This is a genomic window from Candidatus Hinthialibacter antarcticus (assembly GCA_030765645.1).
Taxonomy (GTDB): domain Bacteria; phylum Hinthialibacterota; class Hinthialibacteria; order Hinthialibacterales; family Hinthialibacteraceae; genus Hinthialibacter; species Hinthialibacter antarcticus.
The window spans coordinates 1-46,605 of record JAVCCE010000005.1 but is presented as its reverse complement, the minus strand read 5'-3'; the positions used below and the strand labels follow the sequence as shown (position 1 = coordinate 46,605).

General features: G+C 49.9%; 30 protein-coding genes, 3 tRNA genes and 1 CRISPR repeat array. Of the genes, 14 read left to right on the top strand and 19 right to left on the bottom strand.

The features are described from left to right. Nucleotides 1-176 precede the first annotated feature (176 nt). The 5 genes from P9L94_01455 to P9L94_01435 all read right to left on the bottom strand — a co-directional run bounded on the left by P9L94_01455 (nucleotide 177) and on the right by P9L94_01435 (nucleotide 8,554). A tRNA-Asn gene (locus tag P9L94_01455) sits at nucleotides 177-249 on the bottom strand. Nucleotides 250-553: 304 nt separating this feature from the next. Continuing rightward, nucleotides 554-2,137, bottom strand: a complete 1,584-nt coding sequence (locus P9L94_01450; GenBank protein MDP8242717.1) for a response regulator — start codon at nucleotides 2,135-2,137, stop codon at nucleotides 554-556. Between the two features lie 264 nt (nucleotides 2,138-2,401). Beyond that, a complete protein-coding gene (locus P9L94_01445) occupies nucleotides 2,402-5,092 on the bottom strand; it encodes a CotH kinase family protein (GenBank protein ID MDP8242716.1) in 2,691 nt (896 codons plus the stop codon). Nucleotides 5,093-5,178: 86 nt separating this feature from the next. After that, entirely contained in the window at nucleotides 5,179-6,612 is a 1,434-nt protein-coding gene (locus P9L94_01440) for a sigma-54 dependent transcriptional regulator (GenBank protein MDP8242715.1), read from the bottom strand. A gap of 10 nt (nucleotides 6,613-6,622) precedes the next feature. Continuing rightward, nucleotides 6,623-8,554 (bottom strand): cache domain-containing protein, encoded by a 1,932-nt coding sequence (locus P9L94_01435; protein MDP8242714.1) that lies wholly within the window; start codon nucleotides 8,552-8,554, stop codon nucleotides 6,623-6,625. Nucleotides 8,555-8,828: 274 nt separating this feature from the next. Here P9L94_01435 and P9L94_01430 point away from each other — a divergent pair, with 274 nt between their 5' ends. The 5 genes from P9L94_01430 to P9L94_01410 all read left to right on the top strand — a co-directional run bounded on the left by P9L94_01430 (nucleotide 8,829) and on the right by P9L94_01410 (nucleotide 14,575). Continuing rightward, nucleotides 8,829-10,364 (top strand): response regulator, encoded by a 1,536-nt coding sequence (locus tag P9L94_01430; GenBank protein MDP8242713.1) that lies wholly within the window; start codon nucleotides 8,829-8,831, stop codon nucleotides 10,362-10,364. Next, entirely contained in the window at nucleotides 10,364-10,729 is a 366-nt protein-coding gene (locus P9L94_01425) for a response regulator (GenBank protein ID MDP8242712.1), read from the top strand. The genes P9L94_01430 and P9L94_01425 overlap by 1 nt, the downstream gene beginning before the upstream one ends. After that, nucleotides 10,726-11,652, top strand: a complete 927-nt coding sequence (locus tag P9L94_01420) for a HEAT repeat domain-containing protein (GenBank protein ID MDP8242711.1) — start codon at nucleotides 10,726-10,728, stop codon at nucleotides 11,650-11,652. Before P9L94_01425 ends, P9L94_01420 begins: the two co-directional genes overlap by 4 nt. Before the next feature lie 171 nt (nucleotides 11,653-11,823). Further along, nucleotides 11,824-13,254, top strand: a complete 1,431-nt coding sequence (locus P9L94_01415) for a glycosyltransferase (protein ID MDP8242710.1) — start codon at nucleotides 11,824-11,826, stop codon at nucleotides 13,252-13,254. Nucleotides 13,255-13,435: 181 nt separating this feature from the next. Then, nucleotides 13,436-14,575 (top strand): CHRD domain-containing protein, encoded by a 1,140-nt coding sequence (locus P9L94_01410; protein ID MDP8242709.1) that lies wholly within the window; start codon nucleotides 13,436-13,438, stop codon nucleotides 14,573-14,575. 416 nt (nucleotides 14,576-14,991) lie between these two features. On the opposite strand, the gene P9L94_01405 is transcribed toward P9L94_01410, so the two are convergent. Beyond that, nucleotides 14,992-16,683 (bottom strand): FAD-dependent oxidoreductase, encoded by a 1,692-nt coding sequence (locus tag P9L94_01405; GenBank protein MDP8242708.1) that lies wholly within the window; start codon nucleotides 16,681-16,683, stop codon nucleotides 14,992-14,994. A gap of 362 nt (nucleotides 16,684-17,045) precedes the next feature. On the opposite strand from P9L94_01405, the gene P9L94_01400 reads away from it, so the two are divergent. From P9L94_01400 to P9L94_01385, 4 genes are all read left to right on the top strand, one after another. Beyond that, entirely contained in the window at nucleotides 17,046-18,371 is a 1,326-nt protein-coding gene (locus P9L94_01400; GenBank protein MDP8242707.1) for a GntP family permease, read from the top strand. Between the two features lie 42 nt (nucleotides 18,372-18,413). Further along, nucleotides 18,414-19,688 (top strand): YaiO family outer membrane beta-barrel protein, encoded by a 1,275-nt coding sequence (locus P9L94_01395; protein MDP8242706.1) that lies wholly within the window; start codon nucleotides 18,414-18,416, stop codon nucleotides 19,686-19,688. Between the two features lie 200 nt (nucleotides 19,689-19,888). Further along, nucleotides 19,889-21,412 carry a sulfatase gene (locus P9L94_01390; GenBank protein MDP8242705.1) on the top strand — a complete coding sequence of 508 codons (1,524 nt, stop codon included), beginning with the start codon at nucleotides 19,889-19,891 and terminating at the stop codon, nucleotides 21,410-21,412. A gap of 26 nt (nucleotides 21,413-21,438) precedes the next feature. After that, a complete protein-coding gene (locus P9L94_01385) occupies nucleotides 21,439-22,800 on the top strand; it encodes an alpha-L-fucosidase (GenBank protein MDP8242704.1) in 1,362 nt (453 codons plus the stop codon). A gap of 43 nt (nucleotides 22,801-22,843) precedes the next feature. On the opposite strand, the gene P9L94_01380 is transcribed toward P9L94_01385, so the two are convergent. The 12 genes from P9L94_01380 to nadC form a co-directional block, all read right to left on the bottom strand. Beyond that, complete coding sequence (locus P9L94_01380; GenBank protein ID MDP8242703.1) at nucleotides 22,844-23,941, bottom strand: Gfo/Idh/MocA family oxidoreductase; 1,098 nt, start codon at nucleotides 23,939-23,941, stop codon at nucleotides 22,844-22,846. A 14-nt stretch (nucleotides 23,942-23,955) separates the two neighbouring features. Further along, the gene (locus tag P9L94_01375) at nucleotides 23,956-24,696 is read right to left on the bottom strand and encodes an RraA family protein (GenBank protein MDP8242702.1); all 741 of its coding nucleotides are present in this window, start codon (nucleotides 24,694-24,696) and stop codon (nucleotides 23,956-23,958) included. 434 nt (nucleotides 24,697-25,130) lie between these two features. Next, the gene (locus P9L94_01370) at nucleotides 25,131-25,994 is read right to left on the bottom strand and encodes an HDOD domain-containing protein (GenBank protein MDP8242701.1); all 864 of its coding nucleotides are present in this window, start codon (nucleotides 25,992-25,994) and stop codon (nucleotides 25,131-25,133) included. 76 nt (nucleotides 25,995-26,070) lie between these two features. After that, nucleotides 26,071-26,376, bottom strand: coding sequence for an HU family DNA-binding protein (locus P9L94_01365; GenBank protein MDP8242700.1), 306 nt, complete (start codon nucleotides 26,374-26,376; stop codon nucleotides 26,071-26,073). 202 nt (nucleotides 26,377-26,578) lie between these two features. Then, the gene (locus tag P9L94_01360) at nucleotides 26,579-28,519 is read right to left on the bottom strand and encodes a hypothetical protein (GenBank protein MDP8242699.1); all 1,941 of its coding nucleotides are present in this window, start codon (nucleotides 28,517-28,519) and stop codon (nucleotides 26,579-26,581) included. A 266-nt stretch (nucleotides 28,520-28,785) separates the two neighbouring features. Then, entirely contained in the window at nucleotides 28,786-32,517 is a 3,732-nt protein-coding gene (locus tag P9L94_01355; protein MDP8242698.1) for a hypothetical protein, read from the bottom strand. A gap of 132 nt (nucleotides 32,518-32,649) precedes the next feature. Next, nucleotides 32,650-33,042 carry an Asp23/Gls24 family envelope stress response protein gene (locus P9L94_01350; GenBank protein ID MDP8242697.1) on the bottom strand — a complete coding sequence of 131 codons (393 nt, stop codon included), beginning with the start codon at nucleotides 33,040-33,042 and terminating at the stop codon, nucleotides 32,650-32,652. Beyond that, nucleotides 33,039-33,374 carry an HU family DNA-binding protein gene (locus tag P9L94_01345; protein ID MDP8242696.1) on the bottom strand — a complete coding sequence of 112 codons (336 nt, stop codon included), beginning with the start codon at nucleotides 33,372-33,374 and terminating at the stop codon, nucleotides 33,039-33,041. The genes P9L94_01350 and P9L94_01345 overlap by 4 nt, the downstream gene beginning before the upstream one ends. Nucleotides 33,375-33,485: 111 nt before the next feature. After that, a tRNA-Met gene (locus P9L94_01340) sits at nucleotides 33,486-33,557 on the bottom strand. Nucleotides 33,558-33,737: 180 nt separating this feature from the next. After that, the gene (locus tag P9L94_01335; GenBank protein MDP8242695.1) at nucleotides 33,738-34,052 is read right to left on the bottom strand and encodes a hypothetical protein; all 315 of its coding nucleotides are present in this window, start codon (nucleotides 34,050-34,052) and stop codon (nucleotides 33,738-33,740) included. A 7-nt stretch (nucleotides 34,053-34,059) separates the two neighbouring features. After that, nucleotides 34,060-35,355, bottom strand: a complete 1,296-nt coding sequence (gene eno, locus P9L94_01330) for a phosphopyruvate hydratase (GenBank protein ID MDP8242694.1) — start codon at nucleotides 35,353-35,355, stop codon at nucleotides 34,060-34,062. Nucleotides 35,356-35,725: 370 nt separating this feature from the next. Beyond that, the gene (gene nadC / locus P9L94_01325; GenBank protein MDP8242693.1) at nucleotides 35,726-36,667 is read right to left on the bottom strand and encodes a carboxylating nicotinate-nucleotide diphosphorylase; all 942 of its coding nucleotides are present in this window, start codon (nucleotides 36,665-36,667) and stop codon (nucleotides 35,726-35,728) included. A gap of 139 nt (nucleotides 36,668-36,806) precedes the next feature. Here nadC and P9L94_01320 point away from each other — a divergent pair, with 139 nt between their 5' ends. Further along, complete coding sequence (locus P9L94_01320; GenBank protein MDP8242692.1) at nucleotides 36,807-40,136, top strand: tetratricopeptide repeat protein; 3,330 nt, start codon at nucleotides 36,807-36,809, stop codon at nucleotides 40,134-40,136. On the opposite strand, the gene add is transcribed toward P9L94_01320, so the two are convergent. Next, nucleotides 40,048-41,184 carry an adenosine deaminase gene (gene add / locus P9L94_01315; GenBank protein MDP8242691.1) on the bottom strand — a complete coding sequence of 379 codons (1,137 nt, stop codon included), beginning with the start codon at nucleotides 41,182-41,184 and terminating at the stop codon, nucleotides 40,048-40,050. The two genes, P9L94_01320 and add, sit on opposite strands and share 89 nt — an antisense overlap. A 171-nt stretch (nucleotides 41,185-41,355) precedes the next feature. On the opposite strand from add, the gene P9L94_01310 reads away from it, so the two are divergent. The 4 genes from P9L94_01310 to P9L94_01295 all read left to right on the top strand — a co-directional run bounded on the left by P9L94_01310 (nucleotide 41,356) and on the right by P9L94_01295 (nucleotide 44,517). Next, nucleotides 41,356-42,345 (top strand): GNAT family N-acetyltransferase, encoded by a 990-nt coding sequence (locus tag P9L94_01310; protein MDP8242690.1) that lies wholly within the window; start codon nucleotides 41,356-41,358, stop codon nucleotides 42,343-42,345. 32 nt (nucleotides 42,346-42,377) lie between these two features. Beyond that, complete coding sequence (locus P9L94_01305; protein ID MDP8242689.1) at nucleotides 42,378-42,923, top strand: HNH endonuclease; 546 nt, start codon at nucleotides 42,378-42,380, stop codon at nucleotides 42,921-42,923. Nucleotides 42,924-43,083: 160 nt separating this feature from the next. Further along, nucleotides 43,084-43,156, top strand: a tRNA-Arg gene (locus P9L94_01300). 143 nt (nucleotides 43,157-43,299) lie between these two features. Then, nucleotides 43,300-44,517: a cellulase family glycosylhydrolase gene (locus P9L94_01295; GenBank protein MDP8242688.1), complete on the top strand. Its 1,218-nt coding sequence runs from the start codon at nucleotides 43,300-43,302 to the stop codon at nucleotides 44,515-44,517. A gap of 25 nt (nucleotides 44,518-44,542) precedes the next feature. Further along, nucleotides 44,543-46,567: a CRISPR direct-repeat array (repeat unit 36 nt; unit sequence GCTTCAATGGGGCCACCGAAATTCATCGGTGGAAAT). Between the last annotated feature and the right edge of the window lie 38 nt (nucleotides 46,568-46,605).

Here is a 46,605-nt window from a genome sequence, read left to right as displayed (position 1 = left end):
TTGATTTGAAATTAAGAAGTATTATTTCGGGTTGATATCCAATTCAATATTTGAAGAGATTTGATTCTAGTAATTGCTATTCAGATAACTCGCCAACGTGTTTGAAGATACGAAAAGTATGAAAAAGCTGAATGTGTTAACGGCGTCTTAGGTAGGTTCGATAGAGGGATTAAAAGCTCCCCCGGTTGGACTCGAACCAACAACACTGCGGTTAACAGCCGCATGCTCTACCAATTGAGCTACAGGGGAACATTCGTCTTTTATCTAACATGGCTATCGCAGCCAAGTCAAAAGATTATCCCCCTAAACGCAATAGTCAAGCCTCCAAGACAAAATCTTTTAACTATTTGATCGCTATTGGTTTAAGCAGTCGTTTTCTTGGCCGTTTGAGTAATGGCTTCGTATTTAATTTCCATTAAGCCAATGCAACTTCATGTGACATTATCAGCCTAAAAAAAGAGGGCGGCTGGGGAGCCGCCCCGGATAGTGGGGAGTGGATGGACGGAGAAAAAGGCAAGACCTTCTTTCCGTTATCGCTTTGTTAAAGGTACTGTTAGTTTGATGCTGCGCTCTTTTGACTGGCTGTCAGCCGTTGATAGAGATATTCGGCCAACGCCTGGCTTGCCTCGCCAAAATTGAATGCGCTACTGAGACCCGTGTTGGCGTGAATTGTGATCTCTTCTGCCAGGCTATTCTTATCGCCGTTTTCAAACCGGTTATTTCGGATTGATCCATGGATGCCGGACCCAAACTCTACATTCAGGTGGATCAGGCGGGCGCATTGTTTTTCCTCGTTGGTTAATGTACTGGCGCTGTGATATTTTTCGCCGTATTCAACCAGGATGGGGAACCCTTCGCGCAAAAGCTGGTCGATGAGAATTGCGCCGAAGCCTGTGTTGCGGTCAAGTAAAATGCCTGACGATAGCAACGTATTGGTTTCGTTGCTGCGGTTCGTAATCTGTATTTTGCTAACCGTTGAAGGCAGAGGCGTCGATGAGCGCACTACTCGTGTTACGGGCTTCGCAACAAAGGCTGAATTCAGCGCTTCAATTAATTCGCTATCTTCCATCGGTTCGATGCCGTAATAAAAAATTGGATAATGGCGGTAGTCAAACTCAAGGGTTTGTTCATCCCGGTTGTAGACGATTGCTTTGAGACCCGGATTTTGCTCGAGCATTTCACCGAGTTTGGATGGGCCGTCTTCTCCAAAGGAAGAATCATCCCAGATGACGAGCGGCAATGGTTGATGGTTGAAGAGCGTTTTGGCTGCTTCGGTTGAATTGACCGCTTTTACGCTAGAGCCGTAATCCTGCAGGCGCTTGCCGATTTCTGAAATCATACCGCCGTTTGAAGAAACAATGACGACGTTTCGTTGGGTTGAATTCTTTGAGTCTTCTTCAATTTGCGTTGGTCGAACTTGCGCGAGCCAACCTTCATGGATTGGGCGCTCAAATAACGTTTCAGGATTTGAAATATACGCTGGATTGACGGCGACGACGGCGCCTGTGAGCGAAGAAGCAATCAGGCTTTGCTTGCCGTCGCTCCAATGGACTGACGCGTAAGGAAGCCCCCGGTAGACCATTTGCCCGACTTGAGGCAGTTGGATGTCTTGAATTTCAGCGCCAATGCGTGAGGCGACAAGTGCGCCGGTTGAAACGTATGCTGTGTTATCTACGGTGTACCAGGAGTTCTGTACAAAGCGATATTCGTTTACGGGCGGATGAGACGCTTGTGTGTTTGGGGATTGGTCAGGGAAATTTTCAACAGGTTCTTCTTCAAACAAGCGGTTGACTGCGCTGAGTATTTCATCCGGCGAAAAGGGTTTTGCAATATAATCCGCCGCGCCAAGGCGCATACTCTGCGCTGCGGTCGGGACGCTTGGGTAGCCGGTAATCAGCATCACGGGAGAATCAATGCTGCGGTCGCGCAGCTGATGTAAAAACTCGAGTCCTGTGATCCCCGGCATGTGGAGATCAAGCAAGATGGCGCTGTAGTGGTTATCGGCGGCGAGTTGTAAGCCTTGGCTTGAATCGGTGCTTGAATCAACTTGAAAACCTCTGCCTGCGAAGATTCGCTGGCAACTTTCACAAACAATAGGTTCGTCATCAACGACAAGTAGGCGGCGTTCGGCGATCATGATGTATGTCTCCCTGGGCGATTGGCCCTTTTGTTTTCATCCGTGATCTCATTCGTGAATGTATAAATGCACGAATGGCGCCAAGTTCGTTTAAGAATGAATAAAAAAACGAAGCGCAGCGTAACTTGTTTTATTTAATGAGGATATGAAGCGTATAGTTTTTTGAGGCCATCGAGCCAAATATATAAAAAGCAGGAAGTGAATGTATGAAGAAATTATACAGTGTATGAAGCGAGAGAAAAAATGAAGCCCTGAGCGCTCTGTTTAATTATGGTACATCCAGTCTTGAATTTTCGTTGGAGGCGTTTGGAAATTCTGTTGCCCTGGAGTTCCACCAGGAGATGGGCTGGCAAACCAATTGTCTGGATCATCGTGATCGGAATTGGGATCCACCAGCGATAGCGAAAACCCCGCGCCGTCTGCGTTATGCGACCAGATCGACGACGAATTATAGTGCACCGAGTCGATTGTCTCGCCCATGGGGCCTTGCAGATGAATTCTTTCACCTTCGTTCGCTAGTTTGCTGTCTCCCCATGATAGAACCTGGCACTCAAGATGCGGATAGAGCGAAGCGTCTTTCGCCAGAATGAGATAGTCGCCGGGCGAGATCGACATCTCTTCTGGGAAGATAAAATTCACGCCGCCGGATAGTTTGTATCCCTCTAAGTCCATGTGCGTTTTGCCCGCATTCAATAGTTCGATATATTCATAGTCTTGGTTGCCGCTTCCAATGAACGGGTGATAGTGAATTTCGTTGATAACAAGAGAAGGGCCAGGTTCAAATACGGCTGAAATGGTTTGCGCAGATTGCGGCGTTAGTGAAATTTTATCTGCGTGGGTTTCGTCAAAGGGTTCCCAATTGACGAAACGGCTGCCGGCGAGCGGGACCGCGCGTAACGTAACCGGGATGTCGGCGTAAAGTTCAATCTGGTTTTCTCCGTCGAATAGCGGCGCCCCAGCGACGTATACACGCCCATCGCCGATTGTTTTTATTTCGATAGCGATACGTTCGTTCAGATCAAATTCGCGTTCAAGGTTGCGATAGATTACTCGAGGCCGGACTCGCGCGAACGTATTCATTCCAGAAATTTTATTTTGCCAAGCCTGTAATGAATCGGGAGCGTCCCAACGTGAAATATGTCTTGGGATTTCGGCGGCGATTTGTGCGCTGAATGATTCGACCAAGTCCATCACGCGGGCGGGTTCAAATGCTGCTTGTAAACAAACAGTGAATCGTTGAATAAAGGTCTGCTTAAACTCGTCGTTCCTGATGAGTTTTCTAAACAGCAGCGTTGACCAGGCCGGGTTGGGCCATCCGGTTTCATTGGGGTCAAGCGCAAATGCCAGTGTGTTGTGCGATAGTCCGTTGTCTTTGAGGCCGAACCCGAAATCGGTGTCAAATAAAATCCAACGCCAGCGGCCGGATGGCGTATGTGGTCTCCAATATTTTAGATTATTGCTGGGCCAGTCGGTGTTAGAAAAATAGATTTGCGCGATTTGATAATTGATATATTCATTGATATCCATTTGAGTTTTGACCCAACGGTATGTGTCAGCATCAGCCAAGTCATTTCGCAGCAAGAACAATCGCAAGGCTTCGTAGTGGTCTTTTTCGCCAGAGAAGATTTTGCGGTCGTTGTAGAGCAGGTCAACTTGATCGGGCGCAACGCCGTGGTTGGAGGCCGCATAATGCTCGTTGATTTTTTCCCGAATGTTATACAGCCCCCAGTATTCACCGTTTAGGAACACAACCGCGGGCCTGAAACTTTGGTAATCAATATCCAATTGGCCTTTGACGGTCGCTTGCATCAAGCCGTCGCGGATGAGAGTGTGTTCTGCGTCGTTGCCGGAATTTCGTAGAACAAACGATTGAAAGGATTGGATGGGCTTGTCGGGAAACAGTGGATAGGCGAGTTCTGCGGCGCCATATTTTTCACGGGCGAAAATGGCGAGCGAGCGCCGGTCGCGTTGACGGCTGCATCCACCGTAAATTTTAACGCCTGCATCCAGCGTAAAGCCAGGGGCTCCGTCCGTCTCAAAAAATTCAACGCTAACGGGGCGTTCCCAATCCTGGTTCCAATTGCGCGGATCATCAGAGCAATTGCCGGTGGTTCCATTGGAGCCATCGACGTAAATGCCAATTTCGTCATCAAAGAAATGGTCGGGTTCCGCCGCTAGCGATACAACTGGCAGGGCCACTTGTTCGCCAATCAAATACGTATGCGTTACGACGCGGCTCGGGATTCGACCGACAGAAAACGCCCGGGCGCGCAGGACGCTGGTTTGCGAAAAAACCAAACGGCGTTGATAGAGCGGCGAGTCAAGCGTGGGGAGGCTGCCGTCAAGCGTATAGTGAATTTGCGCGTCTGCATCTGCGTCAAGCGTAACGCGGACGCGCTGGTCGTAAAAACCCGCCGGGAGCGACGCGACAGGCGCGGCAATGCGATTGAGAGAAATCTCTCCGGTCTTTAAATTGGGTGCGTTGGGTGTCGGCTCCATAAAATAACGCCAGATAGACGAGGCGTCTGGGCTGCGGCCGTAGGAGACGTCCGCCATTTGCGCCGGGTAAAAAAGCGAGTCGATGATTTCGCCGTCCTTTGAGACAAGCGCGATGAATTCGCCTGTTTGATTGAGTTTGAAATTAGAGTGGTCAATCGACGGCTCGGCGTCCGCCCATATCAGCGTGTGGGATTTGGGCGCCATGCGGGCGCGAATGATTCGCCATTTTTTTAGATCAAACGGGTCATCGGTCAAGTAGCAGCTGCGCAAATCCTGGGGTTCATCCGTGCTGTTGTAGAGTTCGATCCAGTCGCCGAAGTTATAGTTCCGTTGGTCTAAATTGGTTGATGTGTTCGCGGCGAGAATTTCATTAATGACGATGCCTTCGTACGCAGCCGCAATGGAAAACGGCGTACATAGAATGTGAAAGATGAACAATATAAATAACAGGCGCATTGCACTTTTTCTAAAGGAAATTGGACTCTAAATAACACTCTCAACTAAATATATCACAGGACGATTCGCTTAAACACTTTGGTCGATTATTGATATTCATCTGCGCGGATATCATATTTCGCCATTAGCGCATGAAGGTTGGTGCGTTGCATCCCAACCAGATCCGCCGCCTTGCTGACGTTGCCCCGAGTGCGTTTCAGCGCATCTTCTAAAAACCGCCGTTCGACATCGCTGACGGCGGCGTCGCGTACGACTTTTTTGAAATCTTTGAATGTGTCCCAGTCCTGCGGCACGGGCGGTTCGCCAAATCCGCGAGGGACCACCGCCGTTCGTAATTCTTCGGGCACGTGTTTGATTTCCACCCGCTCAGCGTCGCAAAGAATGGCGATGCGTTCAATGGCGTTGCGCAATTCGCGAACATTACCGGGCCATTGATAGCCTTGTAATAAGTTCATTGCGTCTTGTGTGAACGACTGCGGCGCCGAGGGATTGGCGCGCCGGAAACGCTCTAAAAACGCATTGACCAGCAAGGGGATGTCTTCGGTTCGTTCGCGTAACGGCGGGATGTGGATTGGTACCACATTGAGCCGGTAATATAAATCTTCGCGAAATTCGCCTTGCTTGCTCATGGCGAGCAAGTCGCGGTTGGTGGCGGCGATCAGGCGGATGTCGACCTCGCGCTCTTCGGCGTCGCCCACTTTTTTCACGCGGCGGGTTTCGAGAACGCGCAGAAGTTTCCCCTGGGTTTCTAATGAAATATTGGCCAGTTCGTCGAGAAACAACGCGCCCTGGTCGGCGACTTCAAACATGCCTTTTTTGGTTGAGATTGCGCCGGAAAACGACCCTTTGACATGACCGAAGAGTTCGCTTTCTAACAAGGAGGGCGCAAGCGTACTGCAATCGCACGCCAGAAAGGGCTGCGATTTGCGCGGACTGAGGCGATGGACGGCGCGGGCGGCGAGCTCTTTGCCGACGCCGCTATCACCCGTGATTAACACCGTCCCGGTGGTCGGCGCGACTTTTTGAATAAGCGCAAACACTTTGAGCATAGACGGGCTTTCGCCGATCATGCCTTCAAACCCGGCTGCTGCTTCCACATCGCGCCGCAGCGCGCGCGCCGCGCGGATGGCGGGCGATCCTTCGATGGTCTTTTCGACGACGATGCGTAGTTCTTCCGGCGAAAAGGGCTTGCAGACGTAATCCGCCGCGCCCAGTTTCATCACATCGACGGCGGATTGTACGCTGGAGTAGCCTGTAATGACGATCACTTCTGCACGGACGCCGGCTTTTTTGATTTCTTGCAACACTTCAAGGCCGTCCAACTCTGGCATACGCATATCGAGCAGAATTACGTCATACTGGTCGCGTAATGCTTCGTGCAATCCTTTTGACGGGTCTTGGTGCGTTTCAACATCGAAACCGTCTGCGGTGAGGATGCGGCGGCAACTCATGCAGATGACTTCTTCGTCATCAATCACCAGCGCTTTGGGTCGGTATGAATTAAGGGCAGAGCGCTCCATGGGTTTCTACTTATTCAGAATTTGTCTGGTTCAATTCTTGTTGATTTTCTAAGAGTAATGACAGCGTAAAGGTTGTTCCTACATTGAATTCGCTTTCACATTCCAGCATACCCCCGTGCGCCTTCAAAATTCCATAGCTGACGCTAAGCCCGAGGCCGGTGCCTTTGCCGACGGGTTTGGTGGTGAAAAAGGGGTCGAATATTTTTTCTAAATTGTCTGGAATAATTCCACAACCTGTGTCTTGAATCGTGACGATAACCCGATCGTCTATTTGTTCGGAGTTGATTGTTAATTGTCCGCCGGACGGCATGGCCTCACAAGCGTTGAGGCAAAGATTGAGAACCACTTGTAGCAACTGGTTCGGGTCGCCGTAAGTGAGAGGCAGTTGAGCGTCGAGCGCCGTCTGAATTGTTATGTTGCGGAATTCTTTGTTGGCGCCGACTAACTTGATGGCCCGCATAATGACATCATTTACTTGCAGCGGTTCTTTTTTGGACGGCGATTCACGCGCAAAGTCAAGCAAGCCCCGCACAATTTCACGAACGCGGGTGGTTTCGTTTACGATCACATTGAGGTCGTCTTTATCTTGCCCGGTCAGGTTGGGTTTTTCGCGAAGCAGATGAGCAAAGGTCAAGACGCCGGTCAATGGATTATTAATTTCGTGCGCGACCCCCGCTGCCAGGCGCCCGATGGACGCTAATTTTTCGCTTTGAGAAATTTGCTGATGGGCGTGTTGTTTAATCATGGCTTCGCGTTGGGCGACGGCGTCCGCCATGAGGTCAATCGCTTCGCATAACACGCCCATATCGTCTTTGGGGCGAATGCCGACCCGGGCGCTCAGGTCGCCTTCGATGACCCTGTGCGCCATTTTCATAATGGGAGCGATTGGCGCCAGCAAGCGTTTGATGAGAAGCGAAAGCAAAATGAGCGTTGCAAGGACGGAACTCAAGACCATCAGTAAGAAAAAAATAATGATGACCCGCTGCGGCTGGGTGAACGGCGTTTCGAGCAGCCCCACGTATAACGCCCCAATGATGGCGCCGCTCGGGTCGCGGATGGGTTCGTAGGCGGTAATGTACCAATCATTGACAACGAAGGCTTTGTCGGCGAACACTTCGCCGTTTTCGAGGACGCGTTGGTAGACGACTTCGCTTAAGCGGGTCCCTTCGGCGCGGCCTTGTTCGACGGTGGGGACATTGGTCGCGATGCGAACGTCGCCTTGAAACACGGTCGCCATGCCGATGTGTTTTCCTTCCACGGGTTCTTGATAAATTTCATCGCGGATGGCGTCGACAAGATCATAGCGACGGTTCAGCAGTATGGCGCCGTATGCAACCGCGAGCAGCTGGTTTGGGTCGCTTTGATGGTAAATTGGGACTGCGGCGCCCAGCACCATTCCCTGATTGAGTTCGACGGCGTCGGTGGGCTTCGCAGCGGGCGTCTCTATCAATTGGATGTTTGCGCGGGCGGCCAATTCCGGGTTTTCCACCGTAAGTTGGTCTAGCGGCGCGAGAAATGCGCCCGTCGCCGGGGCGCGTGTTTGCAGCACTTGCTCAACCAGAGGGTTTTGCGAATAATCGCCGCTTGTGTTGTCTGGTTGATGTGCGCGAAAAATGACCTCGCCCTCTGGATTGACGAGAAGCATCAGATCACAGATTTTTTTATTCTGTACGGATGAAAATAGATTGTGGATATCATCTTTTAGATGTTGGATATTTAATTCGGTCTGGTGCAGGTCGCGGACAGTTTCCAGTCGTTCTAAAATTTGCTTTGCATGACCGTCAAACACCCGGCGGGCGGAATTTAAATCAAGCCGGACGCGGTTTTGGACTTCATGCAAAAAAACGCGGTTGACGTGTTGGATGACGACAACGGAAAGAAATGCGTACGCCAATAAAATAACGGCGATCAAACCAAGCGTGAGCCGAAATCGCAGACTCATAAATCGAATGCTCCGGTGAATTTCCATGTTGCTCGTGTAATGGTTTCTTTTTACTCTTCCAACCGGGGGAAGAGCTGGCGTCGCCGCCCTTATTCATTGTAGTATACTTTGCTGTGATAATTTATGAGTCAAAATAAGAATGTTTTAATCGGTTTGTTGTTCAGACCGTAGAGATTGCTTCTCTGTTTGTGAAGTAATATCAGATGGTTGTATAGATTACCTTATTTTAATCTTTTGGTCTTATTCTTGCTTTTTGATAGCCCTGGAGGACATCGTGACATCATTTGAAGATCAATTACGGGCGGAGTATGTCGAAAAAATTGACGGTTTGGTCCAAGCGCTGGAGACGGCTAGCCATTCGTTTCGGACTGGCGATCCCGGCGCAGAAAACTCCATTCGGCGAATTGCGCACATGTTGCGCGGGTCCGGCGCGACCTATGGATTTCCCGAAATCACGCAAACCGCTCAAATCGTCGAAGAATCTGCGGAGTCGGATTTAGTTGAAGCATTAGACGCGCTGCTGACCGTTTTGCGTCAAACCTCGCATACGCCGGATGACAATACGTCAATTCTGATAATTGATGACGACGCGTCATCGGCGGATCTCCTCAAGGTTGTGCTCACAAAACCGGATCGCGATATTCAGATTGCCTATGATGCGGCTGAAGCCAAAGCCCTGATTGCGCAAAACTCTTTTTCGCTTATTGTTCTTGATATTGTGTTGTCGGACGTAGATGGGCGCGATTTTTTGATGAAATTGCGGCAAGCGCCAAAAACGGCGTCAATCCCCATCTTGATTGTGACCGGGTTGGTTGGCGATCAACCAAGACAAGAATGTATGGCGCTGGGCGCCACCCATTTTTTTGCGAAGCCCTATGAACTCAAAGAAATTGGGCAAACGGTAACCGATGAACTTGAAAAACACCAAGTGGGCCAATCGAATGAGCGGACGGATTTAGATACGGGGTTGCCGAACCGGGCGGAGTTTTGCGTAACCTATGACGAGGTCTGCCAAACCAATTCGAAGGCGCAGTTGGTGATGGCCTTTATTGATATTGATTCGTTCTCCATGATTCAAGACCGTTATGGCAGCGAAAATGCGCGCCTGGTGATTATCAGAACCGCTGCGCTGATTACCGAACAATTGAATGACGCTGATATTCTTGCGCGCTGGAACGGGGAAGACCTGGTTGTCTTGTTCCCTTCGTCTGATGTGAACCAAGCCAAGCAGTGCATCAGCGCTGCGTTAGAAAACCTGCGTTCCGAACCAATGTCACTCGGCGGCGCGGATTCAATCACATTGACCTTTTCAGCGGGGATCGCCAGCGTGAGCGCGCCGCAGCCGGTTGACGAAGCGGTCCTCAAAGCGCAACGATTTTGTTACCTGGCTAAGTCGGAAGGCCGCAACCGAATTGCGATTGAACAAGAGTCTACCCGCGAGGCGAAGAAAACGCTGTTGTTGGCGGAAGACGACGAACTCATCGCGTCAATTATCAAACACCGTCTCGGACGCGAAGGGTTTGAAGTCGCCCATTTCACCGATGGAGAATCGGCCCTCAACGCTGCCCAAGAGCGCCTCTATTCAATTGTGGTCCTTGATGTAAAAATGCCCGTGATGGATGGCTTTGAAGTGTTGTCCCGCTTACGTGAGACATCCGAATATGCAAAACGCCCCATTGTGTTATTGACCGCAATGGGGAGCGAAAAAGATATCGTAAGAGGGTTTAAACTCGGCGCAAATGATTACATCTTGAAACCGTTTTCTCCCGTTCAGTTATTAGCGCGTGTGCAAAGGTTGTTAAAAGCGTGATGAAATTATTATTGGTTGATGACGACCCGGATATCCTGGCGCTGGCCGCGTTGGCATTAGAGACGATTGGCGGTTTCTCGGTTATGAAAGCCGAATGCGCAGTGACGATGGAAGCCGCCGTCGATCAAGAAACGCCGGACGCAATCATCTTAGATTTCGAACTGGATGGCGTGAGCGGCCCCGAACTGTTAAGCCAGTTGCGCGAACGTCCTGAGTTGAAAACGCAACCGGCCATCTTTATTACCGCCAAGGCGGATTCACTCAATGTTGACGATTACCGCGAACTGGGCGTGAAGGGCATTCTCAAAAAACCGTTCGAGCCGCGAAGCCTGCCCGATGACGTTCGCCGGTTGCTTGAATCGTGATTGAGACGCTAGAACCGTATTTTTCCGCGTTTCGCAATCACCTAAACTCGATTGCGTTGCAAGACCAGGTTCTATTATGGATCATCGCGTCCATCGGGGTGTTATTTACGATCACATTAATATTTGCGGCGCTGGTTGTTTTGTTGCGGTTGGGCAATATTCGGTCAGCGGCAAAATGGAAGAAACTCGAAGCGGTGTGGGAGCCGCGCGTATTAAATTATCTCGCCGAACCCAACGGCCCCGACGAACTCTGGTCGCGCGTCCGTAAAAAAAACCGATTATATTTCATTCATTATCTATACCGGGTTGCCATGAGGCTGAGCGGGGAAGAACGCCGTCACTTACAAGGTCTCGCGGAACCATTCATTGAACTCGTCGAAATAAACGCCAAGCGGGGCGATTCGGAACAACGCGCGAGAGCGGTGCAGACGCTCAGCGTGTTGGGGCGTCCTCAGAGTTTATCCATACTGATCAACGCGCTGGATGATTTCTCGCCCTTGGTGGCAATGTTGGCGGCGCGTTCGCTATTAAAAACCTACTCAGCGGACTATTTGCCGGCGGTGTTAGAGCGGCTGCATCGTTTTGAATATTGGGGAACCAGTTTTATTGCTTCCATGTTGGCTGGCATCGGCCAAGAGGCGGTACCGACGTTGCGTCAATGTTTTTCAGACGCGACGCTGCCGCCGCGTTCGCGCGCCGTTGCTGCGGACGCGCTCAGTTTGCTGAATGATTTCGCGTCGGCTGACGAAACGCCCGGCGTCTTAGAAAATGAACATGACCGCGACTTGCTTTCCGCTACGCTTCGTCTGGTTGGGCGAGTCGGGCGTCCGCAACACCTCGGCGCCATTCGTCGGATGTGCGACGTGTCTGACCAAGTGATCCGCGCCAACGCGATTCGCGCATCTAGGATTTCTCGGCGATGAAGCCGATATCCAACGTCTAACGTCTGCATTTTTTGATCCATCGCCCTGGGTGTCGATCCACGCGGCGTGGGGCTTGAAGCACTTGGGGGCCGCGTCTGTCCTGGAAGATTTAAGCAAGAGCGGACATGCGCGCCATGAGTTGGCCTTGCAAGTCTTAAGCGAGGAAGAAGAATGATCGAAGTCTGGCTATGGCGCCTCATACATGGATTCAACTGGGTGGTGCTGGTTTATTTTATTGCGCTGAACATTGTCTATTTCGCGACGAGTGTAATGGCGTTTCGTTCGTTGCGCCGCTATGCGCGTCGCTTGCGTTCGTTCGACGTTGACGACTTGATTGCATCCGGCGGGGCGCCGCCGATTACCTTGTTTGCGCCTGCTTATAACGAAGAGGCGACCTGCGTTGAATCGACCCGTTCGCTGCTGACGCTGCGCTATCCCGAATATGAAATGCTGTTGATTAACGACGGTTCCAAAGACAAAACCTTAGAGCGCCTGAAAGAGGCGTTTCATCTCGTCCCGGCGGCGCGCGCGCCAACCGCTGAGATTGCGACCGCTGCGATACGCGGCGTCTACCGAAGCAAGCGCAACCCTGCCTTGTGGGTGATCGACAAAGAAAACGGCGGCAAGGCCGACGCCCTCAACGTCGGCGTCAACTTTTGCCGGACGCCATTGTTTTGCGCGATGGACGCCGACAGTTTACTCGAGCCGGAAGCGTTGATGCGCATCGTGCGTCCGTTTCTAGAAGAGTCGCGCACCGTCGCGGCGGGCGGAATTATCCGCATCGCGAATGGATGCACAGTCGAAGCGGGTATCGTGACGGATGTTCGGCTGCCAAGTAATATCTGGGCGCAATTTCAAGTGTTGGAATATCTGCGCGCTTTCCTCGCCGGACGTATGGGGTGGGACGCTCTCAACGCGACCTTCATTATTTCAGGCGCGTTCGGTCTCTTTCGACGCTCAACGGTTGTTGACGTGGGTGGCTACTCATCAAAGTTTACGGGGTTTGAAACGGTTGGCGAAGACATCGAACTGGTCGTTCACTTACATCGCCATTGCTATGAAAATCGTATTCCCTATCGAGTGGCGTATGTGCCTGATCCCGTAGCGTGGACGGAGTGCCCCGAGTCGATGAAGGTGCTTGGCCGTCAGCGCGACCGTTGGCAGCGCGGGCTGAATGAAGTCACCTTTCATCATCTCAAAATGTTGTTCAATCCGCGTTATGGGCGCATTGGCTTGATTGCATTTCCGTATTTTTGCTTGCTGGAAGGATTAGGCCCGGCGATCGAATTTTTTGGCTATGTCAGTTTTCTTCTAACCATTGTTTTGGGACAGGCCTCCTGGTTATTTATCGTGTGTTTTCTCATGGCGGCGATTGTTTTAGGGATTGCGTTGTCGCTTGCAGCGATTGCGCTCGAAGAATTATCGTTCCGCCGCTATCGCCGCTTCCGTGATTTAATTCGCTTGTTTTTGTTGTCTGTCATTGAAGGCGTCGGATATCGCCAACTCAATTCCTACTGGCGTTTTAAAGGTTTTGTCGGTGCAATTTTCAGACAAAAAGGGTGGGGCAAAATGGAACGAAAAGGCTTTCAACCAAAAAAATAACTCTCCGTTGATTCAATCCGTCAAAACAAATTTAGGCATATCTGTATTATCGTTGTATACTAAATCAGTATAATTAATTTACTGGGTTTGTTTAACTCGTATCTTTGGTTTTTCTGCACCGATCACAATCGAACGGCTCGTTTAAGAACACCATTTTTTTCTCAATGAAGGGAGACGGTTTATGTTAAACCGGAGATTTACTTTATCAATTTGGAGCATTGTTTTTGGATTATTGTTCGTTGCTCTTTCGTTTCATGCAGAAGCGCGGCCTGAGCGGCCTGGATTAATTCCAAACGGGTCTGTGTTTAATTGCGCCAATTGCCATATCAGCGCAGGCGGCGGCGGTCCGCGCACGCCGTTTGGTGAAGATGTATTGACCTTTTTGTCTTCAAGCAGCACCAATTTCTGGTCGCCTGATCTGGCGGAACTTGATTCAGATGGAGACGGTTTTACCAACGGCGAAGAGTTGGGCGATCCGGCTGGAGCATGGGAACAGGGCGATCCCAGCCCGGGAGTCTCAGCCAATGTGAGCAATCCCGGTGCGCTCAGTTCCATCCCTCCGGTGCAGGCGTCGGCTGAAGGATTTGTTGCAACCTTGCATAGCCAAAATCTAACTAGCCCCATTTCATCGCAAGGCCGGGGCGTAGCAATGTTTCGTTTGCAGCCGAATGGAACCGACTTGGATTACATTTTACAGGTCTTTGACCTCGACGGCGTGACGGCTGCGCATATCCATGACGGCGTTGCCGGGCAAGACGGCGGGGTTGTGTATCCGCTCGACGCGCCCATGAGCGGGCAGTCGTCAGGTACGATAACGATTGACACCGCTGACGCAGAGCGCCTCGCCAATGGCTCGCTCTACGTGAATGTTCATACCAGCGAGAACCCCGGCGGTGAAATTCGCGGGCAAATTACAGATGAACCCTACGCGTTCAAATCTGAGTTGTCGGGCGCAAAACAACCGACGCCAATCGACTCTTCAGGCGTGGGTGCGGCGTCGATTTCAATCAGCAACGACTGGTCATTAATCAGTTGGACGCTAACCGTCACTGGGTTAGACAACATTACTGCGTCGCATTTTCATGAGGGCGGGGCCAGTGAATCGGGCGGCGTGTTGATTGCAATCTCGCAAGCGTTTTCGACGGAAACCAGCGGCGAAGCAGCGCTGTCGGAAGACCATCTCAAACTGATCCTCGCCGAACAGGCGTATATCAATGTTCATACATCGGCGAACCCTGCCGGTGAAATTCGCGGTCAAGTGGAATATGACGCCGAGTTTCCGGTTGCCTCTGCGGTTGATGGATGGTTTATCTACCGCTAGTTCACCAAAAAATACGTATATCAAGAAGGCGTCTCAATCGAGACGCCTTCTTTTATTAGAGTGTTTGAAAAAATACTTGCGTTAAGCGCGCCCGTATCGGCTACGGCGGACCAGCGATTCAGCGATAGACGCAGTTGTAAAAATCAAACCGCACGTATTACTCGAAACCATCACAAACAATTGAATCATTAATGTTTTCAGGCATGGGTACAACTCTGCTCGCTTCAGTGCGGGCTTTCAGGCCCTTATGCACAGGCGCTCCCAGAGTCGCCCCCATGCCTGAATAGGTTATCTGTCTTTATATAAATGAAAACGAAATTCGAACTAAAAATTATTGAGATGGCTTTAAAAGCCTCCCCACTCTTTTTTTGAGGGGGGCTCCTACGGGAATGCACGCCAAATACAAAGGCGAAAAATTATCTCACTCGAATGCTTGGCCATTCCAACTCGACGCCTTGCGCGCGTAGTTTCGATTGAAACTCTTTCAATAACGTCTCTTTGTTGCGTACGCCGCGCGGCGGTTCTTTTTTGTTCAAGCAATACGCGACCAATGCCCCCGCTGATTCTCCAATGTTCCATTCGACTGGGTGCAGACGGTAGGTCCCATTGGTGAGATGGGTCGTGCCGATGTTCTTGCAAGCGGGAACCAAATTTTCAACGCGCTTGGGGATCAACGCGCCCAATGGAATTTGAAACGGGCATGTCGGGATATCGACATAATTGTCGCCGCCGGTTGATGGGTGGAGGTCGATGCGGTAACTGCCGACGCCGACGCTGTCATAAAACGATTCCGCCTTTGCATCATGCAGCGGGACTTTTTGGGCTTTGCTGAGCGGTTCCGCCCAGACATGTTCGGCGACGACCGTGAATTCTGCGCGGATGCGCCGCGCTTCACGAATGTAGGGATACTTCGCGAGTCCGTGAGAGGTTCCCGTCATGTCGCCGCGCAAGCGCAGCCCCGACCATCCGACCCCGCCGTCAGGACGCGGCGCTTCGGTTTGCAGCCAATATAATAACGAGAGCGAAAGCTGTTGTGCGCCGCTCCAATGCTTCTTGCGTTCTTCTTCTGAAACGTCAAACAGGTTGCCTTCGAGATAATCATTTTGCGGCCAGTTTACGACGGCGGCGTCTCCGGGATAGGCGCCCGGCGTAAAGTTGGCGTCGTCGATAATGCGGCGGTAATTAAACCAACCCATCGTGTCGCCTGTTGGATCAAAGCCAAGCGTACGCGCATTGCTTGGGCCATTCGGGGCAGAGTAGGTGAAACTTAACAGTTTGCCCGGCCAGGGCGGTGTCAACTGCGGGACGTAGTCTCTCCAAATGTTATACTGTTCCGGCTTTTCAATGGTATGATCTTCGTCCTTCAGGTAATCTATCACAAAGCACCAAGTCGCTGCTTGCATGTTGTCTGGCTGGGCTTCAGACGGCGCCAGTTCTTCGCCCGTGTCCGACTGCGCTTCAAACCCCGTGACGTATTCCGTATTGGTTAACGGCAAGAGGTCGCCGAGTTCCGTCGCGTCAATGAAGTAGGGCGCGGTGAGCGTAGTTTGATGGTTGTTGCGAACATCGTGCATGATGACGGAAGCGACGCGGTCGCCGTCCATCTCAGCCGTGACAGGGCGATGCTCAAGCAAAAGCGCCAATTGGCGACTGCTCAAGTAGGGAGCGAATAAATTTTGTAAGACCGCCAATACGGCTTTGGGTTCGCAGCCAATGCGGCTTACCCAGCCATTGCCGGGGTTTAGGTTCGCATCGCGCATCTTGGCGGCGGTCAGCGGGTAGTTGCGTTTGTAATAGTCGCGGATGCCGGTCCGTAATTCGCGGTAACTGCGCGGCGCGCCGAACTGTTCGATCCAGGGATGTTCGTCAAACGGGACCGCTTGCGACGTCGGCTGACCGCCAATCCAATCGGTTTCTTCGGTCATCACTACGCGCAATCCGTTTTTTAACGCCGACAACGCCGCTGCGCATCCGCCAAGCCCGCCGCCGACAATTACCACGTCCGCCGCGTATTCATTGGGTATTGCCGCAGCGGACCGTATGGCGGCAGGCAGTATAAACGGAGATGCGGCGATGGCTGAAGATTGAATAAAAGATCGTCGTTTCATAACAAGCGCTTTCTGTTTGTGAGATTCAATTCAAGTTGAGGATGAATTATAGCCGTCTCTCTCAATTCTCAAAATTTTGTTCTTCCGTAAATTGGATACTTTATTTTATAAATTGAATTGAGATTTTGCTGCATGTGGTATGGGTACAGCTCTGCTCGCTTCAGTGCGGGCTTTCAGGCCCTTATGCACAGGCGCTTCCTGAGTTGCACCCATGCCTGATTTGGTTTGTCAATTTTTGATGCGCCGGGATACGTTTTCATAATCAAAATCACGACCATCCATCAATGCAAGTACTCACTTACCGGATGAACCCAAAATTTTGTATAATGCGGATATACTGAACGATATATTGGATGGGGACAATGACAGCAATTTACCTACTACTTGGCGCCGTCTTATTTATTATCCTCTCGACGGCATGGTTGCGGTTGCATCCATTTCTCGCGCTGCTCTTGGCCGCATTTGGATATGGATTAGCCGTTGGAATGCCTGCAGCGGACGTGGTCGCGTCAATCAACAACGGTTTTGGCGGGACCCTGGGCAACATTGGCATCGTGATCGCTGCGGGGACCATCATCGGCGTCTATCTGGAAAAATCCGGCGGCGCTTACGCATTGGCTGAAAGCGTTTTGAAAATCACGGGACGCAACAATGCGCCGCTGGCGATGGGGCTGGTTGGCTATGTTGTTTCCGTCCCTGTTTTTTGCGACTCCGGCTTTGTGATTCTATCGCCGCTAAATAAAGCGTTGTGCAAGCGCGGCGGCGTGAGCCTCGCCGCTGGCTCCGTCGCATTGGCGCTTGGCCTCTACGCGACGCATACTATGGTTCCTCCAACGCCGGGGCCAATCGCTGCAGCGGGATTATTGAACGCTGATTTAGGGTTGGTGATTCTATTTGGTTTGCCGGTCAGCGCGGTTGCATTACTGGCGGGGTGGTTGTTTGCGGTCAACATTGCATCTCGGATTTCAATTGACCCTGACCCTGAACATAGCGAAGACGAAATTTTATCTATTGTACAATCGGCGCCGTCTGCTCTTCATTCCATTCTGCCGATTTTGGTTCCAATCGCATTGATCGTCATGCAATCCATCGCAAAATATCCGACCGAACCGCTTGGCGCAGGCGCAGTACGCGACGGCTTCATTTTTTTAGGAAGCCCGGTGGTCGCATTGATGATCGGCGTCGCGCTCGCCATGACGCTAACCCGCGCATGGAGCGTTAGCAACAGCTGGATCGGGCAAGGATTGAATAACGCTGCGATGATTATCTTGATTACTGGCGCGGGCGGTTCATTTGGTAAAGTGCTGCAAAACTCCGGCGTTGCTGATGCGGTCAGCGGCCCGCTGTCGCAGTGGGAGTTGGGGGTCTGGCTGCCGTTTGTTTTAGCGGCTGCGATTAAGACCGCCCAAGGCTCCTCAACCGTAGCAATCATCACCACAGCGACAATACTCAGTTCGATGATGAACTCGCTCGGGTTCACAACGCCCAACCAAATCGCATTGACGGTGGTTGCCATTGGGGCGGGGTCCATGTGCGTTTCTCACGCGAACGATAGTTATTTTTGGGTGGTGACGCAATTTTCACGCATGGACGCTAAGACTGGATATAAACTGCATTCCATCGGTAGCGTTGTGCAGGCGCTTGCCGCTGGCGTATGCGTTTGGCTGTTGTCAAACGTATTTGGATGAAAATCATCTTATGAATGAAATCTCATTGAATGGAAGCCTGAAATGATTGCGACATTATTCTTTATCGTAATTTGCGCTCAACCGACTGACTCACTTCAATCAGCAAAACAGGCGATGGAAGCGCAATCGTACCAAGCCGCAATTGAACTCTACCAAAGTGCGCTTAAGGCGGAGCCGGATTTATACGACGCACAAGTTGGTCTCGCGCGCGCATTTTCCGCATCGGGTCAGTATGATGAATCTGAATCTATCTATAGCCAGTTGCTGGACAAAAATAGCGACAACCACGATGTCAGGTTGCTGCGCGGAATTCTCTATGGGTGGATGAAACGCTACGGCGATGCGCAATCCGACTTGGTGCAAGTCGTAGACGCCGTCCCGGAATATGCCGACGCTTGGTCTGCCTTAGGCAACGTCTATTTATGGTCGAAGCAATATGAGGCCGCCGTCGAAGCCTATTCAAAATGGGCGGCGCTGAATCCTGACGCGTATGAACCGCTGTCCGCAAGAGCGAAAGCGTACGCCGCAATGGGAGACGAAGACCTGGCGAAAGCCGATGCGCTCTCTGCGAAAGAACGCGGCGCTTCTGAGAATGACGTTCAGGCCATTCTTGATCGCATTGATGAAAAACGCCAATGGCAGGCCGCGCTGCGTTACGCCTTTGATTCGCTGAGCGGGCCGCGTTCAGACTGGCATCAGTATTCACTCGAAGTGCAACGTAAGTTTGACCAGGGTTCGATCACGTTGCAGGGAACCCGGTACCATCGCTACCATCAGGAAGACGAAGCGCTCAAGTTCGACGGCTATCTGGATTTATGGGAAGGCGCCTACGGAAACCTTTCATTTCAAATTGCCAGCGATGTGGATTTCTTGCCGCAGACGGATATTCGCATCGAAGTATTTCAGTCGTTGTATGAAACCTGGGAAGTCTCGGCGAACTATCGGCGGATGAATTTTGCGACTGATGATGTTGACATTTTCGGCGTCGGTTTCGGCAAATACATCGGGCCGTTTTATGTGCGCGTTGCGGAATCGTTTACCACGTCTGGCAATCACGTCCTCAACACCACAGCACTGACCGCCCGCTATTATTTGAATGACGATAGTTTTCTCGAAGCGTCCGGCGGGATCGGCGAAGAAGTGATCGCGATTGCGGCGGGGCCTGTCTTGCAGACGGTGGATACGGCGTTTTTTGAAATCCGCGCCCAACACTATTTTAGCGATCAACTCGGCGCCTATGTTGGCTATACCTATTATGATCTGGACCAAATCTGGACGAAGCACGGCGTCGTATTTGGCTTGATGCTTCGCTGGTGATCGAAGTGTAGAACCATGATTGCAATGGCGCCAGAATTTAGCAAATGCTTGATTACGTTGTGGAGCCATTATGTTGTGCAGGCATGATTTTAGACTATCATAATCTAACTTGGATGAAATAAGTTTTTTCTATAGCAACATGCAATGTTGAATTCAATTTTATGAAATGATCCGAATAGACCCGATGGAGGTTGTTTTAAATGAATACGCAATTGAACCGCAATCAGTTTATGAAATTACTTGGATGCGGCGCCGCCTCGCTCGCCGCGCCGCAGGCGTTTTCGGCGGATACAGCGAAGCGTCCAAACATTGTTTTCATATTTACCGACGATCATGCGTCTCATGCGATCAGTGCGTATGGTTCGCTGATTAATCACACGCCCAACATCGACCGCATCGCCAATGAAGGCGTACGTTTCGACAATTGTTTTTGTACGAACTCGATTTGCGCGCCCAGCCGCGCTGTGATCCAAACCGGAAAGCACAGCTTTGTGAACGGCGTATTGACCAATCGGGAAGCCTTCGACGGCGACCAACAGACGTTCCCCAAATTGCTAAAACAGGCGGGGTACGAAACCGCCATGATCGGAAAATGGCATTTGAAATCCGAGCCGACGGGGTTCGACTTCTGGAACGTCTTGATTGGACAGGGGCCGTATTACAACCCGCCCATGCGTACGCCTCAAGGCCAAGTAAAACATACTGGATACACAACGGACATCATCACTGACATCGCTTTGAATTGGATGCAAGAACAGCGTGATCCCGACAAACCCTTTATGGCGATGATTCAACACAAGGCGCCGCACCGCAACTGGCAGCCCGGCCCGAAATATTTAAATAAGTACGATGACATTGATCTTTATGAACCAGACAATTTATTCGACGACTATGAAAACCGCACCAGCGCCGCTAAGACCCAGGAAATGGAAGTCGCGCGGCACCTGACGCCCAACGATTTGAAATTTACCCAGCCTCGCAATTTCACGCCTGAACAACTCGAAGCCTGGAACGCCGCTTACGGCCCCAAAAATGAATTATTTGAGAAGATGAATCTAAAGGGCAAAGACCTGGTACGCTGGAAATATCAGCGGTACATGAAAGACTACCTGCGCTGTATCGCGTCCGTCGACGAGAATATTGGCCGCGTCTTGGACTACCTTGACGATTCGGGATTGGCCGAGAACACGCTGGTGATTTATAGTTCCGACCAGGGATTTTATTTGGGCGATCACGGCTGGTTTGACAAGCGCTGGATGTATGAAGAATCACTGCGGATGCCGCTGGTGGCGCGTTGGCCTGGCGTTATTGACCGGGGGACGGTAAACCGCGACCTGGTGCAAAACCTAGATTTCGCCGAAACCTTTTTGGATGTCGCAGGCGCAAGCATACCCGCAGACATGCAAGGCGCCAGCATCAAACCGATTCTGCAAGGCGAGACGCCCGACGATTGGCGCGACGCGATTTATTATCATTACCATGAGTTTCCGGCGGAGCATCAGGTGCAGCGCCATTACGGCATCCGAACGCAACGCTACAAGTTGATTCATTATTATTTGATTGACGAATGGGAACTGTTTGATTTAGAAAAAGACCCACGTGAAATGAACAGCGTCTATGGCGAAAAAGATTACAATGTCATCGGACATCATCTCAAAGATGAATTGTATCGCTTGCAAAAGCAATACGGCGATGAGACGGCAAAGCCCTACGAAGAAGCGTGATTGTTAACGGGAAGGAATCGCAACAAATGAAACGGCGAACCGCATTACAACTCGGCGCAGGCGCAATGGGCGCATTGACCATCGGCGCAAATTCATACGCAGCGCAAACAAAAATTCTTCCTGCAAGCGCTGAAAGTTTAGACGAATGGCGCAAGATGCGCTTCGGCATGTTCATTCACTGGGGGCCGGTGAGCCTGACGGGCAAGGAAATCGGCTGGTCCCGCGCCAGTGAAACCAACGAAACCAAAACCCGCTGGCAGGAATATGACCAACTGTACAAGCGCTTTAATCCCGAATCGTTTGACGCCGATGAATGGGTCTCCGTCGCGCAAGATACAGGCATGAAATACGTGGTGTTGACCTCGCGCCATCACGACGGCTTTTGTTTGTGGGATTCGGCCTATACGGATTACGACATCATGTCGACGCCGTTTCGCCGCGACGTTTTGAAAGAATTGACCGACGCCTGCAAACAAAAGGGCGTCGCTTTTGGCCCCTACTTTTCCATCTGCGACTGGCGCAACCCTGACTACGGTTATTCGCACCATGCGCAAGCGGGATACACGCCTGAAGGGGGCGAACCGAATTTCGACCGTTTTGTTGAATACAACCAAAACCAATTGCGCGAACAAATCGAAAAATACGGGCCGTACTTGGTTTTCTGGTTTGACGGCGAGTGGGAAAAACCTTGGACGCATGAACGCGGCGTCGAGTTAAATAACTTCTGCCGTGAGTTGCAGTCCAGCGTGTTGATTAACAACCGCGTCGACACCGGGCGCAAAGGCATGGAGGGAATGTCCATCAATGACGGCGTTCAATATGCGGGCGACTTTGGTACGCCGGAGCAACGGGTTGGCCTATTCAATCGCGATACGCCTTGGGAAACCTGCATGACCATCGGCAAACAGTGGTCATGGAAGCCTGATGACGAAATTAAATCGCTCAAAGAATGCCTGCATACATTAATTCAAACCATCGGCGGCGACGGCAACTTGTTATTCAACGTCGGGCCGATGCCAGACGGTCGCATCGAACCGCGCCAAGTCGAACGCCTGCGCAAAATGGGCGAATGGATCAAGGCGCATCAGGACGCGATCTACGAAACCCGCGGCGGCCCCTACATGCCGGGCGAGTGGGGCGCCGCGACTTGCAAAGGCAATAAGATTTACTTATTCGTTATGAGTGAGACGGGGGCAACGCTCAAACTGCCGCCTCTGCCTCAAGCGCCTGAGATGGTCAAACTGTTGAATGGCCCCATTCTCAATCATCAACAAGATGGCGAGTCGCTGCGCATTGAGTTGGGAGCGCGAAAACGCGATCCCATCGCGACGGTAATTGAACTTCGCGTAAAAGGAGAAGCGTTCAAGATTGAACCAATTAAAGTGTAATCCATAACGGCTTGGGCGCATCTCGCTTCGCTACAGTGCGGGCCTACGCGAGCAATACTTTCTCGCTTGTTTTCGCCGAACGGCGCGCTGCGTCGAGAATTTCATTGACGATCAAATTGTTTTGCAGCGATGATAACCCACCCGGTTTGACGGCGCCGCGAACGACCGCTTTGAAATACGCCAGAGGATTATGATGCGGCGCCGCAAGCGCTTTTGTCGCTAACGGATTTTCTTTTTCTCCCCCAATTTTAATCAGGGCGTTATCGTTGTTCAGCGCTTTGATTGATCCATTGGTTCCATACACGTCCATATCTTTGCGGTTATACGGCCAGTTCCATGACGCTTGCAAGATTGCAACCGCTTTGGGGTATTCCAAAATGATCGTCGCTTCGTCGTCGACGTTCGGGTAGACGTTTGGTTTGATCTGCTGAGTGATGGCCGTCACTGAAACGGGGCGTTGATTGTTCAGCAACCAAGTCGCCAAGTTTGCGCCGTAACAACCAAAGTCATATAACGCGCCGGCGCCGTTCCAGACCGGGTCGGTTAGCCAATTGAGAAACTCGTCCGAGCAACCAATTTCTTTGGGGCCGGGGTGCCCATCGCGTACGACGAATTTGCGCAGTTCGCCGATGGCGCCATCTTCCACTTTTGCCTTAAGCGCATGATGGCTGGAGTACCAGGTGGTTTCATAATTCACCAAAACATGAATGCCATTGCGCTTGGCGGCGCGTTCGATGCGGGCGCCGTGTTCGATGTTGACCGCAAGCGGTTTCTCCATCATAACGTGTACGCCGCGCGCCGCGCATTTCTCGACGACTTCGGTATGGTCGAAGGTGCTGGTCATTAACGCGACCGCTTCGGGTTTGGCCCGGTCGAGCATGGCGTCCAGGTTGCCGAATAAATGCTTTGAATCAAAGCCATAGCGCCCAGCGTATTGCTCCCGCAACGCTTGGGTCGGGTCGAACACGCCGACCAGTTCAATTGCTTTGTCCTCAACGGCTTGCCGTAAAAAACCGCCGACGTGCCCATGCACCAACCCGACGATGGCCAGACGCAACGGCGCGTCATCGGCGAGTGATATCAGTGTTTGGCTTGCGAGTGCGGCGGATGAAAGAATTTGAATTGCGTCGCGGCGTTGCATAGAGAATCTCCTCATTAAATACGGTTATTTTTTTCTGCCGCCTTACGGATCGACTTCAGTTTCTTTACGGCTTTGGTTGTAACGGCTTCTTTCGCCTCGAGCTCTTGTGCGCGGGCCAAAACTTCAGCCGCGTGTTTTTGGGGAACCACCACTACGCCGTCCGAATCGCCAATGATGATGTCGCCGGGCGCCACCATTACGCCGCCGCATTTTACCGGGATATTCTTGCCGACGTTTATATAGCGACCGACCGAGTTTGTCGGGGCGATGCCTTTCGTAAATACGGGAAAGCCCATTGCTTCGATTTCTAACACATCGCGGCAGCCGCCGTCGAGCACCGCTCCCGCAAACTGCCGTTGTACCGAACCCGTGCACATGATGCCGCCAAACGCTGCTACGTCCGCGCCGTCAGGCCCGTCCATCACGATGACCAACACCTTTCCCGGCGGTTCTTCGTCAATCAATTCCAACGCCATGCTGGGCGGCTGTTTTTCGGTTGAGGGTTTCGCTAAGACCGTCACTGCGCGTCCACACATTTTTGTGGGAGACAATGGACGAATTTGGTGCGACATGTAACCGCGCTTGCCGATGATTTGGTCAACGGCGTCAGAGACGGATGCTGTCGCGACACTTAAATAGCCGTCGATGAGCGGATCGCCGGAAGCATTTTGTTTAATGGACGCCGTCTGGCATGAAGACAAAATGAGAAATGAGAATATACTTACAAATAACAAGGCTAGGCGCAATGATTTCATTTTGGTTCTCTCCTTAAGGTGTTGTTAGAATAAGAAAAATTCAACCGGCAATCAACAGGTTGAATACAATATACACAATATTAAGCATGTATGAGAATTGGTGAAACGTATTTATTGGGTTCATCTGGGAAGTGAGTACCTACCTTGATGGATGGCCATTTCTTTGATTCCGAAACGGGCTCCGGCATATCAAAAATTGACAAACCAATCAAGCATGGGTGCGACTCTGGGAGCGCCTGTGCATAAGGGCTTGAAAGCCCGCACTGAAGCGAGCAGAGTTGTACCCATGCCTGATACAGCGAATGATCAAGAAATTACGAAAAAGCGTCAAAAAACGCAATTCAATTTGTGATAAAGCACTTAAATTCCGAAACAACCTGAATGGATTAAGATTAGGAACGTAGAGTTAATGTTGTTTCTGCGACGAAGATTGACTACGCTTCGTCCATAAAGAGGTTGGATCGTTCTTCAATCTTCAATTTTGCTTGCTCTGTGAATATTTCCACAGCTTCCGCGTTAATTGCAAGCGACTGAAGAACAGACGGATGAGGCTCAAACTTCATTTGTTCTGCTTCAAGACCATATCCCAACTGAAGGCTGATACTATCTGACAAATGGACGACCGAGGTCAAAAAAGAGGGCGACTTCGATTCATACGGCTTATGGTGAAAGCGAATCGAATGGATCAATTCATCGGGGTAGTTCCAGTTATCGGCAACAATGCCCCCTAAAACATCGTGTGACATGCCAATGACTTCTTGTTCCGCCTGCCAGTCGGTCAGGTTGTTTTCCGTCATTAAATCAACGATCGAATCAGCGGTGTCTTTGATGCTCATAGCAATGATCATTTGACCAATGTCATGCAGCAACGCCGCCGTGAAACCCGCGTCACGCATATCGGGGCGTAATTTTTCACAAATTAGTTCACAAACAATGGCGCAAGCCACCGAATGGCGCCAGAGACCGTTGTCTTCATACCCATAAATTTTGTTATTGACTTCAAACACGTTGCGCATGGAGCATGTTAATACGAGATTACGGACCGTGTAGAAACCAAGGTACATGATTGCTTGAGAAAGCGAAGCAACCACTCGTGGCAAGCCGTAAAACGCTGAATTGCAAAGTTTGAGGATATTACCCGTTAAGGCCGGGTCTTGATTAATGGCTCGCGTGAGCTCTTTTGCGCTGGTATTGTGGTCGCGGGTAAGTTGAATGACTCGAACCATGACGTCAGGCAATGCCGGGATACTATCAGCATATTTTTGTATGGCCTCAGGTATCTGCGGTTGCTCTGTCATGGTCTTTCCAGAATTCAATAATGTACCGAGGCTATAAGGGCTAACTTCGGCAAATCATCAAATTAAAAATTTCGAGTTAAGATTCAGTTGATTCAGCAGGTTCGTCGTTAATTTTCTTTTTCATCTCTTGCCCTGGCTTAAAGCTGATGTGCTTTTTCGCTGGGACAGTGATGATTTCACTGGTTTTTGGATTGCGCGCTTTACGCGCTGGCGTACTTTTGACTTTGAATATGCCAAAGTTTCGTATTTCGATATTTCCATCACGAGCCAAACCAACGCACATAGCGTCGAACATGGTTTGAACGATATTTTTGACGCTCGAAATATCAAACCCGGTCCGTGAAGCCACTTCTTTGACAATGTCTTTTTTGGTCGAAGTCATAACACGGCCTCTGTCCGTCATATACCCGACGAATGCTTTATCGGAACCTGTTCAGGCGCATATAAAATGGATGATTGTCAAAAAAACTATAACCCAACCATTGAAATGAATCAAGTCAATTTCTTCTTTTTCCAAGAAAAACTTACACTTAGGGCAACGGCGAGACAATCAAAAATGATGGCGACGGCTATTTATTTATAGATTAAGATGGACGAAAATAGGTTCGCATCAATTGGTCGACGCTTTCGGCTGTGCCTGTCGTTGAATCAACTTCAACCCGGGGCTGGCCTTGAATCCGTGGAAATAACACGTGTATGCTCGCAATATGCTTATTTTCGGAATAGACCGTCTCCACTTTTACGCGCAATATATCTTTAGCGCAACGATAGATACAATAACAGACATCCCGTTCCAGGCGGTCTAATGTATAGTCATCCAGGGCGCTTTCCTGCAAGAGGTCGCATTGTTCATCCAAGACGTCTTGCATCCACTGTGCGCGTTTTCTTGAGCCGCAAATGATTGATAACGTTAAAACCGGCTGCCCCTGCGAATCGGATGACGCGTACATATCAATCGGCTTATTCTCACTATGTTTATCATAATCAGCCAATTGCCCAATCAAAATTATTAGACAATCAATTAACTCAGCTGTCGATTTTTCTGGGATGCAAAGACTAATATCAGCATCCGCCGCATGAACATTCAAATTCAGATGTTCTGAGAATAAATCTTCCGCTAAAAAACGTTCGCGTAACCAACGTGAAAAACGGACGGACACCATTGGCTCGACTTTACGGCGTTCTAAATCATGGAAAAAGACGATGCGCTGTAGGCAGGTCTTAAAGCGGCGCTCAACATCAGCATCAAGCGGCGCGTCCCGTGAATCAATCCACGGGAGCCTCGTTCCACGGGGTGAAATCAAATCACGCAATACGCGCTCGGAGAAGTAGGATGAATCCAACGCTGACGGATAGCCGCTTTCTTCTCGCAGCAACACGATGAACAACTTTAACGAATCCACGACAGGCAGCTGGGCCGCACGTATACGGCAGGAGAGCGAGCGGCCTAGCCCGGGTTGAGGCCAAGCGCATAAATCGTCAATACGCTCCGCCTTTGACTGCGTAATTAGAGGCGAAAGGCACCTGCGAAGGCGCTCATCATCAATTACTTCTTTATCGCGCTGAACTAAACGCAACAAGCGTTCAGCAGATGGGTTAATATAATGAAGGCGGAAATTGTGGTCGATGATTAAAACGGCGCTCCAAGAAAGTTCAAGAATGGTGTTCAGCCCTTCCCGCATTTCTTTTCGCATTGATTCCATTGATTGAGAGTGTATTTCTAGCGATTTTCGTGAATCCGCACAGCCTCGCTCCGCCTGGCGCAATGCATCATCCAAAACATGCGACTTAGAACGCGCTTCTTCATGGCCTCGCTGGAGGCGATTTATATAGGCGCTGATTTCCGCCATAATGGATGAATAGGACTGGGGTTCTAATTGATAGTTCGAATTTCCAGACGAAGCAATTCGAAGTTCCGCCGCCATTCGCATGTGTTCTTTTTCGTACGTAATTCGCAATAACCAGAACACGAATAACGCAACAAAAACAAAGAAACCAATCACCATGTAATAAGCGCCGTTCTTCAGACGATTGAAATACATCTCTGTTGCTTCTGGCTGCCATCGAACGCGTAACACACCCCAGCGGTCATTCTGATAGTCAAGCGGAATGAAGTATTCACCGCTTTCTTCTAATGTCGGCTGGCCCGTCGTGAGGATTTCATGCAAGGAGGGAGATGCGCGTCTGACGGGATTGGGAGACGGTTCTTCTCTCGTACGAGCGACTCTTGTTTGCATTTTTCCAAATGGATCAAAAATGGAAAGTTCTTCAATAAATGGATCACCCTGAATTAGGTTGAGAAGTTCCTCTTCAACGGTTTCAAGTGTCGGGGCTTGAGGCTGGTCTTGGATATAAGTTCGTATCGAGGAGTTTTCGCCAACCATCTGCGCAATGTGAGATGAATGACTGGCGAGGTCTTGGACGCGCTGTTCACGAACCACCATTAAAAAGATAACGGTGACAATAAACAATAAAATCGCTACGCCAAAAGCGGCGGATAACGAGACCAATAACCGGTTTTTCATATCCCTCGCTCAATCAGCCAAATGAATAGGTAAATAGGCGCACTTCGGCTCTTTATAGGCGAATAATATAAATCTGTTTTGCTGAGGGATAGCGCTTTTTACAACCGCTTACCGCATTGCGCGCAAAGCCCCTCAAACCCAATAGAAAAGAATAATTACATTAACTGTAAGATATTAGCATCATAGAAAGAGTTAGTAAACAACAAATAATAAAAAAAGCGGGCAGGAAAAATCCTGCCCGCTTTAACAACTCTATTTAATACGTACTAGCGCAATGATTGTGTTACGAATTCCAAATCACGCGCGATATCCCAACCGAGGAACGGTGACTCTGTGATCGCTGTAGCGCCGCCCAATGAATGAATTCCGCCATAACCATCAAGAATGTAGAAACCGTCTTTCCAATCGACTGAACCGTCGCCATTCACATCAGCGGGGCTGATGCGTAAGTCGCGGGCGATATCGAAGTTAAAGCCTGGAGCGCCAAGTTTCCCTGACAGATTGCCCCGGTTTTCAACATCATCAGAAGGCCCTGCGCCTAACAATCCGCCTGGAGCGCCAAACACTTGGCCAAAGCCATTCATGGTTACAAAGTCAACCAACTGAGTAGAATCGCCATCGGTTTGGACGATCAATTCTAGATCACGGAAAATATCATCCGGCGAGAAGCCATTGGTAAATGTAATATCGTTGATGACCGCTTCGCCATAACCAGAACCAAATGTCCACAACACGCCGTTTCCATCAAGAACTACGTAGCCAACGACTGTGCCGTCTGGATTCTGTACCAGTTCGAGATCACGAGCGATGTCGATGAAGAACCCTTGTCCCAAGTTTGCCGGATCAATTACGGCCTCTTGGTCAAGTTGTCCATTACCATTGATATCTTCTGTGATGATGAACGGAGGATTCGGAATCGAAATTTGATCCAGTTGTCCATTTCCGTTTGCGTCTTCGGTGTCATATTCATTGTTTCCATTGGCATCATCAAACATGACTTGTGAACCCGGGAGACGAAGGCGTTTTGTGCCTTGTGGATCCAAAGTAACCATGTCGCCGAGGAACGGAACATCACCAAAGGGAACAATTACGCCATTACCCATCAAGACATATCCAGCAAATGGACTGTAGGAAACAACTTCAATGTCTTGCGCGAAGCGACCAGGCGCTTCGAAAGATTCACTGGGGAGAGGCGCATCGCCATTCGAGCCAATCTTAACAATGACGCCATCGTCATTTAAGACATACAGCGGCGTTCCGCTTTCCAGTTGTGCGCCGGTGACGTCTTCAACGCCAGCCATTGCGCGAACGGAATCGCTGGTAGAAATGTTACTTGAGAAAGCGCCGTCAGGAGTTTGCATCAGGCCGAAACCGTCAAGAATCACAAACTGCGGTTCCATAACGGGATTGGCAATTTTGACTTTAATTGCGTTGCTGTCGTTGCCTGCGGCGTCGGTCACTGCAACATAGACTTGCTTTTTCATCAGTTGCAATCCGCCAAAGTAGAAGGCTCCAATTCCATTTGCTTGCGTTGAAGCAATCACGCCGCTTTTGTCAGCGTTTTCATACAACGTAACATAAGCGTTTTCTTCAACTGCTCCTGTGTTGCCTTGAACCACTGTGCCCGAACCGGTGATGACTGAAAGATCAGGATCAGACGTTTCGACATCAAGTTCAACAGCAATCGGGTTGCTGCTGAAATTACCAAAGGCGTCAACTAAACTGATGAAGACAACAGAGCGTCCAACTGAAGCGCCCGCTGCCGGGTTCCAGTAGTTTTCACCTAAGTTCAACCCATTAGCGCCTGGAAGCGGAGCCATAAGGCCACCCAGGTACTGTTGGTATAGAACTTGGTTCAGTGGTTTGACATCGACAATGCTTAAGCCTGGGTCATGTACGTCGATCGAGAGGTCATCATTTTCGTCCGCCAACACAACAATGAACGGAAGAGCGTCTGCTGGCAAATTAGAAACATAGATGCGACGGATGTTCATGATGTCGTCGCTGCCCTTACCGCGCTGCACCAATTCAACATCATCAGCAATAGGCGCAAGAACGATGCGTGGGCCAGTGCGATCAAAGCCGTCGGATTCAACGATTCGATCAAAAGCGAGGACGGCAACGGTTTGGTCAGGAAGAACCGCAAGCGCGACTAAGAAAAATTCCTGCACAAACTCGCCATCAATTGGGTCAAAGTTTGGAACATTAATAGCAAACGTTCCAGCAGAACCCGCCTGTGCCGACGACAGTTCATTGGTGAATGGGAAAGGAGATTCGGGATTGGCGTCAGCATTCAAGAAGGCTGTCACAATCACGTTTGCTGTCACAGTTGCTCCGCTGATAATGAAATCAATGGTTCCATCCGTTAAAGATTCAGAACCATCGTCTGCGACTATGAAGAGTGAGCCGTTGACGACATCGTTAGAACTTGCGCCGCCTGGCAATTTATTCGTGATGCTATCAACCTGTAGTCTCCATGGGCCGCCCATATCTGGAATATCGCCAGGAGCCACATTTCGCAAGTCAACAACACGGTAATCGCTTTCGTTGCCATACGCATCAACCGCATTTACGTAAACGACACGGCTGATTGCTGGAGGCAATTTGATTGAAAATGAACCGTCCGCGCCTGCTCTTAAACCCGTAAAGAAGAAGGCATTCGCAGGTAGGTTGCCTAAAGCAACGGTATCCGGCACATCGGTTGGTACTGAATCAACCGCCCAGATACGGACGCGAGCGCGGCTTTCAGCCGAACCACTGACCAAAAACCCGCCAGGAAATACGGAGGCAACTTGCGAGATGGTTGGAGTATCTGTTCCATCGTCGATCAACACTTCTTGCAAGGTTGCGCTCTGGTTGGCAAATGGGTCTTGCACCAACAAGTACACATTTTCTTGCAAGACCGGAAATCCACCAATAAAGGCTGGAGGGACGATGACCGATATCGTGCCGTCTGCTGCTGCGCGACCACTGGCAAGAACTGCACCGGTCGCGTCATTTTGCGCATAAACTGTAACGAGCGAGTAAGGATCAACAGTGGCGTTGACAACAGCGGAGTTTTCGCCGTTTACGCTTTGGGTTACAGAAATATTGCTGATGCTAACAGAGGTATCATTGGTAACTTGCGCCCAGAAAGGTGCGAAAGCAGCAGGACTTTTCGTACTGGTTATCCGCATACTAACGACGGGGCTGAACGAACCGGTTCCAACATTACCGCTATTAATGTCACCTGTAAGGAACGGGAAGAATGAACCGTTGCTTACCAGCACCGGATTGCCATTGCCATCGACAATCGCATCACCGTTACCATCAATTTGAAGGTTTTCGTTTAACGTAATCCGAATCAAACGTCCCGGTGGAGGAGGCGTAGTCCCATTAAACGCACCTTGGTAAATTTCGATCTGCGCGAAATTGGGTACGCTTCCAGGGATACCTTCGAATTTATCAACGATGCTGACAACGCCACCTTGAGACTGACGCGCTTGAGACAGCAGTATCTGACCCACCAATGCTTGGTTGTCAGGATTGACTGCTACCACGTTCAACAATTTGTTTGCTGGCGTCGTCTTTGCTTCGAGAGCAGCCAACACTTGCTCATTCGCAACGTCAAGTGAAAACGTCCCATTGATGACGGAGCCATTTAACCGCGTTGCCGTGATTGAAGCAACAAGCCCGGTCGTCGCCGTGTCAAACGCAACCGGAGTCGCATCTTGAATCGGAAACTGACCATACACCGAAGCGTTTTTGGTGAACGATTGTCCGCCTGCTTCGATTAAAACTGTGCTTTGAGGAGGCACTGATTCCGTCAAACCAATGACCGTTACTACGTCACCGTCTTTGACCAATAGCAGATCCTCGAAGCCGCTTGCTCCACTGTTGACTTTGACACGAGCCTGCGATGCGTCTTGCGCCAAAGCGGCGGTGGGTAGGGCCACGACCAGAAGCATTACAGCCAGTGCTTTGACCAAAGACAACAGCCCTTTCGATTTGAACATCATGCATCCTCCTCTATCTGCGCCGCCCTGTTTAGACGGTTCTCGAAGGTTCCAGTTTTTTAATCTATCTTAAGCAAGTCATTATGACTCACTTGTTTACGATATCCGTTTGTTACACATTCACTCCCAGCAAACTTACAGAGGCGGTATTAACTCTGTTTCGGCTGCGGCAGTTTGTAAATCGGCGATGAGGATGTTGACGCTGTGAACCGATTGCCCTGTCATATCCTCAACCATACTTTTCACTTCTTTTTGCACCGACTCCGCCACCTGAGGGATGGGGTAGCCTTCTTCAACAAGAACGGTCAAATCAATTGCGACTTCTTCTTCGTCGGTGGAGACCTTAACGCCTTTTGCGCCGTCTCCGCGCCCCCAAACTTTTGAGAGGCTATCGACTAGACCTTCTGTATTTTCAATTCCTGCTACGCCTGATATTTTCCGGGCGCAGATTGCGGCTATATTTTCAAAGACTTCGTTCGATACGCCAATATCGCCCCATTCCGGGGCGCTTGCTTCTTGTTCGCTCATAACAGTGTTTGCTGCTGCGGTGCGCTTTCAGGCGTTGAGAGTTCCGTTTCAGACTTGCCATCCGCAACCAATTCTTTCATGTACTTGCCTGCCTTGAACTGCACAATGTTACGGGCCGGCACGTCAGCCGTTTCTTTTGTTACCGGATTACGACCAACGCGAGCAGGAGTCCGCTTTACCTTAAACACGCCAAAGTTACGAACTTCGATGCGTTTTTCGTTGGCCAAAATCTCGATAAACACATCAAGAACGCACTCAACAATCGCCTTCGTCAGGTTCTTGTTTAACTTCGTTCGTTCCGCGACAAGTTCAATGATCTCTTTCTTGGTCACGCGGTTCGTCTCCCGGTCTGCTCAAAACAGTTGGCTTCGTCTATGTACGATTCTGCCATTCGCGAGTTAAAAACGGCGCTCTTCGCCAAGCCTCGCGAAATTTATCAATAATTGCGGGGATGGGATTCGAACCCATGACCTCCGGGTTATGAGCCCGACGAGCTACCACTGCTCCACCCCGCGCCAATCGCTTTATATCTGATAGAACAAGCCTTATAAGCCGAAGCTACGTTAACCTATACCTCTTGTCTTGTCAAGGAAATTTCTAAGTTTTTTATCAAAAAGCAGTTATACAACCTCTTGGAATACCCTAAGTTGAGAACCGCCATTCAGTACAAACGTAGTCATCAAAAACAAGCGACGTTATCTTGGTTCGTTTTGAGGCGTAAAATTGATTAAAACCTCATCCGAACCTAAATAATTCATCTTTTCTCTGGCGACTTGCTCCCAGGAGGCCGGATCACCCTCCAAGCGACCCAGCCACTGAGTCTTCTGCTGTTTTTCTACACTAAGAACAGATAAGTCGTATTCGAGTTGATAGAGCCTAAGCCTAAGGACATCAACACGATCATAACGATTAATCAAGGTTGACACACAGACTGCCAATGTAAAAAGAAGCGCTGCCGCCAGCCCCCAAGAAACAGGGTCATGAATAAAGGCTTTCAGCCACTGAAGCATGACACTTTCACCGCTTAAAGATCGACTTACCCGGGTAATAACTGCGTTGGCCGAGTTCTTCTTCGATTCGCAACAATTGGTTATATTTGCAAACACGGTCTGTACGGCAAAGCGACCCCGTCTTAATCTGCCCCGCGTTGGTTGCAACGGCGAGATCAGCAATGGTTGTATCTTCAGTTTCGCCGCTACGGTGCGAAATCACATTGGTATACTTGGCTTTCTTGGCAATTTCGATAACATCTAAGGTTTCGGTCAATGAGCCGATTTGATTTAGTTTAATCAAGATCGAGTTAGCAATATTATCATCAATGCCCATCACGAGGCGTTCACGGTTCGTAACAAACAAATCATCGCCGACCAACTGGATTTTGTCGCCCAATTTTTCGGTGAGAAGCGCCCAACCCTTCCAGTCATCCTGGTCCATGCCGTCTTCAATTGAGATGACAGGATATTTTTTGACTAGCGCCGCATAAAAATCAACCAAATCAGCAGCGGATTTTTCGGGGTCCTTCTCGGCGCCCAAAATGTATTTTTTCTTTTTCTTATCGTAAAATTCCGCTGAGGCAACATCTAGCGCGAGCGAAATTTGTTCTCCAGGTTTGTAACCGGCCTTCTCAATCGCCTTGATAATGACGGAAAGACCTTCTTCATTGGATTTCACATCAGGTGCAAAACCGCCTTCATCGCCGACCGCAGTGTTTTTGCCTTCGTCGGCGAGAACTTTTTTCAATGTATGAAAAACTTCGGCGCCCATACGTAAAGCTTCAGAAAAGGTTTCTGCGCCGTGAGGGATAATCATGCACTCTTGGATATCGAGGTTGTTGTCAGCATGTTCGCCGCCATTGAGGATATTCATCATCGGCACGGGAAGCATGTGAGCGTTGGCGCCGCCCAAGTAACGGTAAAGAGGAACGCCCAATAAATTCGCAGCGGCGCGGGCAGTCGCCAAAGAGACGCCTAAAATTGCGTTGGCGCCGAGTTTGGATTTATTTTTGGTGCCATCCAAGTCCAACATTTTGCCGTCAACATCGCGCTGGGAGAGCACATCCATGCCCGCCAAAGCAGGAGCAATTTTTTCGTTTACATTTTTGATTGCTTTTTGGACGCCCTTACCAACATAGCGGTCTTTCACTTTGTCGCGCATTTCCAGGGCTTCGTGGATGCCTGTTGAGGCGCCGGAGGGCACAGCGGCGCGGCCTACGACTCCGCATTCGAGTTCGACATCAACTTCAACTGTTGGGTTGCCGCGTGAGTCCAAAATTTCTCGCGCATGTACGCTTATGATGCTTTCTGTATTGCTCATTTTGATCGTGCTCCTTGTTGCGAATAGAATCAAAGGTTGCTTAGCGCGACTCAGCGCGCGAGATTTGATTATCTTAGATCGAAACTAAAATAAATTCTAGTCAAATCTACGCTTAATAACCAATAAATTACAATCAGTAACACTTATGAAAAACCTCGCTGCAAGTCAAAAGCAACCTAATAGTAGACATGTTTCTCAATTTTTGAGTTTAAATCAACCCATCCACAATCAATCTCGGTTAATTTAACCAGGATTATACACAAGTTGCTATCTCAACAAAACATATATTGAAGAATCCGTTTTACCGTTCATTGGGCAGGTGGAGGATCATTTTGCATTTTTTCATTGAATCTGTTGCATATATATATTCTTAGCCGCCCTGTTTGGCTTCCGTGCGCGAACGATCTAGCAATAAGGAGAAGTCTAACCACTTCGCTGAGTGGGTGAGCGATCCAACGGATATATAATCAACGCCGGTTTCGGCAACAAAAGACACCGTGCTGAGATTAATGCCGCCGGAGGCTTCGGTTTCAGCGCGACCGGCGATGAGTTCGACCGCTTCGGTCATGGTTTCGATGTCCATATTGTCGAGCATAATGCGGTCGACGCCGACGTCGATGGCTTCTTGCACTTCTTTCAGGTTGCGCGTTTCGACTTCAATCGCGAACCGGTTGCCCCATTTTTGTTTGGCGGCATTCACCGCGCCCTGAATCGAACCGCAACTGTCGATGTGGTTGTCTTTAATCAACACCATATCGAACAAACCAATACGGTGATTTAAGCCGCGGCCAACGCGTACTGCGTATTTTTCCAGACGGCGCAATAGCGGCACTGTTTTTCGCGTGTCTAATATCCGCGCTTTGGTATGACGCACTGATTTGACAAATTCCGATGTAGTTGTAGAGATGCCGGAGAGATATGACAAGTAATTCAGCGCGACCCGTTCACCCATCAATATTGATTGAATCGGGCCGTCGATGGTAAAGATGGTGCGTCCAGGCGTGATCGTCTGGCCTTCGCGCGCCCAGGCGTTGACTTCAACCCGTGGATCGACAAAACGAAAGACTTCTTGAAAGATGGGCGCCCCGCAGAGAATCCCCATTTGTTTTACGACCACACGCGCCGATCCGGGTTTTTCTTCTTCGATGGTAGCCATCGTGGTTACGTCGCCGTCGCGGATGTCTTCGCGAAGCGCATTTTGAATCATTTGATGGATGTCATCATCAATCTGGATCGGGACGTCAATCAAACCATCAACAGATTTTCCGGTTTGGGCGAATTCTTCGTTCTTTTCAGCGACTGATGGGTCCATTAGTTTTTGTATACTCAAATTGGAATGGGAATGGATTTTACTTCAAACCACAAATCTTACAACAGACCCGCATCGACTATACAGCCGCCTAGGTATGATTCTAATATTGGATCATACCATACCTGAGGGAGCCATTGTGATGAAAAGCGTAATCTGGGGAATTGTACTCCTAATTTTTGTTGCCGTGTCCGGCGTCTGTCAACAAGATGAAACCTTAGAACGATCTCGCGCATTGGGCCTCGCCTACATGGAAGAAGACGACTTTCCAAACGCCGTTGAATATTTTGAACAAGCCGTCAAACTCGCGCCGGATTCCGCCAAAGACGCCGCGAACCTGGGCAAGTCTTATTACCACGCCGAACGCTTTGATGATGGAATCATCTCCCTTAAGCGCGCTCTTGAACTCGAACCCGATAACACCGTCGCTCGCTACAACCTGGGACTCATTTATAAAACACAGGGCAACTTCAAAGACGCTCTGCCCTGCTTTGAGGAGATTGCAAAGAATAACGCAGAAGATGCGGCGTTGTTTTATAACCTCGGCTTATCGCTGGTGAATCTGGGCCGCAATCAGGAAGCCATCCCCTGGTTTGAGAAGACGCTTACACTCGACCCGGCGCATACCAGCGCAATTTATCAACTCATGCTGTTTGCTGCGCGTAACGGTCAACGCGACCGCAGCCGCGAGTTACAAAAGCAATTTCAGGAATACAAAAAAAACGAAGCGCAGCGCCCTCCCGACGCCGTTGATGAAGGTATATTCTTCGGCCCGCTGGAATATGAAATCACAAAGCAACCATCAGAAACACCAACCAGCAGTAAGACATCCTCAGAGTTTACAATCAACACTGACTGGTCAAACGCATTGAAGAAAAAACTAGACGTTTCCTCTACTCGCGTATTGGCGTCATTGCCTGACCTCGAAGCCAAACAGACTGATCTCGTCATCACCAGCGAAGAGAAAACTCATATCGTTCGCATAGACAAGAATGCAGAAATCATCTCACAGAAACTGATTGGCGAAGTTGCGTACGACAAATGCTATCCCGCTGATTTTGATAACGACAAACAACTTGATCTGCTTTTCATCTCGCCAGATAAAGTCGTTTTGTTTAAGAACAATGGAAGCGGATACGATTTATTGGATAACCTTTTCACTGCTGAAACGGACGGCGTAAATGACGCCTGTTGGACAGACTTTGACCACGAAGGCGACCTTGATCTTTTTCTCGCAAGGCCAAACGAAGGCGACTTAATTCTTCAAAACAACAGCGACGGTTCATTTAAAAATGTGACAGAAACCATTGATGGATTGCAATTAGGAAACAGCTATTCAATTACTACCTCTGATTATGATTTCGATAACGATTTGGATATCTTTCAGCTCACATCAGATGGAAACGTACGCGTCTTTGATAATCTAAGAGAAGTGCGCTTTAAATTAGTTGAAGACAAGCCGCTAGTTTCCAATCTCGATACGACGCCCTATATTCGATGCTTTAGTTTTGAATCAAATAATTCAAAGCAACTGGTTGTTTTCAATGCTTGGATGAATGAGCAGCTATTTCGTGTCAATCAAGAGGGTGAAATTGAAATTCCGTTAATTGAAACGCCTGGATACAGCCCGTTGTCTGTGTGTGATTTTAATAACGATGGGCTTCTTGATGTGTTGCATGAACGAAAAGGCAATGACCGCGCGGCGCTTACCATTATACACTCGCCCCAAAATTCCATTTTGACTAAATCTATTTTCACAAACCAACGCACCAATCAAAGCGTCCATTCAGCCATCCCCGCTGACATCGACTGGGACGGCGATTTGGATTTGCTGGTCAACTATGACGACGGTTATTTGCTTCCATACGAAAATGATTTGAAAGAGAGCAACAAATCCATTCTGGTGAAAGTGAATGGGGAGAAAAACACTTCATTCGGTTACGGCGCCAAGATTCAGATCAAAGACGGCCTGTTTCGCGCCTATCGTGAAATTCAAGAACCCGTCACGCATATCGGCGTCGGCAACCGCGACCAAGTCGACGTGCTGCGAATCACCTGGCCCAACGGCATTTTCCAAAATGAAATTCATACCGCCGCCGCGTCTCCTGCGATCTTGAACGTCTCGGAGAAGCCTGGTTATGCGGGTTCGTGTCCGTTTATCTATACCTGGGACGGCGAGAAGTTTGACTTCATCAGCGATGCGCTTTCCACTGGGCCGCTTGGCCTATACGTCGGCGGAGGATTCTTCCCGCCGCGCCCGGAGGAATACATCCGCATACGCGGCGACCAGATGAAACCACTCGACGGCGAATATCACGTTCGCGCTTCGGAAGAACTGCGCGAGATCACTTATCTGGACCGCCTCGAACTGCTGTCCGCTTCGCATCCAGACGCGATTGAGATTCATGTCAACGAGAGTTTTACTCTGCCGCCGTTTCCTAAATTCAAACTCTACGGCATGTCGAAACAGGCGCGCCTCATCGCACGCATGGTGGACAATTTCGGCAATGACGTAACGGATTTAGTGAAAGAAAATGACAACCGTTATCCGCGTCCATTTAATTTAGACACACACTTTGAAGGCGTCGATCATGAATACTGGTTCGAGATCGACTTGGGAGATTTTGACGAAACGCAGCCAGTCCTATTATTTATGACCGGCTACGTTGACTGGCCCAATTCCAGCGTGGCGCGTTCGTTGGAACAGAACCCATCGCTCGATTTTGTCATGCCCTACTTGCAAGTCAAAAATGAAAGCGGCGAATGGGAAACGGTCAAAAATCCGATGGGCTTCCCTGCGGGCAAATTAAAGACCGTCCCGCTGGATTTGAGCGGCTTGTTCAAAACAAATGATCATACGGTCCGAATCGTCTCGACTCTGATGGTGCATTGGGACCGCATCTGGGTTGATCCCGCGCCGATCACAGAAGGCTTCAAGATCATCACACATGAGATGACCTCCGCCGACTTTCGTTTTGGCGGCTACTCGCGCATGTATGACCTCGCGGGCGTCGGGCCGCATTGGTACGACTATAGTCAGCGCAATGACAATCAGCGTTGGAGTTTCAACGTCGGCGACTACACCCGCTTCGGCGACGTGCATTCATTGCTGACCGATTTCGACGACCATTACGTTATCATGGCGCCGGGCGATGAGGTTGCCGCGACGTTTGACGCGAGCAATCAACAAAAAGCCGCGAACCTGACTTACTTTTTGCACTTGCATGGTTGGGTGAAAGACGCCGACATCAGCACTGCGCACAGCGTCACCGTCGAGCCATTGCCGTTTAAGGAGATGGGCGGCTATCCATACGGAGACGACAAGAGTTACCCGCTCACGGCGGAGAATCTTGAATACTTGTTGGAATATAACACGCGAACGATTACCGGCCCGAACGAACCGATGCGGGTTCCGAAACAGTGGAAGGCGACTGCGCCAGCGCATCGGTCTCGCGGGTTATCTCAGCGCTGAGTTTTTGTTTTGAATCATCATCTAAGAAAGATGCTTGTAACGCGTTTTGAATTAAACGTGGAAACTCGTTTGTCTTGTATCCATGATATTGCACCAGGTTGGCAAATTCGTCATTAAGCGTGGTACGGAAAAACGGCGGATCGTCCGTGCTAAGATTTACTGGAATGCCGCGTTGATCGTATTGTTTGAAGGGGTGATTTTCAATATTCGTAACGACGCCTAGCATGACATTGCTGGTCAAACATAAATTCAACGGGATTTTATTTTCCGCGAGATAGGCGACTAACTTTTCATCCTCATGGGCGCGTACGCCGTGATCGAGACGCTCGGGTTTAAGCGATTCCAACGTACGCCAGATCGAATTCGCGCCAAGCCCCTCGCCAGCATGGGCGGTCTTTCTCAGCCCCAAACCAGCAGCGTATTCAAACACTTCTTTCGATTGTTCGGGCGGGTAGTTTTCTCCTCCGCCCAGACCGACGCCAACCACAAGCGGATTTGGATTTTCTTCGACAGTTTTAATCACTCGCATCCCCGCTTCGGGCCCGAGGTCGCGCACAATGTCAATCACGAAGCGGTGACTGCGTTTTTCTGAACCGGGGGCTTCTCGCAACCCCTCATCAATCGCATTCATAATCGAAGCGTATTCCATGCCCGCCATCATGAATTTATGCGGCGCAAAGGTCAGTTCAACATAGCGGATGTTTTGTTGATCGAGATAGGCGCCCAAGTCATACGCGGCGAGGCGAAAATCATCCGGCGAACGAAGCAAACCGGAAATGAATAAAAATTTTTGAAAAAATTCATGCGGGTTTTGAAAATACAACGCCCATTGCGCATCAGCAAATGTGCGGATTTCTTCGACGTTCTGTTTTTTCGCCAGTTTTAAAATCGTTTGCGCATGGATGGCGCCTTCAAAATGCAAGTGAATTTCGACCTTGGGGATGGCTTCAATAAACGCGCGGTCGCTCTCGTTGATTGAAGGCGGCTTCGCAATAGATGTTTGCTTTGGTTTCGGACGAAAAAAGAGATTGCGAAAGGTTCTTAACATTTCTTGATGTGATACTCCAAATGGTATTTATTCACACCCAAGTATAATCCGGTCACTTTCGGGTGGAACGGCTGTTTAGTATGATGGATATAGAAATCGAGTGGTGGGCTGCTTCGCGAGCCCACCCTACCCGGAATTAAAATAACACGTTGATTACCGAGTTCTGTTCCCATGAAATTTGAAGCAGCAAAGCCAGAACATATTCCATTGATCCAAGACGCCTTCGATGCCATGCGCGAAGATCGGCGGCGGCGGTTTGTCGATTATCTGGCGGAACCGGGCGTCACTGATTTTCACCGCGACCGATTGGTTCGTTCTATCGAAGAAAATAAAGCAACCTTCGAAGTCGTATTCGATGGAGACCGTTTGGCGGCGATAATCGGAATCCAGCAATCCGCATTTCATACCAATCACTACGGAGTTCCCTACTACAAAATCCAACCAGGATTCTGGTTTACGAACGACTACGGCGTTGTCTCAAAAATTGCCCAAGCGCTCCAACAGAAAATGCAAATACCTGAACGCGCCGTCTACACCACCCGCGTCGACGCCGATGAATCGAACATCACATACGCGCTTTGCGAACAGGGCTTCCGCCCGGTGGGGACGTCGGTCCGCATGGTATTGCGCGATCAAGAATTAAAAAATCAAATTGACAGGTTACACGAGCGGCAATATGATAATTTTCAAATTCGCAACGCCGGGCCGCAAGACGTTGACGCGCTCAAGCGAATTGGAGGAAGCGATCACGCCTACAGCCATTTCTTTCATGAGGCGAAGTTTCCTCAAGCAAAGACGCAAGAACTTTTTGCGATCTGGACGCAAAAAAGCGCCGAAGGCATGGCGGACGCCGTCATCGTGATTGAGCAAGATGGTGAAATCGCCGGATTTTGCTCATTGCTGTCTAACAATGCGTTACTTTCATATATCAACTTGAGTATCGGCGTCATTGACTTCATCGTGGTGGACAGCCGCTTTCAGGGCAAAGGGCTCGGTTCGCTCTTATTGGGCGCCGCGCTAGAATGGTTTCAAGGCAAAGTTAACCGGATTGAATTACGGACCATGGCGGAAAACGTGAAAGCGATCCGCTTTTATCAAACGCATGGGTTCCGGCTTCTCTCGGCGGACCAACATTTGCACTACTGGACCGATTCGCCGTAAGACCCCGGCAGCGTATCGAAGCGAGTTTGGTGATGCTGCATCAACACCGGGTGCTCGTTCTGAATTCGAGTTACGAAGCGATTAATATCTGCAACGCCCGCCGTGCGCTGATGATGCTTCTGGCGGAAAAAGCCGATATGATCGAAAAGGCCGAGAAATGCGTACGCTCCGCCAGCCTCAACGTGCCCTTGCCCGAAGTCATTCGCCTGCGCCGCTACGTCAGGCTTCCCTACCGACCGATTCCCTTCTGCCGAAAAAATATCATGTTGCGCGACGGCTTTCGTTGCCAGTATTGCAATACCGTCTTCAAAGCCGACGAGCTTACGCTCGACCACGTCATCCCCGTCTCGCGCGGTGGTGTGGATTCATGGAACAACGTCGTGACCGCCTGTAAGAAATGCAACCACAAAAAAGGCAACCACCTGCTCGACCATATCGGCATGAAATTGATTCATCGCCCCCGCAAGCCGACCCTGCCGACTTTCTTGCACCTCGTTCGTCTTATCGGCGAACGCCGCGAGGTTTGGCGCAAGTATCTGTTCTTCGATGAACCCGAGCAAATGAAAGCAACGATATAAAACGCATAATCCGATCCCGTGTTTGTCATAGCGAGAAGCCTGCCTGCCGAAGGCAGGTCGCTTCGTTGCGCTCGCGATGACACAATCGTTAAGTTAAAAGAGTGGCTCTGCGTCTGGATTTTCGGCGTGAACTTTGTAGGATACCTACGGCAACTTCAATGCGCCTGTAGCTCAGCGGATAGAGCACATGATTCCGGTTCATGGTGCCGGGGGTTCAAATCCCTCCAGGCGCGATTATTTAAGCGCTCATCCGGGAGATGAAGACTTATTACGGATTTGAGGAGTTTCCCAAAGGGGTTTTATACGGACAGAAAAAAAAGATGCCCTCATCTTATACAGGTCCATTTAATTGATGTTGGGTGCGGAAGAATTAAGAATGATTTCGAAAAAAGAACCATCGCACACAATAGTGTATGTAATCCTTCTGATAGCGGCGATATCTTTACTCCCATCCAGTTACTCCAATACAAACTCAAAGAGCATCCAATCAGACATAGAATTGATTCACCTCAGTGAGGACGGAACTCAATTTATCCGTTCTGAATCGGGAACCAGGTTCGTTATCTGGGGAGTCAACTACGACCATGACGACTCAGGACGCCTCATAGAAGATTACTGGAACGAAGAATGGTCGACTGTTGTTGAAGACTTCAATGAGATCAAAGCCCTCGGCGCTAATGTTGTGCGGATTCACCTGCAAACAGCGAAATTTATGGAGGCGCCGGATACACCAAACGAATTGGAACTCAGGCAACTAGCGCGCCTTGTGGATCTGGCCGAGAAAACCGGACTCTACCTCGATATCACAGGGCTTGGGTGCTACCACAAGAAAGACGTTCCTCAGTGGTATGACTCGATGAACGAGGCCGAGCGCTGGGACGTTCAAGCCCTATTCTGGGAGGCGGTCGCAAAGACTTGTGCTCAAAGCCCGGCGGTCTTCTGTTACGACCTTATGAATGAACCGATCCTTGCGGGCGGGAAAAAGACGGAACCGGAGTGGTTGGCTGGAGAGTTAGGGGGCAAGCACTTTGTCCAGCGTATTACACTTGATCTCGCCGGACGCCAGAGAGAACAAGTTGCCAAGGCCTGGGTCAACAAGCTCGTCGCGGCAATCCGGCAGCACGATAATCATCATCTGATTACCGTTGGAGTAATCCCCTGGGCTCACACTTGGCCAAATGCCAAACCGCTCTTTTACTCAAAAGAAGTAAGCGACAAATTAGATTTCGTCAGCGTCCACTTCTATCCCGGGAAAAACGAAGTCGACAAGGCGCTCAAGGCGCTTGAGGTCTATGATATCGGCAAACCTCTGGTTATCGAGGAGATGTTTCCACTGAAATGTGGTATAGACGAGATGAACATGTTTATTGACGGATCGAGAAAGATCGCCGATGGATGGATCAGCTTCTATTGGGGCAAGACCATCGAAGAATACGGTGCGAAACATCACAGCCTGCCAGATGCGATTATAAAGCAATGGCTGGAATACTTTCGCACAAAAGCGCCAGAGATTATCGGGCTTGAGGAAAAAGGCGCCCAATCACAAACTCCACCGGACACGGACGAGCCGCACCGCGTGCATAATGTGAACTGAGCCAAGCATAGCTCTGACAAAATTATGTCTAATGGGGCCACCGAAATTCATCGGTGGAAATGATCAAAAAACTGTGATCCTTGACGCCTTGCCCGCTGCTTCAATGGGGCCACCGAAATTCATCGGTGGAAATAATTAGGATATAATTTATGCTGTGTTGTTTCACAATCGCTTCAATGGGGCCACCGAAATTCATCGGTGGAAATCCCCGCAGGCGATTACGTCGATCCAATCAATGCGCTCTGGGCTTCAATGGGGCCACCGAAATTCATCGGTGGAAATCGCAAGGGCGGCGGCGTCCCAGCCGAATACAAGAGGTGCTTCAATGGGGCCACCGAAATTCATCGGTGGAAATTTCGCAAACCGGGTATTTGATGGAGCGGGAGTTTTAGCTTCAATGGGGCCACCGAAATTCATGGGTGGAAATGGGTGAGGGTTCCGTTTTTCCCCGCGCTTAAACCGTTTGCTTCAATGGGGCCACCGAAATTCATCGGTGGAAATCCGGCAAAGTGGAATATATAGAATTGGTTGTTAAGTATCTGCTTCAATGGGGCCACCGAAATTCATCGGTGGAAATGCCCGTTCCCGGTCCGCGCCCGGCGACGAACCCAAGCTTCAATGGGGCCACCGAAATTCATCGGTGGAAATTTTAAGTGGTTTTTTGTTACGCTTTTTATCCTTGGGTTGCTTCAATGGGGCCACCGAAATTCATCGGTGGAAATTCCAACAACTCGATGAGATGTTGGCGGTTGAAAACTTGCTTCAATGGGGCCACCGAAATTCATCGGTGGAAATAGGAACGCTGCGTTTTGTATTGGATGACGGCGGGTTGGCTTCAATGGGGCCACCGAAATTCATCGGTGGAAATGCCCGGTCAGCGTGTAACCGACTGACCGCTGTATAGCTTCAATGGGGCCACCGAAATTCATCGGTGGAAATGGTACGGTATCGCCGTTGTTTGGCTTGTGACTTTCGATTGCTTCAATGGGGCCACCGAAATTCATCGGTGGAAATTCGGTTTTTGTTGGGCGTTTTCTATCATTCCGAGGATGCTTCAATGGGGCCACCGAAATTCATCGGTGGAAATTTGTTGATTCGGGCTGGAAGACAGCGGTGAACGTGGGGCTGCTTCAATGGGGCCACCGAAATTCATCGGTGGAAATTCACCCTAACCCTCTCCCAAGGGGAGAGGGGATTGATTGCTTCAATGGGGCCACCGAAATTCATCGGTGGAAATTTGGCAGACGCACGACGGCGCGTTGCGGAAGGTTCCTGCTTCAATGGGGCCACCGAAATTCATCGGTGGAAATGCAATCGTCCCGACCTCGACCGCTGACGGGTTCTGCTCGCTTCAATGGGGCCACCGAAATTCATCGGTGGAAATCACTTTGCCGGAGTTAAAAAAACATTGACGCTAGACAGTGCTTCAATGGGGCCACCGAAATTCATCGGTGGAAATATCGGATGAGTCTGGCGATCTGAATTCGTCTCGATTGGCTTCAATGGGGCCACCGAAATTCATCGGTGGAAATTCGATGACCAAAGAGCGCACAATTGTATCTTACGGGCGCTTCAATGGGGCCACCGAAATTCATCGGTGGAAATCGATTGTTATCGCTGTCTTCTCCGCTGCTTTTCCGAGAGCTTCAATGGGGCCACCGAAATTCATCGGTGGAAATGTCTTCCCGACTCATACCGCGTTTTTCCATTTCATCAAGCTTCAATGGGGCCACCGAAATTCATCGGTGGAAATAAATAAAGCAACCCGCCGTATGACAAACGGACAAGCCGACGCTTCAATGGGGCCACCGAAATTCATCGGTGGAAATGTTAGATAGTTATCCTCTAACGGAATTGAGTATAGGCGCTTCAATGGGGCCACCGAAATTCATCGGTGGAAATCGCCGTTGTCTTACTAATATCCGATAATGTAAACCCGTGCTTCAATGGGGCCACCGAAATTCATCGGTGGAAATGTAAACCATATAATAGTCGCATAAGGTATTTCTAACATGCTTCAATGGGGCCACCGAAATTCATCGGTGGAAATCAGCAATAACCGTGGGATGATTAAGTTTGCAGGTATTG

Bases quoted from the DNA above. Each gene is read 5' to 3' on its own strand.
- P9L94_01450 (MDP8242717.1), bottom strand. From the start codon at position 2,137: ATGATCGCCGAACGCCGCCTACTTGTCGTTGATGACGAACCTATTGTT.
- P9L94_01445 (MDP8242716.1), bottom strand. From the start codon at position 5,092: ATGCGCCTGTTATTTATATTGTTCATCTTTCACATTCTATGTACGCCG.
- P9L94_01440 (MDP8242715.1), bottom strand. From the start codon at position 6,612: ATGGAGCGCTCTGCCCTTAATTCATACCGACCCAAAGCGCTGGTGATT.
- P9L94_01435 (MDP8242714.1), bottom strand. From the start codon at position 8,554: ATGAGTCTGCGATTTCGGCTCACGCTTGGTTTGATCGCCGTTATTTTA.
- P9L94_01425 (MDP8242712.1), top strand. From the start codon at position 10,364: ATGAAATTATTATTGGTTGATGACGACCCGGATATCCTGGCGCTGGCC.
- P9L94_01415 (MDP8242710.1), top strand. From the start codon at position 11,824: ATGATCGAAGTCTGGCTATGGCGCCTCATACATGGATTCAACTGGGTG.
- P9L94_01410 (MDP8242709.1), top strand. From the start codon at position 13,436: ATGTTAAACCGGAGATTTACTTTATCAATTTGGAGCATTGTTTTTGGA.
- P9L94_01405 (MDP8242708.1), bottom strand. From the start codon at position 16,683: ATGAAACGACGATCTTTTATTCAATCTTCAGCCATCGCCGCATCTCCG.
- P9L94_01400 (MDP8242707.1), top strand. From the start codon at position 17,046: ATGACAGCAATTTACCTACTACTTGGCGCCGTCTTATTTATTATCCTC.
- P9L94_01395 (MDP8242706.1), top strand. From the start codon at position 18,414: ATGATTGCGACATTATTCTTTATCGTAATTTGCGCTCAACCGACTGAC.
- P9L94_01390 (MDP8242705.1), top strand. From the start codon at position 19,889: ATGAATACGCAATTGAACCGCAATCAGTTTATGAAATTACTTGGATGC.
- P9L94_01385 (MDP8242704.1), top strand. From the start codon at position 21,439: ATGAAACGGCGAACCGCATTACAACTCGGCGCAGGCGCAATGGGCGCA.
- P9L94_01380 (MDP8242703.1), bottom strand. From the start codon at position 23,941: ATGCAACGCCGCGACGCAATTCAAATTCTTTCATCCGCCGCACTCGCA.
- P9L94_01375 (MDP8242702.1), bottom strand. From the start codon at position 24,696: ATGAAATCATTGCGCCTAGCCTTGTTATTTGTAAGTATATTCTCATTT.
- P9L94_01370 (MDP8242701.1), bottom strand. From the start codon at position 25,994: ATGACAGAGCAACCGCAGATACCTGAGGCCATACAAAAATATGCTGAT.
- P9L94_01365 (MDP8242700.1), bottom strand. From the start codon at position 26,376: ATGACTTCGACCAAAAAAGACATTGTCAAAGAAGTGGCTTCACGGACC.
- P9L94_01360 (MDP8242699.1), bottom strand. From the start codon at position 28,519: ATGAAAAACCGGTTATTGGTCTCGTTATCCGCCGCTTTTGGCGTAGCG.
- P9L94_01355 (MDP8242698.1), bottom strand. From the start codon at position 32,517: ATGATGTTCAAATCGAAAGGGCTGTTGTCTTTGGTCAAAGCACTGGCT.
- P9L94_01350 (MDP8242697.1), bottom strand. From the start codon at position 33,042: ATGAGCGAACAAGAAGCAAGCGCCCCGGAATGGGGCGATATTGGCGTA.
- P9L94_01335 (MDP8242695.1), bottom strand. From the start codon at position 34,052: ATGCTTCAGTGGCTGAAAGCCTTTATTCATGACCCTGTTTCTTGGGGG.
- eno (MDP8242694.1), bottom strand. From the start codon at position 35,355: ATGAGCAATACAGAAAGCATCATAAGCGTACATGCGCGAGAAATTTTG.
- nadC (MDP8242693.1), bottom strand. From the start codon at position 36,667: ATGGACCCATCAGTCGCTGAAAAGAACGAAGAATTCGCCCAAACCGGA.
- P9L94_01320 (MDP8242692.1), top strand. From the start codon at position 36,807: ATGAAAAGCGTAATCTGGGGAATTGTACTCCTAATTTTTGTTGCCGTG.
- add (MDP8242691.1), bottom strand. From the start codon at position 41,184: ATGTTAAGAACCTTTCGCAATCTCTTTTTTCGTCCGAAACCAAAGCAA.
- P9L94_01310 (MDP8242690.1), top strand. From the start codon at position 41,356: ATGAAATTTGAAGCAGCAAAGCCAGAACATATTCCATTGATCCAAGAC.
- P9L94_01305 (MDP8242689.1), top strand. From the start codon at position 42,378: ATGCTGCATCAACACCGGGTGCTCGTTCTGAATTCGAGTTACGAAGCG.
- P9L94_01295 (MDP8242688.1), top strand. From the start codon at position 43,300: ATGATTTCGAAAAAAGAACCATCGCACACAATAGTGTATGTAATCCTT.